The 57,671-nt window shown below is 54.1% G+C and carries 44 protein-coding genes (1 of these 44 running past the window's edge); 35 read left to right on the forward strand and 9 right to left on the reverse strand.

The genetic code is table 11. The annotated features are described in order from the left end of the window. The coding region (locus tag INF77_RS22520) for a hypothetical protein (protein WP_193543108.1) at positions 1–1,931 on the forward strand (1,931 nt) is incomplete at its 5' end. 125 nt (positions 1,932–2,056) lie between these two features. Here INF77_RS22520 and baeR read toward each other — a convergent pair. The 7 genes from baeR to yegD form a co-directional block, all read right to left on the reverse strand. Beyond that, positions 2,057–2,779, reverse strand: coding sequence for a two-component system response regulator BaeR (gene baeR / locus INF77_RS22525; protein ID WP_193532833.1), 723 nt, complete (start codon positions 2,777–2,779; stop codon positions 2,057–2,059). Next, positions 2,776–4,179, reverse strand: coding sequence for a two-component system sensor histidine kinase BaeS (baeS, locus tag INF77_RS22530; protein WP_028013813.1), 1,404 nt, complete (start codon positions 4,177–4,179; stop codon positions 2,776–2,778). Before baeS ends, baeR begins: the two co-directional genes overlap by 4 nt. Continuing rightward, positions 4,176–5,591, reverse strand: a complete 1,416-nt coding sequence (locus tag INF77_RS22535) for an MFS transporter (RefSeq protein ID WP_193532834.1) — start codon at positions 5,589–5,591, stop codon at positions 4,176–4,178. Before INF77_RS22535 ends, baeS begins: the two co-directional genes overlap by 4 nt. Then, on the reverse strand, positions 5,592–8,669 hold the full coding sequence (gene mdtC / locus INF77_RS22540) for a multidrug efflux RND transporter permease subunit MdtC (RefSeq protein ID WP_193532835.1): 3,078 nt from the start codon (positions 8,667–8,669) through the stop codon (positions 5,592–5,594). Further along, on the reverse strand, positions 8,670–11,792 hold the full coding sequence (locus tag INF77_RS22545; RefSeq protein WP_193532836.1) for an MdtB/MuxB family multidrug efflux RND transporter permease subunit: 3,123 nt from the start codon (positions 11,790–11,792) through the stop codon (positions 8,670–8,672). Continuing rightward, positions 11,792–12,994 (reverse strand): MdtA/MuxA family multidrug efflux RND transporter periplasmic adaptor subunit, encoded by a 1,203-nt coding sequence (locus INF77_RS22550; RefSeq protein WP_041909096.1) that lies wholly within the window; start codon positions 12,992–12,994, stop codon positions 11,792–11,794. The genes INF77_RS22545 and INF77_RS22550 overlap by 1 nt, the downstream gene beginning before the upstream one ends. Positions 12,995–13,153: 159 nt before the next feature. After that, on the reverse strand, positions 13,154–14,506 hold the full coding sequence (yegD, locus tag INF77_RS22555) for a molecular chaperone (protein ID WP_193532837.1): 1,353 nt from the start codon (positions 14,504–14,506) through the stop codon (positions 13,154–13,156). Between the two features lie 130 nt (positions 14,507–14,636). On the opposite strand from yegD, the gene alkA reads away from it, so the two are divergent. Continuing rightward, positions 14,637–15,509 carry a DNA-3-methyladenine glycosylase 2 gene (gene alkA, locus INF77_RS22560; RefSeq protein ID WP_193532838.1) on the forward strand — a complete coding sequence of 291 codons (873 nt, stop codon included), beginning with the start codon at positions 14,637–14,639 and terminating at the stop codon, positions 15,507–15,509. Here the strand turns inward: alkA and INF77_RS22565 are convergent. Continuing rightward, positions 15,474–18,803: a diguanylate cyclase gene (locus INF77_RS22565; RefSeq protein ID WP_193532839.1), complete on the reverse strand. Its 3,330-nt coding sequence runs from the start codon at positions 18,801–18,803 to the stop codon at positions 15,474–15,476. The two genes, alkA and INF77_RS22565, sit on opposite strands and share 36 nt — an antisense overlap. Before the next feature lie 343 nt (positions 18,804–19,146). Between INF77_RS22565 and udk the strand changes: the two genes are divergently transcribed. The 3 genes from udk to asmA all read left to right on the forward strand — a co-directional run bounded on the left by udk (position 19,147) and on the right by asmA (position 22,335). Then, on the forward strand, positions 19,147–19,788 hold the full coding sequence (udk, locus tag INF77_RS22570) for a uridine kinase (protein ID WP_008500855.1): 642 nt from the start codon (positions 19,147–19,149) through the stop codon (positions 19,786–19,788). Between the two features lie 91 nt (positions 19,789–19,879). Then, positions 19,880–20,461 carry a dCTP deaminase gene (dcd, locus tag INF77_RS22575; RefSeq protein ID WP_028013805.1) on the forward strand — a complete coding sequence of 194 codons (582 nt, stop codon included), beginning with the start codon at positions 19,880–19,882 and terminating at the stop codon, positions 20,459–20,461. Positions 20,462–20,484: 23 nt separating this feature from the next. Further along, the gene (gene asmA / locus INF77_RS22580) at positions 20,485–22,335 is read left to right on the forward strand and encodes an outer membrane assembly protein AsmA (protein ID WP_192979276.1); all 1,851 of its coding nucleotides are present in this window, start codon (positions 20,485–20,487) and stop codon (positions 22,333–22,335) included. A 92-nt stretch (positions 22,336–22,427) separates the two neighbouring features. On the opposite strand, the gene INF77_RS22585 is transcribed toward asmA, so the two are convergent. Beyond that, positions 22,428–24,011: a TerC family protein gene (locus INF77_RS22585; RefSeq protein ID WP_047363153.1), complete on the reverse strand. Its 1,584-nt coding sequence runs from the start codon at positions 24,009–24,011 to the stop codon at positions 22,428–22,430. A gap of 692 nt (positions 24,012–24,703) precedes the next feature. On the opposite strand from INF77_RS22585, the gene INF77_RS22590 reads away from it, so the two are divergent. The 30 genes from INF77_RS22590 to INF77_RS22735 all read left to right on the forward strand — a co-directional run. Then, a complete protein-coding gene (locus INF77_RS22590; RefSeq protein WP_014170829.1) occupies positions 24,704–25,843 on the forward strand; it encodes a polysaccharide export protein in 1,140 nt (379 codons plus the stop codon). Positions 25,844–25,849: 6 nt separating this feature from the next. Beyond that, positions 25,850–26,293 (forward strand): low molecular weight protein-tyrosine-phosphatase Wzb, encoded by a 444-nt coding sequence (gene wzb / locus INF77_RS22595; protein WP_041909108.1) that lies wholly within the window; start codon positions 25,850–25,852, stop codon positions 26,291–26,293. Between the two features lie 2 nt (positions 26,294–26,295). Further along, positions 26,296–28,458 (forward strand): tyrosine-protein kinase Wzc, encoded by a 2,163-nt coding sequence (wzc, locus tag INF77_RS22600; RefSeq protein ID WP_045260419.1) that lies wholly within the window; start codon positions 26,296–26,298, stop codon positions 28,456–28,458. Positions 28,459–28,574: 116 nt separating this feature from the next. Further along, positions 28,575–29,417 carry a colanic acid biosynthesis glycosyltransferase WcaA gene (gene wcaA, locus INF77_RS22605; protein WP_028013800.1) on the forward strand — a complete coding sequence of 281 codons (843 nt, stop codon included), beginning with the start codon at positions 28,575–28,577 and terminating at the stop codon, positions 29,415–29,417. Further along, positions 29,417–29,908, forward strand: coding sequence for a colanic acid biosynthesis acetyltransferase WcaB (gene wcaB, locus INF77_RS22610; RefSeq protein WP_045260418.1), 492 nt, complete (start codon positions 29,417–29,419; stop codon positions 29,906–29,908). The genes wcaA and wcaB overlap by 1 nt, the downstream gene beginning before the upstream one ends. Further along, on the forward strand, positions 29,905–31,122 hold the full coding sequence (gene wcaC, locus INF77_RS22615) for a colanic acid biosynthesis glycosyltransferase WcaC (protein WP_193532840.1): 1,218 nt from the start codon (positions 29,905–29,907) through the stop codon (positions 31,120–31,122). Before wcaB ends, wcaC begins: the two co-directional genes overlap by 4 nt. Further along, on the forward strand, positions 31,097–32,317 hold the full coding sequence (wcaD, locus tag INF77_RS22620; RefSeq protein ID WP_014884505.1) for a colanic acid polymerase WcaD: 1,221 nt from the start codon (positions 31,097–31,099) through the stop codon (positions 32,315–32,317). Before wcaC ends, wcaD begins: the two co-directional genes overlap by 26 nt. A 16-nt stretch (positions 32,318–32,333) precedes the next feature. Next, the gene (gene wcaE, locus INF77_RS22625) at positions 32,334–33,080 is read left to right on the forward strand and encodes a colanic acid biosynthesis glycosyltransferase WcaE (RefSeq protein ID WP_041909116.1); all 747 of its coding nucleotides are present in this window, start codon (positions 32,334–32,336) and stop codon (positions 33,078–33,080) included. Between the two features lie 15 nt (positions 33,081–33,095). After that, entirely contained in the window at positions 33,096–33,644 is a 549-nt protein-coding gene (gene wcaF / locus INF77_RS22630; protein WP_045260414.1) for a colanic acid biosynthesis acetyltransferase WcaF, read from the forward strand. A gap of 24 nt (positions 33,645–33,668) precedes the next feature. Then, positions 33,669–34,790 carry a GDP-mannose 4,6-dehydratase gene (gene gmd, locus INF77_RS22635; RefSeq protein WP_003863514.1) on the forward strand — a complete coding sequence of 374 codons (1,122 nt, stop codon included), beginning with the start codon at positions 33,669–33,671 and terminating at the stop codon, positions 34,788–34,790. Positions 34,791–34,792: 2 nt separating this feature from the next. Beyond that, positions 34,793–35,758, forward strand: a complete 966-nt coding sequence (locus INF77_RS22640; RefSeq protein WP_024908102.1) for a GDP-L-fucose synthase — start codon at positions 34,793–34,795, stop codon at positions 35,756–35,758. A gap of 2 nt (positions 35,759–35,760) precedes the next feature. Next, positions 35,761–36,240 (forward strand): GDP-mannose mannosyl hydrolase, encoded by a 480-nt coding sequence (locus INF77_RS22645; RefSeq protein ID WP_048999739.1) that lies wholly within the window; start codon positions 35,761–35,763, stop codon positions 36,238–36,240. Beyond that, a complete protein-coding gene (wcaI, locus tag INF77_RS22650) occupies positions 36,237–37,460 on the forward strand; it encodes a colanic acid biosynthesis fucosyltransferase WcaI (RefSeq protein ID WP_193532841.1) in 1,224 nt (407 codons plus the stop codon). The genes INF77_RS22645 and wcaI overlap by 4 nt, the downstream gene beginning before the upstream one ends. A 3-nt stretch (positions 37,461–37,463) precedes the next feature. After that, positions 37,464–38,900 (forward strand): mannose-1-phosphate guanyltransferase, encoded by a 1,437-nt coding sequence (gene cpsB, locus INF77_RS22655; protein WP_028013792.1) that lies wholly within the window; start codon positions 37,464–37,466, stop codon positions 38,898–38,900. A gap of 109 nt (positions 38,901–39,009) precedes the next feature. Further along, positions 39,010–40,380: a colanic acid biosynthesis phosphomannomutase CpsG gene (gene cpsG, locus INF77_RS22660; protein ID WP_041909126.1), complete on the forward strand. Its 1,371-nt coding sequence runs from the start codon at positions 39,010–39,012 to the stop codon at positions 40,378–40,380. Positions 40,381–40,426: 46 nt separating this feature from the next. After that, positions 40,427–41,821, forward strand: a complete 1,395-nt coding sequence (gene wcaJ, locus INF77_RS22665; RefSeq protein ID WP_041909129.1) for an undecaprenyl-phosphate glucose phosphotransferase — start codon at positions 40,427–40,429, stop codon at positions 41,819–41,821. A 1-nt stretch (position 41,822) separates the two neighbouring features. Then, positions 41,823–43,301 carry a colanic acid undecaprenyl disphosphate flippase WzxC gene (gene wzxC / locus INF77_RS22670; RefSeq protein WP_193030512.1) on the forward strand — a complete coding sequence of 493 codons (1,479 nt, stop codon included), beginning with the start codon at positions 41,823–41,825 and terminating at the stop codon, positions 43,299–43,301. 17 nt (positions 43,302–43,318) lie between these two features. Beyond that, complete coding sequence (wcaK, locus tag INF77_RS22675) at positions 43,319–44,599, forward strand: colanic acid biosynthesis pyruvyl transferase WcaK (RefSeq protein WP_150144375.1); 1,281 nt, start codon at positions 43,319–43,321, stop codon at positions 44,597–44,599. Continuing rightward, a complete protein-coding gene (gene wcaL, locus INF77_RS22680; RefSeq protein ID WP_048959499.1) occupies positions 44,596–45,816 on the forward strand; it encodes a colanic acid biosynthesis glycosyltransferase WcaL in 1,221 nt (406 codons plus the stop codon). The genes wcaK and wcaL overlap by 4 nt, the downstream gene beginning before the upstream one ends. Positions 45,817–45,828: 12 nt before the next feature. Beyond that, positions 45,829–47,220, forward strand: coding sequence for a colanic acid biosynthesis protein WcaM (gene wcaM, locus INF77_RS22685; protein ID WP_150144372.1), 1,392 nt, complete (start codon positions 45,829–45,831; stop codon positions 47,218–47,220). A 176-nt stretch (positions 47,221–47,396) separates the two neighbouring features. After that, positions 47,397–48,293 (forward strand): GalU regulator GalF, encoded by an 897-nt coding sequence (gene galF / locus INF77_RS22690; protein WP_048957548.1) that lies wholly within the window; start codon positions 47,397–47,399, stop codon positions 48,291–48,293. 352 nt (positions 48,294–48,645) lie between these two features. Beyond that, positions 48,646–49,728 carry a dTDP-glucose 4,6-dehydratase gene (rfbB, locus tag INF77_RS22695; RefSeq protein ID WP_047367927.1) on the forward strand — a complete coding sequence of 361 codons (1,083 nt, stop codon included), beginning with the start codon at positions 48,646–48,648 and terminating at the stop codon, positions 49,726–49,728. Between the two features lie 51 nt (positions 49,729–49,779). Then, a complete protein-coding gene (locus tag INF77_RS22700; RefSeq protein WP_047367926.1) occupies positions 49,780–50,724 on the forward strand; it encodes an NAD-dependent epimerase/dehydratase family protein in 945 nt (314 codons plus the stop codon). Next, positions 50,724–51,758 carry a glycosyltransferase family 4 protein gene (locus tag INF77_RS22705; RefSeq protein ID WP_193066419.1) on the forward strand — a complete coding sequence of 345 codons (1,035 nt, stop codon included), beginning with the start codon at positions 50,724–50,726 and terminating at the stop codon, positions 51,756–51,758. Before INF77_RS22700 ends, INF77_RS22705 begins: the two co-directional genes overlap by 1 nt. Beyond that, positions 51,759–52,319 (forward strand): sugar O-acyltransferase, encoded by a 561-nt coding sequence (locus INF77_RS22710; RefSeq protein WP_063849690.1) that lies wholly within the window; start codon positions 51,759–51,761, stop codon positions 52,317–52,319. Positions 52,320–52,357: 38 nt separating this feature from the next. Next, positions 52,358–54,244: a nucleoside-diphosphate sugar epimerase/dehydratase gene (locus INF77_RS22715; RefSeq protein ID WP_028013781.1), complete on the forward strand. Its 1,887-nt coding sequence runs from the start codon at positions 52,358–52,360 to the stop codon at positions 54,242–54,244. 81 nt (positions 54,245–54,325) lie between these two features. Beyond that, entirely contained in the window at positions 54,326–54,865 is a 540-nt protein-coding gene (rfbC, locus tag INF77_RS22720) for a dTDP-4-dehydrorhamnose 3,5-epimerase (protein ID WP_028013780.1), read from the forward strand. Continuing rightward, on the forward strand, positions 54,862–55,680 hold the full coding sequence (locus INF77_RS22725) for an NAD(P)-dependent oxidoreductase (protein WP_028013779.1): 819 nt from the start codon (positions 54,862–54,864) through the stop codon (positions 55,678–55,680). The genes rfbC and INF77_RS22725 overlap by 4 nt, the downstream gene beginning before the upstream one ends. Further along, entirely contained in the window at positions 55,673–56,932 is a 1,260-nt protein-coding gene (gene wzx / locus INF77_RS22730) for an O45 family O-antigen flippase (protein ID WP_028013778.1), read from the forward strand. Before INF77_RS22725 ends, wzx begins: the two co-directional genes overlap by 8 nt. Then, positions 56,919–57,671, forward strand: partial view of a glycosyltransferase family 2 protein gene (locus tag INF77_RS22735; RefSeq protein WP_028013777.1) — the 5' portion only. 222 nt of this gene lie beyond the right edge of the window; only the first 753 of its 975 coding nucleotides appear in the window; it begins with the start codon at positions 56,919–56,921; its stop codon lies off the right edge, out of view. The genes wzx and INF77_RS22735 overlap by 14 nt, the downstream gene beginning before the upstream one ends.

The following is a 57,671-nucleotide window of genomic DNA, read 5'->3' on the forward strand; positions in this document are numbered from 1 at the left end:
GAAATGAAGGAGGGTTACATAGCTTTCTTGAGTATCATGTTAAAAATTTTAAAAATTTCCAAATGCATGACTTTGATAAAAGAGAGAAAAGAAATGTTTTTTTAGAATCAATTATTAAAAATTGTAGTAGTCAGGAAATAATAGACTTGACGAAAAAAGTATTAACAACATGTCAAATTTCTGAAAATCTACTTGATGGCATCAAGGATGGATTACATAATTTAGAGATCATGAAAAAATCGGTACGGGAACAATGTTGGTCCGTAATTAGCCATGCTCTGGATGAGGGGTATTTTCTCCAGGATTTGATAGAGAAAAATATACAAAGCTTTGATTTCAAAGAATCAATGCTTACTACAAATGCTCGGAATATTAAAAATGATGAAGGAAAGTCGTTCTCTCCTGATTCAGCATTAGATAAAATAGTGAACTATTTGACTCTTACGTTAAAAATGTTTTCCTATGAGAATAAACTCTGCAAAGGGGACGTAATTGTCTTGCCGGAAAATATTGTAATGGTTGAAGAGGATATAAAAAAAGCAATCCCTGTTTTTTACTATGCTCTCATTTGGAATGAACTTCTCACATGTACAAAAAGCTGTATCTATTTTGATAATCAATTATTAACGATGGAGTCAAAGGATATTCCAGAAGATTACAAGAGAGAGGGGATTGAATCAGTTGTAGTTTTTGATAGAACAATTGATAGTCTTGAGAGGTATGATGTGATCTCCAATGAAAGACTTTCAAGAAAAATTAGCCAGAATTTTTGGGAAGGAGTCGCTAAGTATAATCTTGAGGGAAATTTACTTAAAGATATTACAGAGTGGCCTGGAAAAATTGACCATAGGATGGTAATCCTTGAAGAGTTACCTGCCTTGGTTTCTCTCTTTGATGTAATTTCGAGTAATGATGTTAATACTGTAGTTCTAGGGCTCACCATCCGTGAGTGGGTTAGGGGATATTCTGTTATTACTTATATTTCCAAAAATAAAAAGAAAAAAATGCATTATAGTCACAGTGCTCTTGTAGGCATTCTGCGTCTTGGAGGTTTGTCAGAGAGTAGTGCGAAAACATTTATTGATAAGCTTACATTCAGTATGAAAAGTCGAGATATATATGACTCGCCATTAATTAAAGTTGAGGATAATACATATGTATTATTCACTCCTGCTTATACATCCCCTTTAATTAGTAACATCATACTATCAAAATTCGCCTCTGAAGAAGCAGATCTTACGGCAAAAGGATATGGATTTGAAAAGGATATAATAAGTACGCTTGAAGATCATGGCTTAAATGTTAAAAAATTTAAATTTACTCGAGATAAAGAAGAATATGAATATGACGCTGTATTTTTATTAGATGATAAGTTATTTGTTCTAGAATGCAAGAATACTAATTTATCTTCTGGATCCGTTACTAGAGCCTATCAGAGGAAAAAATTTCTTTTTGAAACCACCTATCAAGTCAAGAGGCTCGTTAAAGGTCTTGAGATATATCCGGAAATATTCGAAGAATACTTTGGTTTTGATCTGCATAATTATGAAATAATCCCTGTTATTATGAATAATCTCCCCCATTCAATTCCAGGGAAAATTAATGGTGTTTATGTGACCGATTCATCTTCATTTAGTCGATTAATAAAGTCAAAGTATATAAATGCAACAATGATTTCACATGAGGAAAGGTTTAAGATGTCGGAGTCGAGAGCAATAATAAATCAATGGGAAGGGGAGGTCTTATCTGCAATGGATATAATTAGATCTTTTGAAGAACCTATACAAGTAAATGATTTCAAAAAACACGAGAAAGTTAATGTATACCCGCTTCAAGTTGACAGGGAAAGAGTATTTATTAATAAAATAATTGAAACTGATTATGATAGTATGGTAACTGAACAAAACACAATTTTGAAGTCATTACGTTAAGTTCAATATGAAAATATTATTTTATTGAATATGTATACCCAAAAAATATTTAAGCAAATTATTGTATTAAGTCTCTAAGAAATGAGTATCGTGTGGATTGTTTTCCACCGATACTCATTGCAAAATCACGCAATCCTGCACGCATCCGCTTCCCAGCGATACCCCACGCCGTACACCGCGCGAATAAATGACTGCTCGGCGTCCAGCGCCTCCAGCTTGCGGCGCAGGTTTTTGATGTGGCTGTCGATGGTGCGATCGGTCACCACGCGGTAATCGTCGTACAGGTGGTTCAACAGCTGTTCGCGGGAGAAGACTTTTCCCGGCTCGTGGGAGAGGGTTTTCAGCAGGCGGAACTCCGCAGGGGTGAGGTCCAGCAGCTTGCTGCGCCAGCTCGCCTGGAAGCGGCTCTCATCCACAATCAGCGGGCTTTCGGCGTCCAGCATCTGAAGCTCGCGCTTCGGCCTGCAGCGGCGCAGAATGGTTTTCACGCGGGCCACCACCTCACGCGGGCTGTAGGGCTTGCAGATGTAGTCGTCCGCGCCGATTTCGAGTCCCAGCAGGCGGTCAATCTCTTCGATTTTAGCGGTGACCATGACAATAGGCACGTCGGAGAAGCGACGAATTTCCCGGCACAGGGTCAGGCCATCAACGCTAGGCAGCATTAAATCCAGCAGGATAAGATCCGGCGGAGTCTGGCGCACGTACGGCAGCACCTGGTCGCCGTGGCTGATCAGTGACGGGGCATAGCTGGCCGCGCGTAAATAGTCGATCAGCAGCTGTCCCAGCTTGGGTTCGTCTTCGACGATCAAAATGCGCGGCGTGTTTTCGTCAATCGGTAACTCGGTCATACTTCTCTCGATAAATCCCGTTCCAGAGGTAACTCTACTGTAATGCTAACCCCGCCAAAAGGCGAATGGGCGGCGCGAATGGTGCCATTATGCGCCTCGACGATGTTAACGCAAATCGCCAGCCCCAGGCCGGAACCGCCGCTGGCGCGGTTGCGGGAGCCTTCGGTGCGGTAAAAGCGCTCGAACAATTTTTCCAGCTGTGCGTCCTGCACGCCGGGGGCGGAATCCGCGAAGGTGAGGGCGAAGCGCCCGTTGTCCTGCCTGCCGGAGATATGCAGCCCGCCACCGCTGTCGGTGTAGCGCAGGCTGTTCTCCAGCAGGTTGTTGAACAGCTGCATCAGCCGGTCTTTGTCGCCAAATACCACCGCGCTGTCCGGCAGGGAGAGGTCGATTTTCAGGTTGCGGCTGGCAAACCGTTCCCGGAAGGCGCCGCTGGCAACTTCGAGCACGTTAATGACATCGACGGGCGCCTTCTGGTAGGCCAGTGCGCCTTCGTCGGACATGGAGAGCTGGTGGAGATCGTCCACCAGCTTGGTGAGCGTGCCCACCTCCGCCTGCAGGGAGGCCACCGATTCGGGCGTAAACTGGCGCACGCCGTCCTGAATGGCTTCCAGCTCGCCGCGCAGCACCGCCAGTGGGGTGCGTAGCTCGTGGGAAATATCGGCCATAAAGTCGCGGCGCATCTGCTGGTTTTTCTCCAGCGTGCTGGCGAGCTGGTTAAAGTCCTGCGCCAGCTTGCCTAGTTCGTCCTGGCTGCGGGTGTCGACGCGGGTGGTGAAATCCCCGGCGGCCAGCTTGTGCGTGCCTTCCACCAGCCGTTTCACCGGCGCGAGCAGACCGCGCGCCAGCGGGAAGGTGGCGAGCGCAGCGAGCAGGGTGGAGAGAGCGACGATCAGCCAGCTGGTCCGGCGCTGCTGGCGGTCAAAGTTGATATCGGTGTTGCGCGTCAGGCGCTCCACCGGTGAGGCGATAACCCAGCCGACGGTCGCGTTATTCACCTTAATCGCCCGGCGGGTGCCGTCCGGCGGTATCGGCGCGCGCGGCCCAACCAGCGTGCGCATATCCTGGTCAATCACCCAGAACTGGGTGCGCCAGCCGTGCGGCGGCATGCCCGGGCCAGGCCGATCGTCGCCGGCATCGTGCTCCAGCGAGCGCAGGATCTGGAAAATAAAGCGGTCGTTATTGCGCAGAAAACGCCAGTTGCCGTGCTGGGCGTACTGTTCACTCAGCGCATCGCTTAAGCCCTGTAAACGCTGTTCATTGCCATGCTTGATGTAATCAATAAAACCGCGCTCAAAGCTGATCCGCACCGCCCAGTGCATGGTGATCAGCAGGACGATACAGGTGGCAAAAATCGCCACAAAAAGCTTGCCGGTAATACCCGGACGCCAGAATTTCATGAGCCACTCCTTTTGCCGCGCCTAATCACGACGTTCTTGCTGGTATCATCCGGCACTCTGGCGAAGATGAAAGCGGGCAGGGCGATAATGACCGCCATGCTGAGATAGGTATATAAAAAGACCTGATGCGCCACCGGCGTGTCGACGCTGAGGTGATGCTGGCCGTACATGCCGAGCAGTAAACCCGCGATGGTCACGCCGACGCTCATGGAGAGCTGCATGATCATCGACAGCAGGCTGTTGCCGCTGCTCGCCAGATCGTCCGGCAGGTCTTTCAGCGTCAGGGTATTCATTGATGAGAAGCGCATGGAGTTGATCATCCCCTGGCAGAACAGCACCAGCGGCAGGACGTAGTACCAGCCCATCAGCGCCACGGTCATAAACAGCAGGCTGACCAGCGACAGCCCCAGCGTGGCGGCCACCAGCACGTGACGGTAGCCAAAGCGGTTCACCACCTGCACCACGATGCGCTTCATCCCCATGCTGCCGAGCACCATCGGGATCATCATCAGGCCCGCGTGAAACGGCGAAAACCCCATGCCAATTTGCAGAAACACGGGCGTCATAAACGGCAGCATGCCGCTGCCGATACGTCCGGCGAAGCTGCCGAACAGGCCAAGGCGGTAGGTGGGATTTTTAAATAAGTTCAGGCTGAACAGCGCCTGGTCATTCCCGCGAGCATGCCACAGATACCACAGAATAGCGGTGATGCCGATAACCACCAGCACCCCGAGCGTCAGGGCGGAGATCCCCAGCCCCTTTTGCCCGTCGAGCGCCAGGGTGAGCGTAGCCATGCCCGCCGCCAGCAGAATAAAGCCGAAGAAATCAAATCGTCGGGTCTGCATTTTGTAGTTCGGCATCAGCGTCAGGGTGGCGATAGCGCCGATGATGCCCACCGGCAGATTGATCAAGAAGATCCAGTGCCAGGAGGCGTACTCCACCAGCATCCCGCCCAGCGCCGGGCCCAGCAGCGGCCCCACCTGGCCGGGCAGCGTGACGAAGGTCATCGCCGCCATGTACTGCTCGCGTGGCACAATCTTCATCACCGTTAACCGCCCGACGGGCACCATCATCGCCCCGCCGACGCCCTGCAGCACGCGCGCCGTCACCAGCTGGTCGAGGGTGTTGGCCTGGGCGCAAAACAGCGAGCCAGCGGTAAACAGCACGATGGCGGTAAAGAAGATATTCCGCACGCCCACTTTGTCCGCCAGCCAGCCGCTGGCAGGCAGCATCACGGCCACCGTCAGCACGTAGGCGACAATTACCATATGCATATGCAGCGGGCTCTCCCCCAGGCTTTTCGCCATGGAGGGGAGGGCGGTGTTGACGATGGTCGTATCCAGCGACTGCATAAAGAAGCCGAAGGCGACTATCCACAATTGCCAGCGAACGTTGCTGGGAAGCTCAGTCATTTACCCGTTTACCGTTTCTCTGTTTTTACGCGAAAAGCGCAGCCGCAGGCGGTCGAAGAACAGATAGACCACCGGCGTGGTGTACAGCGTCAGCAGCTGGCTCATCACCAGGCCGCCGACAATGGTGATCCCCAGCGGCTGGCGCAGCTCTGAGCCGTCGCCGCCCGAGATCACCAGCGGCAGCGCGCCAAACAGCGCCGCCAGGGTGGTCATCATGATCGGACGAAAACGCAGCAGGCAGGCCTGGAAAATGGCCTCTTCCGGCGAGAGGTTGCCGTTGCGCTGGGCGTCCAGCGCAAAGTCCACCATCATGATGGCGTTTTTCTTAACAATGCCGATTAAAAGCATAATCCCGATAAGCGCGATCAGGCTGAACGGCGCGCCAAACAGCTCCAGCGCCAGCAGCGCCCCCACGCCCGCCGACGGCAGCGTCGAGAGGATTGTCAGCGGATGAACGTAGCTCTCATACAGTACGCCCAGCACAATATAGACCGTGGCAATGGCCGCCAGGATCAAAATCACCTGCGAATTCATCGTCTCCTGGAACACCTGCGCGGTCCCGGCAAAGCTGCCGCGCACGGTGGACGGTACGCCGAGCTGCGTCATCGCGCGGTTGATCGCGTCGCTGGCCTCGGAAAGCGACGAACCGGCGGGCAGGTTAAAGGAGATGGTCGACGCCGCCGACAGCCCCTGATGGTTCACCGACAGCGGCGCGTTGGCTGGCCGCCAGCTGGCAAAGTACGAGAGCGGAATCGCCTTGCCGTCGCTGTTAATCAGAAACATTTTATCCAGCGCGCTAATGTCCTGGGTGTAGCGCGGGTCGACCTCCATCACCACCTTATACTGGTTCATCGGCTGATAGATGGTGGAGATCTCCCGCTGGCCGAAGGCGTTGTTCAGCAGGCTGTTGGCGGCTTCAACGTCAATGCCCAGCCGCGACATGGTTTCACGGTCGTAGGTGAGCGCCATCTCCGCGCCGTTGTCCTGCTGATCGGAGTTTACGTCCGCCAGCTCCGGCAGGGCGGCCAGCGCCTTACGGATCTTCGGCTCCCACTCGCGCAGGGCGGCTAAATCATCCGAGAGCAACGTGTACTGGTAGCTGGCGTTCGCCTGCCGCCCGCCGACGCGGATATCCTGAACGGCCATCAAAAACAGGTTTGCGCCCGGCTCTTTGGCGAGCTTCACCCGCAGGCGGTCAATCACCTGCTGCGCCGTTTCGTTGCGCTCGCCGCGCGGCTTAAGGGTAATGAACATCATCCCGCTGTTAACGCGCGAGCCGCCGGTAAAGCCAGTGACGTTGTCTACAGCCGGATCCTCACGAATGATCTTCATAAAGTCCTGCAGCTTGCCGCGCATCGCCTGGAATGAAATGCTCTGGTCCGCCTGAATGCCGCCCATCAGCACGCCGGTGTCCTGCTCCGGGAAGAAGGTTTTCGGGATGGTGATGTACATCCAGACGTTGAGCCCAATGGTGGCGATCAGCACCAGACCGACCAGCCGCGTGTGGTTCAGCACCCACTTCAGCGATTTGCCGTAGCCTTCCTGCATCGCCATCAGAAAACGACCAAAGCCTTTGCGGCGCGGCTGCGAGTGAGGCTTGCTGCGCTTGAGCATCCAGCCGCACATCATCGGCGTCAGCGTCAGGGAAATCACCAGCGAAATCCCGATGGCGACCGAGAGCGTGACGGCAAACTCCCGCAGCAGCCTGCCCGGCAGCCCGCCCATCAGCAGCAGTGGCAGGAATACCGCCACCAGCGACAGGCTCATGGAAAGTACCGTAAAGCCCACCTCGCGCGTGCCCTGCAGCGCGGCCTGCAGCGGTTTCACGCCCGCTTCAAGGTGGCGGGAAATGTTCTCCAGCACCACGATGGCGTCATCCACTACGAAGCCCGTCGCAATCGTCAGGGCCATCAGCGACAGGTTGTTAAGGCTAAAGCCACACAGGTACATTGCGGCAAAGGTCCCAATCAGCGACACCGGCACGGCCACCGCCGGGATCAGCGTCGCGCGGCCGGAGCGCAGGAACAGGAACACCACCAGGATCACCAGCGCGACGGAGATAATCAACGTTTGCTCCACCTCTTCAAGCGAAGCGCGGATGGTCGGGGAGCGATCCTGGGCAATCTGCAGATCGATTGCTGCCGGGATGGTCTCCTGCAGCTCCGGGAGGCGGGCGCGAATGCTGTTCACCGTCTCAATAATGTTCGCCTCCGGCAGCTTGCGGATCATCAGCAGGATGGCCGGTTTAGCGTTGGTCATCCCGGCGTTGCGCACGTCCTGCACCGAGTCGGTGACGCTGGCGACGTCGCTCAGGCGTACCGCCGCGCCGTTGTTGTAGTGAATAATCAGCGGCTGGTATTCCGCGGCGGTTTTTAGCTCGTCGTTGGTCTGTATCTGCCAGCGGTGGCTGCCGTCCTCAATCGCCCCCTGCGGTTTACGCACGTTGGCGCTGCTGATGGCGGAGCGAACGTCGTCCAGCGACACGCCCTGGTTGAACAGCGCCTGCGGGTTCAGGCCCACGCGCACGGCGGGCAGAGAACTGCCGCCAACGCTCACGTCACCCACGCCGTTGATTTGTGAGATCGTCTGCGCCAGCTGGGTCGACGCAAAGTCGTAGAGCTGCCCCTGAGAATAGGTGTCCGAAGTCAGCGTCAGGATCATGATTGGCGCGTCGGACGGATTGGCCTTGCGGTAGGTCGGACGGCTCGGCATCCCGCTCGGCAGAAGGCTTTGCGCGGCGTTGATGGCCGCCTGCACGTCACGGGCGGCACCGTTAATATCCCGGTCGAAGCTGAATTCCAGAATGATGCGTGTGCTGCCCAGCGAGCTGCTGGAGGTCATCTCGTTGACCCCCGCAATCCGCCCAAGAGAACGCTCCAGCGGCGTGGCAACGGACGAGGCCATGGTCTCCGGTGACGCACCTGGCAGCGAGGCGCTGACCATGATCACCGGGAAATCCACCTGCGGCAGGGGGGCTACTGGCAGCAGCCGGAAGCCCAGCACGCCGCACAGTGTAATGGCGACGGAGAGTAAAATCGTCGCCACCGGACGGTAAATGAAGAGGGCGAAAAACTTCACTTACGCCTCCTCTTCACGTTTCGGGAAACGGCTTTTGGTCCACAGCGCCAGGCGGTCAAACAGCAGATAGATCACCGGCGTGGTGAAGAGCGTCAGCACCTGACTCACCAGCAGGCCCCCGACCATACCGATACCCAGCGGGCGGCGCAGCTCCGCGCCGACGCCGGTGCTGAGCATCAGCGGCAGCGCCCCCAACAGGGCGGCCAGCGTGGTCATCAGGATCGGGCGGAAACGCAGCAGGCAGGCCTGGAAGATGGCATCGCGCGGCGACATGCCCTGCTCGCGCTCGGCGGCCAGCGCAAAGTCGATCATCATGATGGCGTTTTTCTTCACGATCCCGATAAGCAGGATGATGCCGATGATGGCAATAACGTCCAGCTCGCTGCCCGCCAGCATCAATGCCAGCAGCGCCCCCACGCCCGCCGTTGGCAGGGTAGAGAGGATGGTGATCGGGTGGATAAAGCTTTCGTACAGCACGCCAAGCACGATGTACATCGCCACGACCGCCGCGACGATCAGCCAGACGGTGTTGCCCAGCGCGGCCTGGAACGCCAGCGTGCTGCCCTGGAACTGGGTCTGAATGTCGGACGGGAAGCTGAGCGCTTTTTCAGCAGCCTGGATGGTTTCCACCGCCTCGCCCAGCGAGTAACCGTCCGGCACGTTGAAGGAAATGGTGGTGGACGGGAACTGATCCAGGTGGTTAATCGACAGCGGGGTATAGCGCTCCTCCACCGTGGCGATGGCGCTCAGCGGCACAATGCCGCCGTCTTTGCTGGTCAGGCGCACCGAGTCCAGCGCGGCCAGGCCGGGGGTGTGCTCGGTGTTGTGCTCCAGCACCACGCGGTACTGGTTCGCCTGGGTGTAGATGGTGGAGATCAGGCGCTGACCGAAGGCGTTATACAGGGCGTTGTCCACGTCCGACATGGTGATGCCCAGACGGCTGGCGGTGTCGCGGTTAACGTTGACGTAGGCCGCCAGCCCCTTGTCCTGCCAGTCGCTGCTGACGTCGGCGAGCTGCGGCAGGGTGTTAAGTTTTTCAACCAGCTGCGGCACCCAGGTGCTGAGGGCGTCAAGCGACGTAGCCTGGAGCGTGAACTGATACTGCGTGCGGCTGACCTGGGTATCAATGGTCAAATCCTGAATCGGCTGCAGGTAAAGCTCAACGCCCGGCACGCGGGCCACGGCGCTTTGCAGGCGCTCGATGACGGCGTTCACGCGGTCGTCGCGCTCATCCAGCGGCTTGAGGTTGATCTGCAGACGCGCGCTGTTGAGCGACGGATTGGTGCCATCCACCCCCACGTAGGACGTCAGGCTCTCCACCGCCGGGTCTTTCATGATGATCTCAGACACCTGCTGCTGGCGCTGCGCCATGTTCGCGAAGGAGACCGACTGCGGAGCCTGAAGCGTGCCCTGAATAATGCCGTTATCCTGGATGGGGAAGAAACCTTTCGGAATAAAAATCCACAGCATTACGCTGAGCGCCAGCGTGCCAAGCGCCACGCCAAGCGTTGCCCACGGATGGTTCAGCACTTTCGCCAGCACGCGACCGTAGGCGGCAATAATTCGCTCGAACATCCGCTCGGAGGCGCGGGAGAAGCGGTTTTGCTTGCGCAGGGACTCGTGGCTTAGCATGCGGGCGCACATCATCGGCGTCAGGGTCAGCGACACCACGGCAGAGATCAAAATGGCGACCGCCAGCGTCACGGCAAACTCGCGGAACAGCCGCCCGACGATGTCGCCCATAAACAGTAGCGGGATCAGCACCGCAATCAGCGAGAAGGTCAGCGAGATAATGGTAAAGCCGATTTCCCCTGCGCCCTTCAGCGCGGCGGCCAGCGGCTTTTCACCTTTCTCGATATAGCGCGAGATGTTCTCGATAACGACGATGGCGTCATCCACCACGAACCCGGTGGCGATGGTCAGCGCCATCAGCGTCAGGTTGTTAATCGAAAAGTCGAGGAACACCATCACCGCAAAGGTCCCGACCAGCGATAGCGGCACAGCGACGGCGGGGATAATGGTTGCCGGAACGTTGCGCAGGAACAGGTAAATGATCATTACCACCAGCGCAATCGCCAGCATCAGCTCGAACTGGGTATCGGTGACCGACGCGCGAATGTTGGTGGTGCGGTCGGAAAGGACTTTTACGCTGACCGATTTCGGCAGGCTTTCAATCAGCTGTGGCAGCATGGTGCGGATGCTGTCGGCGGTTTCGATGATGTTGGCGCCCGGCTGGCGCTGCACGTTCATCACGATCGCCTGCTGCTTGTTCGCCCACGCGCCGAGCCAGCTGTTTTCCGCGCCTTGTTCCACGGTGGCGACGTCGCCCAGGCGGATCGGCGCGCCGTTCTGGTAGGCCACAATCAGCTGACGGTATTCGTCGGCGGACTGCATCTGGTCGTTTGCCGAGAGGGTGACCGCACGGGTCGGGCCGTCCAGCGAGCCTTTCGCCGAGTTGACGTTGGCACTGCTGATGGCGGTGCGGATGGTTTCGCTGGTCAGCCCCAGCGCGGCAATCGCCTGTGCGTTAAGCTTGACGCGCACGGCCGGGCGCTGGCCGCCAGCCAGCGTGACGAGGCCGACGCCGGAGACCTGAGAAATCTTCTGCGCCACGCGGGTTTCGACCATGTCTTCGACCTGGGTCATCGGCATGGCGGAGGAGGTGACGGCCAGCGTCATGATCGGCGGATCCGCCGGGTTCACCTTGCTGTAGACCGGCGGGTTAGGCAGGTCCGACGGCAGCAGGTTGGTGGCGGCGTTGATGGCGGCCTGCACTTCCTGCTCGGCGACGTCCAGCGACAGCGTTAGCTGGAACTGCAGCGTCACGACGGATGCCCCGCCGGAACTCTGGGAGGACATCTGTTTTAACCCGGACATCTGGCCAAACTGGCGCTCCAGCGGGGCGGTAATGGCGGACGTCACCACGTCCGGGCTGGCGCCAGGATAGAGAGTGACAACCTGAATCGTTGGGTAATCCACCTCCGGCAGCGCCGACACGGGCAGAAAGCGGTAGCCAATGATCCCGGCCAGCAGGATCGCCACCATCAACAGCGTGGTGGCGACAGGGCGGAGGATAAACAGGCGTGACGGCCCACCTGTAGAGCTCGGGGGCATAACCTGCATCAGGAGGTCGCTCCCTGTTTCGCAGGTTCAACCACCTCAACTTTCGCGCCTTCGGTGAGACGGTCGATGCCGTCGGTGACCACGCGGTCGCCGGCGGAGAGCCCGGCGCTGATGACCACCGTCTGGCTGTCCTGAATCCCGGTTTTCACCAGATGCTTGCTCACTTTATTGTCGCTGTTCAGCACCCAGACAAAGCTTCCTTCGTTACCCATCTGCAGCGCTGCGGTGGGGATCACTACCGCGTTCTCTTCGGTAGCGACCAGCATTCGCGCGTTGACGAACTGGTTCGGGAAGAGAGCATCGTCCTGGTTGTTAAAGCGCGCCTTCAGCTTGATGGTGCCGGTGGTGGTATCGATCTGGTTGTCCAGACTAAGCAGGGAACCCTCGCTCAGCTTCTGCTTGTTGGTGCGGTCCCAGGCTTCCACCACCAGGCCTTTACCGGCTTTTTGCGCCTGCATGACGGTTGCGATATCGCTTTCCGGCAGGGTAAAGACTAAATCAATCGGGTGGGTCTGGGTGATCACCACGATGCCCGTGGTGTCGCCGCTGGAGATCTGGTTACCGATATCGACCTGCTTCAGGCCCACGCGTCCGTCAATCGGCGCGGTGATGCGGCTCCAGTCCAGCTGCAGCTGCGCGCTGGCGACGGCGGCCTCGTCGGCTTTGATGGTGCCCTGCGTTTCGCTGACCAGCGACTGCTGGGTGTCCAGCTCCTGACGAGAAACAAGGTTGGTTTTCACCAGCTGCTGGTAGCGCGCCAGATCGCGACGGGCGTTGGCGAGGGTGGCTTTGTCTTTCGCGAGCTGCCCCTGCGCCTGAGCAAGGGCGACTTTAAACTGGCTCGGGTCGATTTCCGCCAGCAGATCGCCCGCTTTGACCTGCTGACCTTCCTGGAAGTGGATTGCGATGAGCTGACCGTCAACGCGGCTACGCACCGTGGCGGTGTTGGCGGCGGTAATGGTTCCGAGTCCTGTCAGATAACGCGGAACGGCTTTGCTCACCGCCGTTGCCGCCTGAACCGGTGCCAGCGCGCCGCCGCGCATGCCGTGACGGCCGCCGCCAGCCGGGCGCTGGGCCTGACTGCTGGCGCCAGCGGGAGCGGCGGAGTTTGCAGATTGACTGTGCCAGTACCAGGCGGCGGCAAGGACCACCACAATGATGCCAGCGGCGATTGCCCAGCGGGATTTGTTACTGCCTTTCATCGTTATACGTTCTCATCCTGAATACTTCGGGGAATGATACTAGTTTAGTCAGCTAACACAGCGGAAAAATGGAGGAAATATGGAAGACTGTCAGGAATGGTCTGAGTGTGGCGATCGTTTTAGCCGGGTAAGGCGAAGCCGCCACCCGGCACAACCGCATTAGCTAAACATCACCTGCGCCCAGCGCGCCAGCCCTGCGGTAACGGAGCCAAAGTCATCCCCACCGGCAATCGGAATGCCCGGTAGCTGTTCCGCCAGCGCTTTCTTGATCAGCGGTGAACGGGCGCTACCGCCGGTCAGGTAGATCACATCCGGCTTCTCTTTGCCGTTCTCCAGCGCCAGCTGGACCTGCTCCAGAATGCGCTGCAGCGGCTGAGCAAGCGCCGTTTCCAGCCCCTCCTGTGAAATCGCCGTTGCCAGATCCTCGCTGATAAACGGCAAGGAGACCGCATGTTCAGGACGGTCGGAAAGGGCGATTTTGCACTCCTCCGCAGTTCGCACCACGCGGTAGCTCAGGCGCTGACGCCACACTTTATAGAGCAGGGCGACCTTCTCGGCATCCTGCGCGTCGCGCACCAGATCGTTGAGGAAGCGCCCGTTCGCGGTGCTGTAAAAATCACTCTGCGCCGGAACGTCGTTGATGGCAATCGCGTTCCACCACGGCAGGATCGGCAGGGCGATCCCATTTTCCGTTTGCCCGCCCATGCCCAGCAGCGGCATCAGGCTCTTAAAGGCCAGGGCGATATCCAGATCGTTACCGCCTACGCGGCAGCCGCTGTGCCCGAGCAGGCTGTTTTCGCGGTCACGACGGTGATGCCACTGCGGTCCCATCAGCAGCAGCGAGCAGTCCGTTGTACCGCCCCCGATGTCGACGACCAGCACGCGCTTCTCTTCCGTCAGCGTGGCTTCAAAATCCAGCCCCGCCGCAACCGGCTCGTACTGAAACACCACGTCGCGGAATCCCGCCCGGTGCGCCGCACGCTCAAGTATCCCCTGCGCCTGCTGGTTGGCTTCGTCACCGCCCAGCCCCTGGAAGTTGATCGGGCGGCCAATCACCGCCTGGGTGATAGTATCCGGCACCTGCGACTGCGCCTGATTGCGGATATGCAGCATCATGGCGCACACCAGATCTTCAAACATCGCCACCTGCTGCGGCTTCAGGCCGCTCGCGCCGAGGAAGGACTTTGGCGATTTAACGAAGTAGACCTCTTCCGGGTCTTCAATGTAATGCCCGAGCGAGGAGAGGCCAAACTGCACGCTGGAAGGGGTAACGTCGATGTCTTCCTCGCGGTTAAAGCTGACCGCCCGACGCAGCAGCGCCTGGGTCTCCGCCGCGGTAGCCGGAACCTGATGGTGGCGGAACAGCCACTCGCTCACCGCTTCGCGCGTCGGCGCGCAGAGCATTGACGGCAGCAGCGTGCTCTCTTTTTCCATTTTCAGAAGCTGCGGTTGGCCGTTTTGCATGATCGCAACCGAGCAGTTTGCCGTACCGTAGTCAAATCCAATAAACACGATTAATCCCCATGCCGGTGAGAAGGGGCGAGACTTTAACGAAATGTCTGCATCGCGACAACAGGAATATGAAAGCAAGGCAAAACAAGGTCTTTCCGTTTATGCTGATAAAAATAAAAAAGGAGCAGCGATGTATACCCTGACGTGGCAACCCCCTTACGACTGGCAGTGGATGTTTGGCTTTCTCGGCGCGCGTGCGGTGACGGGCATTGAAACCGTCACGAGCGACTACTACGAGCGCAGCTTTGCCTGCGACGGCCATCAGGGGATATTTCGCGTGACACCGGATATCGCTACCCATACGCTGACCGTGACGCTCAGCCCGGGGTTGGTTCCGGTTGCGCAGACGTGTCTTGAACGCATCGCGCGCCTGTTCGATCTCGCCTGTAACCCGCAGCACATCGCGAATACGCTGGGGGATCTCGGCGCTGCCCGCCCCGGCTTGCGTCTGCCGGGGGCGATGGATGCGTACGAGCAGGGCGTACGGGCCATTCTCGGGCAGTTGGTCAGCGTGGCGATGGCGGCGAAACTGGCTTCCCGCGTTGTCGCCCTGTGCGGTGAGCCGGTGAAGGATGCACCGGGTTATGTCTGCTTTCCCTCCCCGCAAGCGCTGGCCGCTGCCGATCCGCTGGCGCTCAAGGCGCTCGGGATGCCGGTAAAACGCGCGGAGGCGCTGATTCATCTGGCGCAGTCGGTTGTTGACGGGACGTTTCCGTTGACGCCGCCCGAGGACGTTGAGGCGGGCATGAAGGCGCTACAGCAGCGGCCGGGCATCGGGCGCTGGACGGCAAATTACCTGGCCCTGAGAGGCTGGCAGGCGAAAGATGTGTTCCTGCCGGACGATTATCTGATTAAGCAACGCTTCGCCGGGATGACCCCCGCGCAGATCCGTCGTTACGCCGAGCGCTGGCAGCCGTGGCGCTCCTACGCGCTGCTGCACATCTGGTATACCGACGGCTGGACGCCGTCAGTTGATGGCGAAATAACTGGTGTTGAGCAGTAGATCCAGCGGCTGCGGCTCGGCGATGGTGTCGCCATAGATAAAATCAATGCCGATGCCGGAAAGCGTATCCATCATGATGGGCTGGTTGCAGGGGCCCGCGATGGTTTTCATCCCCAGACGCTGGGCGTGGCCCTGAACGATGGTCACCATCATCTCATCCATCAGATTACCATACACGTTGCTCACCACCTCGGCGTCGAGCATCAGATAATCGGCCATGTTCGGGCTCAGGTGGCTGAAGACGTTCATGTCGCGCCCTATCTGGCTGAAGATCACCCGGCAGCCCGCCTGGCGAAGCTTTTGCAGCCCTCGCTGCAGGTTCTCATCCGGATTACACACCACGTCGCTCGCGATAACCAGATGCAGCAGACGGCCCGGCATGGGGCTGTTATCGAGCAGGTCGAGGAGTTCATCGACCAGCGTTACGCTGGCTAAACCGGCGGCAGAAAGCGGCAGTGCTACCCCCATCCCTTTACGGGCGACCTGTGCGGCAGAGGTGCGGAAAAACTCACCAAAGATACGTCTGTCGAGGGCGTGCAGCAGTTCGGGCTCCGCCAGACCAGAACGGAAGGCGTGCTCCTCCTGGACTTCACCCTGGCTGGTCCACAGGCGTAGTGAAATCAGCCAGAAGTTACAGCTTTCCGGTATGCGCGGTGAGGCGACGCTGCGGGCTATCATCATCAGATGATTGTCTTTGATCATATGCCACTGTTCGTCCAGCGACATCATGCTGCGCGCGCTCCGATCCCGCTCCTGCTGCGGTTCGTACACCGTCACGATGCCGCGGCCGCTGTTTTTCGAGGCATAACAGGCAATATCCGCCTGCGACATCACTTCTGACGCCTGGTTATTATGCTCATCAATCAGCGTGATCCCTGCGCTGGCGCCAATCCGGTGCAGGCGACCTTCCCACATAAAGTGATAGTCATTGATGGTATGGATCAAACGACCGGTGATATAGCGCGCGCTCTCAATATTGCAGTCCGGCAGCAGCAGCCCAAACTCGTCGCCGCCCAGGCGCGCCAGCACGTCGCTGGAGCGAAGCATGGTTAACATCATGGAAGAGAGTTCCCGCAGCAGGGCATCTCCCGCCGCATGGCCTGCGCTATCATTGACGGCTTTGAAGCGGTCCAGATCGATAAAGACCAGCGCATGACGCTGACGCGTCTCGCGAACGGTTTGCAGAAGCCGTTTGAGATGGTTTTCGAAGCTGACCCGATTTGCCAGGTGGGTGAGGGCATCGTGCGACGCGCTGTAGCTTAGCTGACGCAGCATTTTGCGCGACTCGGTGACGTCCTGAATAACGATCACCGAGCCAATACTGTGCCCATCAAGGGTACTGAGTGGCGTAATGCTGTAGTGGATATCAAACGATCCGCCGGTGCGGCAGTTCAGCACTACATCCTGGTCGATATCGGAGCGTGACATATCGCCGCTGTGAATATTCTCCATCAGCGGGCCCCGTTCCCCAAAGGTGATGTGTAACACCTTCAGGATCGGCTGGCCGATGGCCTCGGTCTGCAGCCAGCCGCTCATCTTCTCGGCGACCGGGTTCATAAAGGTGACGTTCATGTCGATATCGGTACAGAGCACCGCTTCGCCGATGGAGTCGAGCGTGATGTGCAGACGCTCTTTTTCCTGAAACAGCGCTTCGTTAAGCTCCTTCACTTCGGTCATGTCCATATTGATGCCGAGCAAACGTTCGACTTCACCCTCTTTATTCAGCACCCGGTTTGCCAGGGAGCGTATATGGCGCACGCCTTCCTTCACGCGGATACGGAATTCAAGCTTAAACGGCAGACGAGAAACCAGTGAATCCCGCAGCACCTGCTCCGCATGGGCGCGATCCTCCGGCAATATTCTTTCGTGCCAGAGCTGCCAGGTGGGCTTGATGTGGGGCGGAATTTCATACAGCTCAAACATCCGCTTATCCCAGCTGATGATGTCTGGCTCCAGATCCCACTCCCAGATGCCGATGCCGCCCGCTTCGTTGGCCAGCGTAATGCGCTCCATCAGCCGTTTATTGACCCACTCGGTCTGCTTCAGATCGTTAATGTCTTCAATCTGGGCGATGAAATAGAGCGGCGAGCCATCGGCATGGCGCACGACGGAGACGGCCAGAAGCGCCCAGACGACCTCTCCGTTGCGCGTGTAATAGCGCTTTTCAAGGGTGTAGGTGTTGATCTCGCCGTTGACCAGCTGTTCCAGCTGTTCCAGGTCGGTATGCAAATCTTCCGGCCAGGTGAGCTGCTGGAAGGTGAGCGACTGTAGCTCGGTCTGGCTGTAACCGAGGAAATTGCACAGCGCCTTGTTGGCCTGAAGCCACTGGCCCTCCATGCTGACTAACGCCATACCGATGGCGGAATACTCCATTGCATTACGAAAGCGCTCTTCGCTCTCGGTGATGTGTTTGCGTTCGGCACGGAAGGCATACATCACCATGGTCATCACGTTAGCGGGGAGGAGGAGCATCAGGAACGGCAGCCACGGCGCGTTCATCATCGGCCCGGCATGTTGGGTGGTCAGCGCCGAAGGGTTATGGGCAATCATCAGTGAAACGACCATCACGGTAACCAGAAACACCATGAACGCTTCCATCCGCGGCAAGCGCACAGCGCTCCACATCAGCAGGACAATCACGCAGGTAAAGGGCCACGGCAGCCAGGTGATGGATGCCCAACTGAGGGCCAGCGTTACGGCCATGGTAACCAGGGTTTCCAGCAGCAATCTCGGATCACGGTGGCGGAGCAGGTAATGGGATTTAAACAGCAGCCCCAGCGGCACCAGCGCCAGCGCGCCAATGGATTCAGATAGCACCCAGACGATGAAATTACGCAGCGGCTCAGGGCCGGGGATCAGAAGCGTCATCAGAATACCGCCCACCAGCGGCGGCACCAGCGCGCTGCCTATTGCCAGGCGGATCCAGTCGTTTAAATTTTGCAGCGGGTTGTACCACGGAAGCAGCTTGCGCAGTAACACGGCACCGATGATGGCCTCAATAACGTTTATTGCGGTGTAGGTGGGGTTTATCGACGCCCAGGAGAACACCATCCACGAGGCCAGAATATTGCCAAATGAACAGGCCAGGGCTATCCCGGGCCACATTTTTCCTGCATGGCGGTAAAACGCCACCATCATAATGGCGGTAGGAAACCAGAGTGGCGCCAGCAGGGTACCGAAGCGGGTAAGCTCCAGCGAAAATAAGGTAAAGATAAAGGTGACCAGGCCCAGACAGACAAGTCGTAATAAAGGATGTGGGGTGGTAACCAAAACCCGCTGGTATTGTTTATTCATTACCGCTTTATCCAGAGACGCCATGCCGTCAGGAGAGAAGTGCGCACGAGTGAATTTGATAATTTGGTTTATGCTAGTACAAACAATTTACAATTCATATGGCGACTGCTCATAATTTGACATCATAGACTTATTAAATAGTTACTCGCTAAAAAATTCCTGTTAAACGCTGAAAAAACGGTCATTAAAATTTCTCTCAGGGAGCAATGCGCCACTTTTCAGCCTGTCTCGCAGAACCTGCGCATTCGACTGGTATCACGCCCGCGAAATCCCTATAATTGCCGCGTTTGACGCTCCGGCGTCGTCCTTCCTTAACATCCAGGTTATTCAGGTCGCTAAATTTATGACTGATAAGTCTCATCAGTGCGTCATTATAGGCATCGCCGGCGCATCGGCTTCAGGTAAAAGTCTAATTGCCAGTACGCTTTATCGCGAACTGCGTGAACAGGTAGGTGATGAGCATATCGGCGTCATTCCCGAAGACAGCTACTACAAAGATCAATCCCATCTGTCGATGGAAGAACGTGTAAAAACCAACTACGACCACCCGAATGCGATGGATCACAGTTTACTGTTCCAGCATTTAGAAGCGCTTAAGAGCGGCCAGGCGATCGAACTGCCCGTTTACAGTTACGTAGAACACACCCGTACCCAGGAAACGATCCGCATCGAGCCGAAGAAGGTCATTATCCTTGAAGGCATCCTGCTCCTGACCGATGCTCGCCTGCGTGAATCCATGAACTTCTCCATCTTTGTCGATACCCCGCTGGATATCTGCCTGATGCGCCGCATCAAGCGTGACGTTAACGAGCGCGGCCGTTCGATGGACTCCGTCATGGCGCAATACCAGAAAACGGTCCGTCCGATGTTCCTGCAGTTTATTGAACCATCCAAACAATACGCCGATATCATCGTGCCTCGCGGGGGCAAAAACCGCATTGCTATTGATATCTTAAAAGCGAAAATCAGCCAGTTTTTTGAATAAGCCGCGCGAATTGTGTACCGTTCAGAGATAACCTGGTTTTACCCTGAGCGTTCAACGGCTCAGGGTACGATGCATGAAAGGAGAAAGTACCATGCGTCTTTGCGATCGTGATATTGAAGCCTGGCTGGATGAAGGCCGCTTGTCTATTACCCCACGTCCCCCCGTGGAGCGTATCAATGGGGTGACCGTTGATGTACGGTTGGGGAATAAATTCCGCACCTTTAGCGGCCATACTGCGCCGTTCATCGACCTCAGCGGGCCGAAGGATGAAGTCAGCGCCGCGCTCGATCGCGTCATGAGTGATGAAATCATCATTGACGAAGGTGAAGCTTTTTATCTGCACCCGGGTGAACTGGCGCTGGCGGTGACGTATGAATCCGTGACCCTGCCTGCGGATCTCGTCGGCTGGCTTGATGGCCGTTCTTCTCTGGCCCGCCTGGGGTTGATGGTTCACGTGACCGCGCACCGTATCGACCCAGGCTGGTCCGGCCGTATCGTGCTGGAGTTCTTCAACGCCGGTAAACTGCCGCTGGCGCTGCGCCCCGGAATGATGATCGGTGCGTTAAGCTTTGAACCGCTGACAGGCCCGGCAGACAGGCCTTATAACCGCCGCCAGGACGCAAAATACCGCGACCAGCAGGGTGCGGTTGCCAGCCGTATTGATAAAGACTGATCGTTAAGTCCATTGAGGATGCCATGAGAAGAGTTCTGACAACGCTGATGATTTTGCTGGTAGTGCTGGTTGCTGGCCTTTCGGCGTTGGTTCTGCTGGTTAACCCGAATGATTTCCGCGCTTACATGGTGCGGCAGGTCGAGGCACGCAGTGGTTACCAACTGAAGCTTGACGGGCCGCTGCGCTGGCACGTCTGGCCGCAGCTCAGCATTCTCTCTGGCCGCATGTCGTTAACCGCGCCGGGCGCGGCACAGCCGCTGGTCTCTGCGGACAACATGCGTCTCGATGTGGCGCTGATCCCGCTCCTCTCCCATCAGCTGCAGGTTAATCAGGTGATGCTGAAGGGCGCGGTCATTCAGCTTACCCCGCAGACCGAAGCCGTGCGCGACGCGAATGCGCCGGTTGCGCCGCGCGAGAATACCTTACCGGATGAACCGTCCGATACGGGCTGGTCCTTTGATATAGGCAAACTGAAAGTGGCCGATAGCGTGCTGGTGTTCCAGCATGAGGATCAGGAGCAGGTCACCGTTCGTAACATCAGCCTGCAGATGGAACAGGATGAACACCATCTTGCGTCGCTGGAATTTAGCGGACGGATAAACCGCGACCAGCGCGATCTGTCCCTCTCGTTGAATGCAAACGTGAATGCGTCGGACTACCCGCATCAGCTGACGGCCGACATCCAGCAGCTTAGCTGGCAGCTGACGGGGGCGGATCTCCCGACCCAGGGGATCGCCGGGCAGGGGACGCTGCAGGCAGTATGGCGCGAAGAGCAAAAACAGCTGGCGCTGGATAACCTTAACCTGCAGGCCAACGACAGCAGCCTGAAAGGGCAGGCGAGCGTCACGCTCGACGATAAGCCGAAGTGGGTGCTGAACCTGCAGTTTGACAAGCTCAACCTGGAGAACATCCTGCCACCGGTGCCGGCAAGCGCAACGGACAGCGATGCCGTGCAGACGGGGCAAAGCCAGTCACCGGTGTCGCGTCCGGTTATCTCGTCCAACCTTGAACAGCCTGACTATAACGTGCTGCGCGGCTTCACGGCGGATATTCTGCTGAAAGCCAACAGCGTGCGCTGGCGCGGTATTGATTTTACCGACGTGAGCGGCCAAATGTTCAACCACAACGGGTTGCTGGTAATTTCAGAACTGAGCGGCAAAATGGGGGCGGGTCACCTGTCACTTCCGGGTACGCTGGACGTGCGTAAGGACGTTGCCAGCGCTGAATTCCAGCCGCGTCTCGACAACGTGGAGATTGGCAGCATCCTCAAAGCCTTTAACTATCCGATATCCCTGACGGGTCAGCTGACGCTGGCGGGCGATTTCTCAGGCACCAAAATTGATGCCAACGCCTTCCGCCGTGAGTGGCAGGGCGAGGCGCATGTTGACCTGAAAGATTCGCGAATGGAAGGGCTCAACTTCCAGCAGCTGGTTCAGCAGGCGGTGGAGCGCAGCAGCGATGTTAAAGCCCAGGAAAACTACGACAGCGCAACTCGCCTCGACAGCTTCACCACTGACCTGACGCTGGATAACGGGGTGCTGACGCTGGCCGGGATGCAGGGAACTTCATCTATGCTGTCGTTAACCGGAGAAGGCTCGCTGGATCTGGTCAAAGAGACGGCGGACACGCGCTTTAACGTCCGGGTGCTTTCCGGCTGGCAGGGCGAAAGCAAGCTGATTGACTTCCTCAAAGAGACGCCGGTTCCGCTTAGCGTATACGGCAAATGGCAGGCGCTGAACTACAGCCTTCAGGTAGATCAGATCCTGCGTAAGCATCTGCAGGATGAAGCGAAGCGCCGGCTCAACAGCTGGGCGGATCGTAATAAAGATTCCCAGAACGGCAAGGATGTGAAGAAGCTTCTGGATAAGCTTTGACGGCGGTGCGGCCTGATGCCCTCACCCGGACCCTCTCCCACGGGAGAGGGAGCAAACACTAAAACGGCAACGGGGTTGCCGTTTTGGTTTACCTAGACCTCAAAATCCAGCTCTTCCTCATCCCGCAGTGGAATAAGCTGCACTTTCTGCACGCGATGGTTTTCAATCTGCAGGGTTTTAAGCAGATAGTCGCCCACCTGAACCTCTTCTCCCGGCTGCGGGATGCGCTGCAAATACTCCATCAGCAGACCGGCAATGGTGTGGTATTCCCGTTTTTCATCCAGCGGTAGCGGCACGTACTGCACAAGGTCTTCCAGCGGCATGTGGCCGTTGGCCGTCCACGAGCCGTCAGCGTTTTTCTGAATGTCGTGGCGGGCATCAATCTCATCCACCTCGTTTGGCAGATTACCGGCGATGGTTTCCATTACGTCGCTGAGCGTGACCAGCCCTTCCACCGAACCAAATTCATCCACCACAAACGCGAAGTGGGTGCGCGCGTTGCGGAACTGCTCCAGCGCGGAGAGCAGCGGAAGCGCTTCCGGGAAGACCAGCGGCTGGCGTACCAGCGCGCGCAGGTTGAGCGGCTCGCCGTGCAGCTGCTGCTGGAGCAGGTCAATCACGTGTACCACCCCCAGCAGCTCCTCTTCCTCTTCACCGCCGGTGACCACCACCCGGGTGTGCTGGTTTTTATCCAGCAGGGCGCGGATCTGCTCTTCCGGTGCCGTGAGGTCAATATGCTCAATGTCATGCCGGGAGGTCATGATGCTGCTGACCGTGCGCTGATTCAGGTTGAGCACGCGCTCGATCATCAGCCGCTCCTGCGGGTTAAAGATTTGCCCGTCGCTGTGATCGGCCAGCAGGGCAGAGGATTCGGCGTCCAGCTCGGCATCTTCTTTCCTGCCGCTCAACAGGCGCATCACGGTGTCGGCCGTGCGCTGGCGCAGGGTCTGATTCGCGGAGAGAAACCGGCGGCGGTTAAATATCGCCAGCTGGTTGAGCGCTTCAATCATGACGGAGAAGCCAATGGCGGCGTACAGGTAGCCTTTCGGAATGTGGAAGCCGAAACCGTCGGCGACCAGGCTAAAGCCAATCATCAGCAGGAAGCTGAGGCAGAGGATCACGATTGTCGGGTGGCTGTTCACAAAGCGGGTCAGTGCTTTGCTCGCCATCACCATCAGCGTGATGGCGATAATTACCGCGGCCATCATGACGGCGAGATGGTCCACCATCCCGACGGCGGTAATCACCGAATCCAGGGAGAAGACCGCATCGAGCACCACAATTTGCGCCACCACCGGCCAGAATCTCGCCCCGCGTCGCTGGGTCGGGTTCTCGCTGTCCTTGCCTTCGAGCCGCTCGTTAAGCTCCACCGTGGCTTTGAACAGCAGGAACAGCCCGCCGAAGAGCATGATCAGGTCGCGCGCGCTAAAGCTCAGGCCGCGAACGGAGAACAGAGGCTGAGTGAGCGTGACCATCCAGGAGATAGAGGCCAGCAGCAGTAAACGCATCACCATCGCCAGCAGCAGACCCGTCACGCGCGCGCGGTCGCGCTGGGAAGGAGGCAGTTTTTCAGCGAGGATGGCGATAAACACCAGATTATCAATACCGAGCACTAATTCGATGACGACCAACGTCACCAGCCCGGCCCAGATTGATGGATCGGCAATCCATTCCATAGTAATAGCAATACCTTCTGTTATATGACGAATGTCACACTTCGATCATGGATAAAGCTGGGGGAAAATGCAATGTCGGGCTGAGATTTCTCTTAATACGATGCGTAAAAAAGAGAGCAGTCTCAGGTGAGTGTAAATAAGCAAAATACGTATATTTTATTATTTTGAGTGCTTTTTAGGATATATCGCAGATAATGGTTTTTACTCTCTTTTTGTCAATATAAAGAAAATCCTAAAAGGTCAAAACTTTGCTCTTAATATTAATCTTAAAAACAGATATTAGGACAGTTGTCTCCTTGCCTGCTATTAGGTTAGCTGCAACAATTCTCCCAGCATCAAATGTTAAATCTTGTTGTTGCTATTATTGTTTTGGTCTTCGGAATGGTCATTCATTATCCGTTGTGTATTTCAAGCGGCTGATATATTTCCAGAAGACCTTACTCAAGAGGGTGTCTGTCCATAACACATTGTTTAGTCAGTGGATTGGTAACTGAAAGCCAAGGGCGGTAGCGTGCCTGGAAGCGTGTGAATCAGCCTCGATTATTCTGTCAATAGCCAATGGATGAATAAGCTTTTTTTAGGACTGATGCCAGTTATATTTCTATTTGATTAACTGCATGCTGAAACCCAATACGTCTCAGGCTTATTTAAATTGCACAGGATAATTACTCTGCCAAAGTGATAAATAATCAATGATGAAATCCAAAATGAAATTGATGCCATTATTGGTGTCTGTGACCTTGATGAGTGGTTGCACGGTCTTTCCCGGCAGCAATATGTCAACAATGGGTAAGGATGTGATCAAGCAACAGGATGCCGATTTTGATCTCGACAAAATGGTGAATGTTTATCCACTTACGCCACGTCTGGTCGAACAATTACGTCCACGTCCGAATGTTGCCCAGCCGAATATGTCTCTGGACCAGGAAATTGCCTCCTATCAGTATCGCGTGGGGCCGGGCGACGTGATCAACGTGACCGTCTGGGACCACCCTGAACTGACCACGCCAGCGGGCCAGTACCGTAGCTCAAGCGACACCGGGAACTGGGTACAGTCAGATGGCACCATGTTCTATCCGTACATTGGTAAAGTACATGTCGCCGGAAAAACGCTTGCCGAGATCCGTAGTGATATTACCGGCCGCTTAGCGCAGTACATCGCCGACCCGCAGGTGGACGTTAATATCGCCGCATTCCGCTCGCAAAAAGCCTATATCTCCGGTCAGGTGAACAAATCCGGCCAGCAGGCCATCACCAACGTTCCGCTCACCGTTCTGGACGCCATTAACGCCGCGGGCGGCTTAACCGACGGCGCCGACTGGCGCAACGTGGTGCTGACCCACAACGGCAAAGAGCAGCGCATTTCGCTGCAGGCGCTGATGCAAAACGGCGACCTGACCCAGAACCGCCTGCTCTATCCGGGCGATATTCTCTACGTACCGCGCAACGACGATCTGAAAGTCTTCGTGATGGGTGAAGTGAAGAAACAGAGCACCCTCAAAATGGACTTCAGCGGCATGACCCTGACCGAAGCGCTGGGCAATGCTGAAGGTATCGATCTGACCACCTCTAACGCGACCGGTATCTTCGTCATCCGTCCGCTGAAGGGTGAAGGCAGCGCGAAGGGCAAGATTGCCAACATCTACCAGCTGGATATGTCCGATGCGACGTCTCTGGTGATGGCGACGGAGTTCCGTCTCCAGCCATACGATGTGGTTTACGTCACCACCGCGCCGGTTGCCCGCTGGAACCGTCTGATCAACCAGTTGCTGCCAACCATCAGTGGCGTTCGCTACATGACGGATACGGCGCGCGACATTCATACCTGGTAATCCGCGATGTTTAACAAAATTCTGGTGGTATGCGTGGGGAACATTTGCCGTTCCCCCACGGCTGAACGGCTGTTGAAACAGTACCAGCCCGAGTTAACGGTCGAGTCCGCAGGGCTGGGCGCGCTGGTGGGCAAAGGTGCCGACGAGCGCGCCGCGAGCGTGGCCCGCGATCACAACCTCTCTCTTGACGGGCATATCGCCCGCCAGGTCACCGGCCGCATGTGCCGGGAGTATGACCTGATTCTGGCAATGGAAAAACGCCATATTCATGCGCTGTGCGATATCGCTCCGGAGATGCGCGGCAAGGTGATGCTGTTTGGTCACTGGGACAACGAACGCGAAATCCCCGATCCGTATCGCAAGAGCCATGAAGCCTTCGAGGCGGTTTACACCTTACTTGACCAGTCTGCCCAACAGTGGGCGCAGGCACTGAAAGCTCAGCAGGGATAACAATGACAGAAAAAACAAGACCTTCTGCCGCCCCGACTTCGGGCAGTGATGAAATTGATATTGGTCGCCTGGTCGGCACGGTTATCGAGGCAAAGTGGTGGGTGCTTGGCATTACTGCCGTGTTTGCCGCAGCGGCCGTCGTGTATACGCTGTTCGCCACACCTATCTACAGCGCCGACGCGCTGGTGCAGATCGAGCAGAATACCGGCAACTCGCTGGTGCAGGATATCGGCTCCGCGCTGGCGAACAAACCGCCAGCATCCGACGCTGAAATTCAGCTGATCCAGTCGCGTCTGGTGCTGGGTAAAACGGTTCACGACCTCGGACTCGACATCTCCGTCACCAAAAATACGTTCCCGATCTTCGGTGCCGGCTGGGACCGTCTGATGGGGCGCAGCAATGACACCGTAAAGGTCACTGACTTTGTGCTGCCGAAAGGGGCGGGGGATCAAACCTTTACCCTGACGGTGCTGGGCCCGAAACAGTATCAGCTGACCAGCGATGCGGGCTTTAGCGCACGCGGCGAAGTGGGGCAGATGCTGAACAAAGACGGCGTTAGCATGATGGTTAGCGCGATCCACGCCCAGGAGGGCGGTGAATTCACCGTCACCAAATTCTCCACGCTGGGGATGATCAACAATCTGCAGAACAACCTGACCGTCACCGAAAACGGTAAGGACACCGGCGTGCTGAGCATGACCTTTACCGGTGAAGATAAGGATCAAATTCGCGACATCCTGAACAGCATTACCCGCAACTACCTTGAGCAGAACGTCGAGCGCAAGTCGGCGGAAGCGGCGAAAAGCCTGGCGTTCCTCGCTAAACAGCTCCCGGAAGTGCGTGCCCGTCTGGATGATGCCGAGAACAAGCTGAATGCCTACCGTCAGGATAAAGACTCCGTCGACCTGCCGCTGGAGGCGAAATCGGTTCTCGACTCGATGGTAAATATTGATGCGCAACTCAACGAGCTGACCTTCAAAGAGGCAGAGATTTCCAAGCTATACACCAAACGCCACCCGGCCTACCGCACGCTGCTGGAGAAGCGCCGCACTCTCGAAGAAGAGAAGGCGAAGCTGAACGACCGCGTGACCGCGATGCCGAAAACGCAGCAGGAGATTGTGCGCCTGACCCGCGACGTGGAGTCCGGACAGCAGGTTTACATGCAGCTGCTGAACAAACAGCAGGAGCTGAAAATCACCGAGGCCAGCACCGTGGGCGACGTGCGCATCGTCGACCCGGCCATTACCCAGCCTGGCGTGCTGAAGCCGAAGAAAGCGCTGATTATTCTCGGCAGCATCATTCTTGGCCTGATGCTCTCTATCGTTGGCGTCCTGCTGCGCTCGTTGTTCAACCGCGGTATCGAAAGCCCGCAGGCGCTGGAAGAGAGTGGTATCAACGTCTATGCCAGCATTCCGCTGTCTGAGTGGCAAAAATCCCGTGACAGCGTCAAGACCATCAAGGGCGTTAAGCGTTACAAACAGAGCCAGCTGCTGGCCGTGGGTAACCCAACCGACCTGGCGATTGAAGCGATCCGCAGCCTGCGTACCAGTCTGCACTTCGCCATGATGCAGGCTAAAAACAACGTCCTGATGTTAACCGGCGTCAGCCCGTCAATCGGTAAGACCTTTGTCTGTGCCAACCTGGCGGCCGTGGTGAGCCAGACCAACAAGCGCGTGCTGCTGATCGACTGCGATATGCGTAAGGGTTATACCCACGAACTGCTGGGCACCAACAACGTGAACGGTCTGTCGGAAATCCTGCTGGGTCAGGGAGAGATTAGCCAGAGCGCCAAGCCGACCTCGATTCCGAGATTCGACCTGATCCCGCGTGGTCAGGTGCCGCCGAACCCGTCTGAACTGCTGATGAGCGAACGCTTCACCCAGCTGATTGAGTGGGCAAGCAAAAACTATGACCTGGTGCTGATCGATACGCCGCCAATTCTGGCCGTGACCGATGCCGCCGTGGTTGGCCGTCATGCGGGTACCACGCTGATGGTGGCGCGCTATGCGGTGAACACCCTGAAGGAAGTGGAAACCAGCCTGAGCCGCTTCGAGCAGAACGGCATTGAGGTGAAAGGGGTCATCCTGAACTCCATCTTCCGTCGTGCGACCGGGTACCAGGATTACGGCTATTACGAGTACGAATACAAGTCTGACAGCAAATAACAAAACACCCCCCCTCACCCTAACCCTCTCCCCAGAGGGGAGAGGGAACTGTCCGGTGCCGCCTTTCACCCTCTCCCCTCAGGGGAGAGGGCCGGGGTGAGGGGTAGGAGGAAAAGATGACCACACAACGCCCTTTAGTTTCTATCTATATGCCGACATGGAACCGTCAGCAGCTGGCGATCCGCGCTATTAAGTCGGTCTTACGTCAGGATTACGATAACTGGGAACTGATCATCGTGGATGACTGTTCTTCCTCGTATGAACAGCTGCAAAAATTTGTCACCGAACTCAACGATCCGCGCGTGATGTATACCCATAACCCGATTAACTCCGGGGCGTGCGCGGTGCGTAATCAGGCGATTATGCAGGCCAAAGGGCAGTATCTGACCGGCATCGACGATGACGACGAATGGACGCCGAACCGCCTGTCCGTCTTCCTTTCGCATAAAGAGCAGCTGGTCACGCACGCTTTTCTGTATGCCAACGACTATGTCTGCCAGGGCGAGGTTTACTCGCAGCCCGCGAGCCTGCCGCTGTACCCGAAATCACCGTACTCTCGTCGCCTGTTCTACAAGCGCAACATTATCGGTAATCAGGTCTTTACCTGGGCGTGGCGCTTTAAGGAGTGCCTGTTCGATACCGAACTGAAGGCCGCGCAGGATTACGACATCTTCTTGCGGATGGTGGTGGAGTACGGCGAGCCGTGGAAAGTGGAAGAGGCCACGCAGATCCTGCACATCAACCACGGGGAGATGCAGATCACCTCCTCACCGAAGAAGTTTTCAGGCTACTTCCATTTTTACCGCAAGCACAAGGACAAGTTTGACCGTGCCAGCCGTAAGTATCAGCTCTTTACCCTGTATCAGATCCGCAATAAGCGCATGAACTGGCGCACCCTGCTGACGCTGCTGTCGGTGCGTAACGGCAAGCGTCTGGCTGACGGGCTTCGGGGGAAATAATGTTTCTGGAAGATTGCCGCGCAAACAGCTGGAGCCTGCGCCCGTGCTGCATGGTTCTGGCGTACCGCATCGCGCACTTTTGCTCGGTGTGGCGCAAGAAAAACGTACTGAACAATATCTGGGCGGCACCGATTCTGGTGCTGTACCGCATCATCACCGAATGCTTTTTTGGCTATGAAATCCAGGCCGCTGCCACCATTGGCCGCCGCTTTACCATCCACCACGGCTATGCGGTGGTGATCAACAAGTTTGTGGTTGCGGGCGATGATTTCACCATTCGCCACGGGGTGACGATCGGCAACCGCGGGCCGGACAGCCTGGCCTGCCCGGTGATCGGCAATAACGTCGAGCTGGGGGCGAACGTGGTGATGATTGGTGACATTACGATTGGCAATAACGTGACGATCGGGGCGGGCAGCGTGGTGCTGGACAGCATTCCGGATAACGCGCTGGTGGTGGGAGAAAAAGCCCGCGTGAAGGTGATTAAATGAACATTCTGCAATTTAACGTACGCCTCGCAGAAGGCGGAGCGGCAGGCGTGGCGCTGGATCTGCACCAGCGTGCCCTGCAAAAAGGACTTCAGTCCCGGTTTATTTACGGCTACGGCAAAGGCGGCAAGAAAAGCGTCAGCCATGATAACTTCCCGCAGGTGCACAAGCACACGCCGCGTCTGACCTCTGTTGCCAACATTGCGCTGTTCCGCCTGTTTAACCGCGATCTGTTTGGCAACCTGAACAGTCTTTATCGCACCGTGACCCGCACCAGCGGCCCGGTTGTGCTGCATTTTCACGTGCTGCACAGCTACTGGCTGAATCTGGAAGAGGTGGTGGCGTTTTGTCAGAAGGTGCAGGCCCACAAGCCCGACACCCGCTTCGTCTGGACGCTGCACGATCACTGGAGCGTAACCGGACGCTGCGCGTTTACCGACGGCTGCGAAGGCTGGAAAGATAGCTGCCAGAAATGCCCGACGTTGAGCAACTATCCGCCGGTGAAGGTGGATCGCGCGCATCAGTTGGTAGACGGAAAGCGTCAGTTGTTCCGCGACATGCTTTCGCTCGGCTGCACGTTTATCTCCCCGAGCCAGCACGTGGCCGACGCCTTCAACAGCCTGTATGGGGCAGGGCGCTGTCAGATTATCAACAACGGTATCGACGTGGCGACGGAAGCCATCCTGGCCGAGCTGACGCCGGTGGCGGAAACCGCGGGCAAACCGAAAATTGCCATCGTTGCGCACGATCTGCGCTACGACGGCAAAACCAACCAGCAGCTGGTGCGCGACATGATGGCGCTCGGCGACAAAATTGAACTGCATACCTTTGGTAAATTCTCGCCGTTCGAAGGCGCTAACGTGGTGAATCACGGGTTTGAAACCGACAAGCGCAAGCTGATGAGCGCCCTGAATGGTATGGACGCGCTGGTGTTCAGCTCCCGCGTGGATAATTACCCGCTGATCCTCTGCGAGGCGCTCTCCATCGGCGTGCCGGTGATTGCCACCCACAGCGATGCAGCGAGCGAAGTGCTGGAAAAATCTGGCGGAAAAACCTTCGCCGGGCACGAGGTCCTGCCTCTGGTGCAGCTGCCGAAGGCGCAGATCGCCGAGGCCGTTTTTGGCACTGACCTGGAATCGTTCCGCAACCGCAGCCGCAAGGCCTACAGTGGACAACAGATGCTGGAGGAGTATGTCTCGTTCTATCAGAATCTGTAGTTATCTGCTGCTGCCGCTGATCTACCTGCTGGTCAACGTTAAAATTGCCCAGCTCGGCGAAAGCTTCCCGATAACCATCGTGACTTTTTTGCCCGTTCTGCTTCTGCTGTATGTCGATAAAATCAACCTGAAGAAGCTGATGATTGCCCTGGGACTGGGCACGGGCCTGACGCTGTTTAACTACATCTTTGGCCAGTCGCTGGATGCCAGTAAATACGTCACTTCAACCATGCTGTTTGTTTATATCGTTATTATTATTGGCATGGTCTGGAGTATTCGCTTCAAAACTATTTCACCGCACAATTATCGGAAAATCCTCAGGTTCTTTTATATTGCCGTTGCGTTAATTGTTATGCTTGCCGCACTGGAAATGGCGCAGATTATTTTGACCGGTGGCAGCAGCCTGATGGAGATAATTTCGAAATATCTCATTTACAGTAACAGCTATGTACTGAACTTCATTAAGTTTGGTGGGAAGCGTACAACGGCGCTCTATTTTGAACCGGCGTTTTTCGCTCTGGCGTTAATCTCAATTTGGCTCAGCATCAAACAGTTTGGTATCAAAACGCCTAAGACCGATGCTATGATTCTTGCAGGAATCGTTCTGTCTGGATCGTTCTCAGGGGTAATGACATTTATCCTGTTTTACCTGCTGGAGTGGGCGTTCCAGTACCTGAACAAAGATGCGATTAAGAAAAAACTGCCGCTGGCGATAATCTCTCTGACGGTATTTTTAGTAGGCGTCATATTCGCGTTTCCGTACATTTCAGAACGTCTGGGTGATTTGGGAACGGAAGGGTCATCGTCCTATTATCGCATCATTGGTCCGCTGGTGATGGTGGGTTATTCCTTAACCCATATCGATGGTGTAGTAAGATTCGGCTCACTTTACGAATATGTTGCATCATTCGGAATCTTTAACGGTGCGGATGTCGGTAAAACCATAGACAATGGTCTGTATCTGTTAATTATTTATTTTTCATGGTTCGCCGTACTGTTGACGCTGTGGTATCTGTTTAAAGTTTTCAAAATGATGATCAACGCGTTTGGTGATAACCAGAACTTTCGCGTGCAGCTTTATCTTTTTACGCCGGTGTCGCTGTTTTTTACCGGGTCAATATTTAGCCCGGAATATGCTTTCTTGATTGTCTGTCCGTTTATTTTGCGTAAGGCGCTTAATATTACGAACGTATGACGAAATGAGGTGATTTATGTTTCTTAGCGTCATTACTGTCGCTTTTCGTAATTACGAAGGGGTGGTAAAAACCTGGCGCTCGCTGCGCAACCTGGCGCGCGATCCAAGCCTCACCTTTGAGTGGATCGTGGTCGACGGCGGCTCGAACGATGGCACGGCGGAGTTTCTGGAAAAACTCAACGGTGAGTTCAACTTACGCTACATCAGCGAGAAAGATAAAGGCATCTACGATGCGATGAACAAGGGCATTTCTATGGCCCAGGGCCGTTATGCCATCTTCCTCAACTCCGGCGATATTTTCCACGACGACGTGGCGTTGTTTGCTCGTCAGCTGGCGCGCCAGAAAGAGGATGCCATGTATATTGGCGATGCGCTGCTCGATTTTGGCGACGGGCATAAAGTCTGCCGTAGCGCCAAGCCAGGCTGGTATATCTACCACAGCCTGCCAGCCAGCCATCAGGCCATTTTCTTCCCGGTAAACGGTCTGAAAAAACAGCCTTACGATTTGCAGTACAAGGTGTCATCCGATTATGCGCTGGCCGCCAGCCTGTATAAATCAGGTTACCCGTTCCGTCGAATTAAAGGGCTGGTGTCTGAATTTTCGATGGGCGGCGTGTCAACGTCTAATAATCTGGAATTATGCCAGGATGCAAAAAAGGTGCAGCGTCAAATATTACGCGTGCCGGGATTCTGGGCGGAATTGTCTTATTTATTACGCCTGCGTACGACAGGTAAAACGAAAACCTTATATAACAAAGCCTGAATATAAGGAAACGCAATGCAGGATTTAAAAGGTTTCTCCGTGCCGAAAGGTTTTCGGGGCGGGAACGGTATTAAGGTACAGCTATGGTGGGCGGTTCAGGCAACCTTATTTGCCTGGTCGCCGCAAATACTGTACCGCTGGCGAGCCTTTTTATTGCGCCTGTTTGGCGCAAAAATCGGAAAAAACGTAGTTATTCGACCTTCGGTAAAGATTACCTACCCCTGGAAATTAACCCTCGGGGATTACGCCTGGGTAGGGGATGACGCGGTGTTATATACCCTGGGCGAGATTACGATTGGCGCAAATTCGGTGGTTTCACAGAAGTGTTATTTGTGCACCGGCAGCCACGACTTTATGAGCCCGCATTTTGATATTACCGCTTCGCCTATTGTGATCGGTGAGAAGTGCTGGCTGGCAACGGATGTTTTTGTTGCACCAGGTATTTCTGTTGGCGATGGCACGGTAGTCGGTGCCCGCAGCAGCGTTTTTAAATCGCTACCGGCAAATAAAGTTTGCCGTGGCAACCCCGCAGTGGTGATACGCGAACGCGTTGAAACTGATTAAATTCATAAGTAGAGGAATATAAACATGTCTAAAGTCGCTCTCATCACCGGCGTTACCGGGCAGGATGGTTCTTACCTGGCAGAACTGCTGCTGGAGAAAGGGTATGAAGTGCACGGTATTAAGCGTCGTGCGTCTTCTTTCAACACCGAACGTGTGGATCACATCTATCAGGATCCTCACGCGGCAAACCCGAAATTCCACCTGCACTACGGCGACCTGACCGATACCTCCAACCTGACCCGTATCCTGCAGGAAGTACAGCCGGATGAAGTGTACAACCTGGGGGCGATGAGCCACGTAGCGGTCTCCTTCGAGTCCCCGGAATACACCGCTGACGTTGACGCCATGGGTACCCTGCGTCTGCTGGAGGCGATTCGCTTCCTCGGTCTTGAGAAGAAAACTCGCTTCTACCAGGCATCTACCTCCGAGCTGTACGGCCTGGTGCAGGAAATTCCACAGAAAGAGACCACGCCGTTCTACCCGCGTTCCCCGTACGCTGTGGCGAAACTGTACGCCTACTGGATCACCGTGAACTACCGTGAATCCTACGGTATGTACGCCTGTAACGGCATTCTGTTCAACCACGAATCCCCGCGCCGCGGCGAAACCTTCGTGACCCGTAAAATCACCCGCGCGATCGCCAACATTGCTCAGGGTCTGGAATCTTGCCTGCACCTCGGCAACATGGACTCCCTGCGTGACTGGGGCCATGCCAAAGACTACGTGAAAATGCAGTGGATGATGCTGCAGCAGGAACAGCCAGAAGACTTCGTTATCGCGACCGGCGTGCAGTACTCCGTGCGTCAGTTCGTTGAGATGGCTGCGGCGCAGCTGGGCATCAAACTGCGCTTCGAAGGCACCGGCGTGGAAGAGAAGGGTATCGTTGTGTCCGTGACCGGCCACGACGCGCCGGGCGTGAAGCCAGGCGACGTGATTGTGCAGGTTGACCCGCGTTACTTCCGTCCTGCTGAAGTAGAAACCCTGCTGGGCGACCCAACCAAAGCGCACGAGAAGCTGGGCTGGAAACCAGAAACCACTCTGCAGGAGATGGTTTCCGAGATGGTGGCCAAAGATCTTGAAGCAGCGAAAAAACACTCCCTGCTCAAGTCTCATGGCTACGAGGTTGCCATCGCGCTGGAGTCCTGAAAATGACAAAACAACGTATTTTTGTCGCCGGTCATCGCGGAATGGTGGGTTCCGCGATTGTCCGCCAGCTGGAACAGCGCGGTGACGTAGAGGTGATTGTCCGCACCCGTGACGAGCTGAACCTGCTCGATAGCCGTGCGGTACAGGACTTCTTTGCCAACGAACGCATTGATCAGGTGTATCTGGCGGCGGCGAAGGTGGGCGGCATTGTCGCTAACAACACCTACCCGGCGGATTTCATCTACGAGAACATGATGATCGAGAGCAACATCATTCACGCGGCGCATCTGCACAACGTGAACAAGCTGCTGTTCCTCGGTTCATCCTGTATCTACCCGAAGATGGCGAAGCAGCCTATTGCCGAGAGCGAGCTGCTGCAGGGCACGTTGGAAGCGACTAACGAGCCGTATGCGATTGCCAAAATTGCCGGGATCAAGCTGTGTGAATCCTACAACCGTCAGTATAACCGCGACTATCGCTCGGTGATGCCGACTAACCTGTACGGACCGCACGACAACTTCCACCCGAGCAACTCGCACGTGATCCCGGCGCTGCTGCGCCGCTTCCACGAGGCGACTGCCGAAAACGCCCCGGACGTGGTGGTGTGGGGCAGCGGAACACCAATGCGCGAGTTCCTGCACGTGGACGATATGGCGGCTGCCAGCATTCACGTGATGGAGCTGGATCGCGAGGTGTGGCAGGAAAACACCGAGCCGATGCTGTCGCACATTAACGTGGGTACCGGCGTGGACTGCACCATCCGCGAGCTGGCGCAGACCATCGCGCAGGTGGTGGGCTACAAGGGCCGCGTGGTGTTTGACGCGACCAAACCGGACGGCACGCCGCGCAAGCTGCTGGACGTGACCCGTCTGCATCAGCTGGGCTGGTATCACGAGGTCTCACTGGAGCAGGGGCTGGCCAGCACCTACCAGTGGTTCCTGGAAAACCAGCACCGCTTCCGGGGGTAATGATGTTTTTAAGTCAGGAAGATTTTGCCACGGTAGTGCGTTCCACTCCGCTCATCTCGATTGATTTGATCGTGGAGAACGAACGCGGCGAGTTCTTGCTGGGGAAACGAACCAATCGTCCTGCACAGGGCTTCTGGTTCGTGCCCGGCGGGCGCGTGCAGAAGGATGAGACGCTGGTTGATGCGTTTGAGCGTCTCACTCTGGCGGAGCTGGGCCTGCAGCTGCCGATGGCAGCGGGCCAGTTTTACGGGGTCTGGCAGCACTTCTATGACGATAACTTTTCGGGCACCGGGTTCTCCACGCACTACATCGTGCTGGGGTTCCGCCTGAAGGTGAGTGAGGCAGACCTGCGTCTGCCTGATTCTCAGCATGACGATTACCGCTGGTTAGCGCCAGAGGCGCTGCTGGCAAGCGACAACGTCCATGACAACAGTCGGGCGTACTTCCTCGCGGAACGTCAGGCCGAGGTGCCAGGACTATGAAAATCCTCGTCTACGGAATTAACTACTCGCCGGAATTAACCGGTATCGGGAAATACACCGGCGAGATGGTGGAGTGGATGGCGAGCCAGGGACATGACGTGCGGGTGATTACTGCCCCGCCGTACTACCCGGAGTGGAAGGTAGGCGAACGCTATTCCAGCTGGCGCTATCGCCGTGAAGAGGGGGCCGCGACCGTCTGGCGCTGCCCGCTCTACGTGCCGAAACAGCCCTCGACGCTGAAACGTTTAATTCATCTGGGCAGCTTTGCCCTCAGCAGTTTCTTCCCGCTGATGGCGCAGCGTCGCTGGAAGCCGGATCGCATTATCGGCGTGGTGCCCACACTGTTCTGCACGCCGGGCATGCGCCTGCTGGGAAAACTCTCCGGCGCGCGCACCCTGCTGCACATTCAGGATTATGAAGTGGACGCCATGCTCGGTCTGGGTATGGCCGGGAAAGGCAAGGGCGGCAAGGTGGCGAAGCTCGCCAGCGCCTTTGAGCGCAGTGGCTTACACAACGTGGACTACGTCTCAACGATCTCGCGCTCGATGATGAACAAAGCGCAGGAGAAGGGCGTCCCGGCGGAGAAGGTGATCTTCTTCCCGAACTGGTCCGAAGTGGCGCGTTTTCGCGACGTGACGGAGCAAGAGGCTCAGGCGCTGCGCGCCCAGCTCGGTTTGCCTGATGACCAAAAAATCATTCTTTACTCAGGCAACATCGGCGAAAAGCAGGGGCTGGAGAGCGTGATTGAAGCGGCCCAGCTGCTGATCGAACAGCCGTGGACGTTTGTGATTGTCGGACAGGGCGGGGGAAAAGCGCGGCTGGAGAAGATGGCCAGTGAACGCGGCCTGACCAACGTGAAGTTTTTCCCGCTGCAATCGTACGACGCGCTGCCCGCGCTGCTGAAAATGGCGGATTGCCATCTGGTCGTGCAAAAACGCGGTGCGGCGGATGCGGTGCTGCCGTCCAAGCTGACCAACATTCTGGCAGTGGGCGGTAACGCGGTGATTACGGCGGAAGCCGAAACTGAATTAGGCCAGCTGTGTGGCAGCTATCCGGGGATTGCCGTGTGCGTGGAGCCGGAATCGGTCCCGGCGCTGGTCACCGGCATTGAACAGGCACTCGCCATGCCAAAAGTGAACACGGTGGCACGTGAATATGCCGAACGCACGCTCGAGAAAGAGAACGTGCTGAGCCAATTTATTGCAGATATACGGGGATAAATCATGAGTCAAACCACTTTGTATCCGGTTGTGATGGCTGGTGGCTCTGGTAGCCGGTTGTGGCCGCTGTCCCGCGTGCTCTATCCAAAACAGTTCCTCTGCCTGAAAGGGGATCTCACCATGCTGCAGACGACGGTAAACCGTCTGCACGGCGTGGAGTGTGAAAGCCCGGTGGTGATTTGTAACGAACAGCACCGCTTTATCGTTGCCGAGCAGCTGCGCCAGCTGAACAAGCTCACGGAAAACATCATCCTGGAGCCTGCCGGACGTAATACCGCGCCCGCGATCGCCCTGGCGGCGCTGGCGGCAAAACGCAGCAGCCCTGACTGTGACCCGCTGATGCTGGTCCTGGCGGCAGATCACGTTATCCAGCAGGAAGACGCATTCCGCGACGCGGTGCGTGCCGCGATCCCTTATGCCGAGAGCGGCAAGCTGGTGACCTTCGGCATCGTGCCGGATCTGCCGGAAACCGGCTACGGTTACATCCGTCGCGGCAGCGTAACGCCGGGTGAAGGCGACAGCGTGGCGTTTGACGTGGCGCAGTTTGTCGAAAAACCGAATCTCGAAACCGCGCAGGCCTATGTCGCCAGCGGTGAATATTACTGGAACAGCGGGATGTTCCTGTTCCGCGCAGGACGCTATCTCGAAGAGCTGCGCAAATACCGCCCGGATATTCTGAACGCCTGCGAAAAAGCGATGGCGGTGGTAGACCCGGATCTCGACTTTATCCGCGTGGATGAAGAGGCGTTCCTCGCCTGCCCGGAAGAGTCTATCGACTACGCCGTGATGGAACGCACGGCTGACGCGGTGGTGGTACCGATGGATGCAGGCTGGAGCGACGTTGGCTCCTGGTCCTCCCTGTGGGAGATCAGCGCCCATACCCCGGAGGGTAACGTCCATCACGGCGATGTGATTAGCCACAAAACCGAAAACAGCTACGTTTACGCCGAGTCTGGCCTCGTCACCACCGTCGGGGTGAAGGATCTGGTGGTTGTCCAGACCAAAGACGCGGTGCTGATTGCCGACCGTAACGCCGTGCAGGACGTTAAAAAAGTGGTTGAGAAGATTAAGGCCGATGGCCGTCACGAACACCACATTCACCGTGAAGTGTACCGTCCGTGGGGCAAATATGACTCCATCGACGCGGGCGACCGCTATCAGGTGAAGCGCATCACCGTGAAGCCGGGCGAGGGGCTGTCGGTGCAGATGCACCATCACCGCGCTGAACACTGGGTGGTGGTGGCGGGTACGGCCAAAGTCACCATCGACGGCGAAGTGAAGCTGCTGGGTGAAAACGAGTCCATTTATATTCCGCTGGGCGCCACGCACTGTCTGGAAAACCCGGGAAAAATTCCTCTCGACTTAATTGAGGTGCGCTCCGGCTCGTATCTGGAAGAGGACGATATTGTGCGCTTCCAGGATCGCTACGGCCGCGTGTAGCACGCAGCATCATGCCCGGCGGCGCTGCGCCTGCCGGGCCTACGAATGACAAAAATAAATTTGGCCATTAAGTGGTCAGGGCCAACTGTTGCCTGAAAAAGGGGTCATCATGGAAAAATTAACCTGTTTTAAAGCCTACGATATTCGCGGCAAGCTGGGCGAAGAGCTGAATGAAGACATCGCGTGGCGCATCGGTCGCGCGTACGGCGAATATTTAAAACCTAAGACCATCGTGCTGGGCGGCGACGTGCGTCTGACCAGCGAATCCCTGAAGCTGGCGCTGGCAAAAGGGCTGCAGGACGCGGGCGTGGACGTGCTGGACATCGGCCTGTCCGGTACCGAAGAGATCTATTTTGCCACCTTCCACCTCGGCGTGGACGGCGGTATCGAAGTGACGGCCAGCCACAACCCGATGGACTACAACGGCATGAAGCTGGTGCGCAAGGGCGCGCGCCCGATTAGCGGCGACACCGGTCTGCGCGACGTGCAGCGCCTCGCGGAAGCCAACGACTTCCCGCCGGTGAACGACGCGAAGCGCGGCAGCTACAAGCAGATTAACCTGCAGAAAGAGTACATCGACCACCTGCTGGGCTACATCAACGTGGCGAACCTCAAGCCGCTGAAGCTGGTCATCAACTCCGGTAACGGCGCGGCAGGCCCGGTTGTCGATGCGCTGGAAGCCCGCTTTAAGGCGCTGAACGTGCCGGTGACCTTCGTCAAGGTTCACAACACGCCGGACGGTAACTTCCCGAACGGTATTCCTAACCCGCTGCTGCCGGAGTGCCGCGACGACACCCGTAACGCGGTGATTGAGCACGGTGCCGATATGGGCATCGCCTTCGACGGCGACTTCGACCGCTGCTTCCTGTTCGACGAGAAAGGGCAGTTTATCGAAGGCTACTACATCGTTGGCCTGCTGGCGGAAGCGTTCCTCGAGAAAAACCCGGGCGCGAAGATCATTCACGATCCGCGTCTTTCCTGGAACACCGTCGACGTGGTGAAGGCCGCGGGCGGCGAGCCGGTTATGTCTAAAACCGGCCATGCCTTCATCAAAGAGCGCATGCGCGAAGAAGACGCCATCTACGGCGGCGAGATGAGCGCGCACCACTATTTCCGTGATTTTGCCTACTGCGACAGCGGGATGATCCCGTGGCTGCTGGTGACCGAACTCCTGTGCCTGAAGGGGCAGAGCCTGGGCGAGCTGGTGCGCGACCGCATGGCGGCCTTCCCGGCGAGCGGGGAGATCAACAGCAAGCTGGCGCAGCCGGCCGAGGCGATTGCCCGCGTTGAACAGCACTTTGCCATTCACGCGCTGGAGATTGACCGTACGGACGGCATCAGCATGGCGTTCCCGCAGTGGCGCTTTAACCTGCGTTCGTCCAACACCGAGCCGGTGGTGCGCCTGAACGTGGAATCCCGCGCTGATACGGCGCTGATGGAAGCCCGAACGAAGGACATTCTGGCGCTGTTGAATCAGTAACAATTGCCCCTCCCGGCGGGAGGGGGAACCGAATACAGGAACAACGATGACGAATCTAAAAAAACGCGAACGAGCGAGAACGAATGCATCGTTAATCTCTATGGTGCAGCGTTTTTCTGATATCACCATCATGGTCGGTGGATTGTGGGCGGTGTGTCGGATCAGCGGGCTGCCGTTCTTATATATGCATCTTCTGATGGCCCTGATTGCGCTGGTTGTGTTTCAGATGATCGGCGGAATGACCGATTTCTACCGCTCGTGGCGCGGCGTGAAAATGACCACCGAACTGATGCTGCTGCTGCAGAACTGGACTCTGAGCCTGATCTTCAGCGCCGGTCTGGTGGCGTTCAGCCATGATTTTGACAACCGCTTCGTGACCTATCTCTGCTGGTACCTGCTAACCAGCGTCGGCATGGTCGTGTGCCGTTCCCTGATCCGCTTTGGCGCGGGCTGGCTGCGTAACCGCGGCTATAACCGTCGTTTCGTCGCCGTAGCGGGTGATTTACCGGTCGGGAGAGTGCTGCTCGACAGCTTCCGCAAAGAGCCGTGGTTAGGGTTTGAAGTGGTGGGGATTTACCACGACGCGAAGCCGGGCGGCGTGCCTGCGGACTGGGCGGGCAATTACGCGCAGCTAATTGAAGACGCGAAGGCCGGAAAAATTCATAACGTCTATATCGCCATGCAGATGAAAGACGAAACCCGCATCAAGCAGCTGATGCGCGAGCTGGCGGACACCACCTGTTCGGTGATCCTGATCCCGGACGTGTTTACCTTCAACATTCTGCACTCCCGCATTGAAGAGGTGAACGGCGTGCCGGTGGTACCGCTGTACGACACGCCGCTGTCGGGTATTAACCGCGTGCTCAAGCGCGTGGAAGATATCGTACTCTCTTCCCTGATTTTACTGCTCATTTCCCCGGTGCTGTGCTGCATCGCTCTGGCGGTGAAGCTGAGCTCTCCCGGCCCGGTTATCTTCCGTCAGACCCGCTACGGCATGGACGGTAAGCCAATCATGGTGTGGAAATTCCGCTCCATGAAGGTGATGGAGAACGACAAGGTGGTGACCCAGGCGACGCAGAACGATCCGCGCGTCACCCGCGTGGGGAACTTCCTGCGCCGCACTTCGCTTGACGAGCTGCCGCAGTTCATCAACGTCTTTACCGGCGGCATGTCGATTGTTGGCCCGCGTCCGCACGCGGTGGCGCATAACGAGCAGTACCGTTCGCTGATTGAAGGCTACATGCTGCGCCATAAGGTGAAGCCGGGCATCACCGGCTGGGCGCAGATCAACGGCTGGCGCGGCGAGACCGACACGCTGGAAAAAATGGAAAAACGCATCGAGTTCGATCTGGAGTACATCCGCGAGTGGAGCCTCTGGTTCGATATCAAGATTGTTTTTCTGACCATCTTCAAAGGTTTCGTGAACAAAGCGGCGTACTAAGATGAGCTTACGTGAAAAAACCATCAGCGGCGCCAAGTGGTCAGCGATGGCGACCATCGTCATCATTGGTCTCGGCCTGGTGCAGATGACGGTGCTGGCGCGCATTATCGATAACCACCAGTTCGGCCTGCTGACCGTCTCGCTGGTGATTATCGCGCTGGCCGACACGCTGTCTGACTTTGGTATCGCCAACTCGATTATCCAGCGCAAAGAGATCAGCCATCTCGAGCTGACCACGCTCTACTGGCTGAACGTCGGGCTGGGCATTTTCGTGTTTGTGCTGGTGTTCCTGCTGAGCGACGTGATTGCCAGCGTGCTGCACAACCCGGATCTCGCCCCGCTGATGCGCACGCTGTCGTTTGCCTTTGTGGTGATCCCGCACGGGCAGCAGTTCCGCGCGCTGATGCAGAAAGAGCTGGAGTTCAACAAGATCGGCATGATCGAGACCAGCGCGGTGCTGGCGGGCTTTACCTTTACCGTGGTGAGCGCCCATTTCTGGCCGCTGGCGATGACCGCCATCCTCGGTTACCTGGTTAACTCTGCCGTGCGTACGCTGCTGTTCGGCTACTTTGGCCGCAAGATTTATCGTCCGGGGCTGCATTTCTCTCTCGCGTCCGTCTCGTCCAACCTGCGCTTTGGCGCGTGGCTGACGGCGGACAGCATTATTAACTATGTGAATACCAACCTCTCGACGCTGGTGCTGGCGCGCATCCTGGGCGCGAGCGTGGCGGGGGGCTACAACCTGGCCTATAACGTTGCGGTTGTTCCTCCTATGAAGCTGAACCCCATTATCACTCGCGTGCTGTTCCCAGCGTTCGCCAAGATTCAGGACGACACCGAGAAGCTGCGCGTCAACTTTTACAAGCTGCTTTCCGTGGTGGGGATTATCAACTTCCCGGTGCTGCTGGGGCTGATGGTGGTTTCCAGTAACTTCGTGCCGCTGGTGTTTGGCGAGAAGTGGAACGGCATTATCCCGATCCTGCAGTTGCTGTGCGTGGTGGGGCTGCTGCGCTCCGTGGGCAATCCGATTGGTTCTCTGCTGATGGCGAAGGCGCGCGTGGATATCAGCTTTAAGTTCAACGTGTTCAAAACTTTCCTGTTTATTCCGGCGATTATCGTCGGCGGGCATATGGCGGGCGCCATCGGCGTCACGCTGGGCTTCCTGCTGGTGCAGATCGTCAATACCGTTCTGAGCTACTTCATCATGATCAAACCGGTGCTGGGCTCCAGCTACCGTCAGTACATCCTGAGCCTGTGGCTGCCGTTCTATCTCTCATTGCCGACCCTGGCGGTGAGCTACGGTCTGGGCATTATCCTCAGCGGGCATCTGCCGCTGGCCGCGCTGCTGGCGGTGCAGGTTGCCGCAGGCGCGCTGGCGTTTGGCGTGATGATTGTGCTGTCGCGCAACGCGCTGGTGGTAGAGATGAAGCGCCAGTTTTGCCGTAACGAAAAAATGAAAACGCTGCTTCGCGCAGGCTAGTTCTTTAAGAGGCCATTATGAAATTATTAATTCTTGGCAACCATACCTGCGGCAACCGTGGCGACAGCGCCATCCTGCGCGGTTTACTGGATGCAATTAACACCCTTAAGCCTGAGACTGAAGTGGACGTGATGAGCCGTTATCCGGTCAGCTCATCCTGGTTACTGAACCGCCCGGTGATGGGCGACCCGCTTTACAGCCAGATGAAACAGCACAATAACGCCGCGGGCGTGATGGGGCGCGTGAAGAAAGTGCTGCGCCGTCGCTACCAGCATCAGGTGCTGCTTTCCCGCGTCACCGACACCGGCAGGCTGCGCAACATCGCGATCGCGCAGGGCTTTACCGATTTCGTGCGTCTGCTTTCCGGCTATGACGCCATTATTCAGGTCGGCGGCTCGTTCTTCGTCGATCTCTACGGCGTGCCGCAGTTTGAGCATGCGCTGTGCACGTTCATGGCGAAAAAGCCGCTGTTTATGATCGGCCACAGCGTCGGGCCGTTCCAGGATCCGCAGTTCAACCAGCTCGCAAATTATGTGTTTGGCCACTGCGACGCGCTGATCCTGCGCGAATCGGTCAGCCTCGACATGATGAAGCGTAGCGAAATTGACACCTCTAAAGTAGAACACGGCGTGGATACCGCCTGGCTGGTGGATCACCAGGACGATGACTTCCAGCCGAGTTACGCGGTGCAGCACTGGCTCGACGTGACGGCGAAACAGAAAACCGTTGCGATTACCCTGCGTGAACTCGCCCCGTTCGATAAGCGTCTTGGCACCACCCAGGCAGCCTATGAGAAAGCGTTCGCCGACGTGGTGAACCGCGTGCTGGACAGCGGTTATCAGGTGCTGGCGCTCTCAACCTGTACCGGCATCGACAGCTACAACAAAGATGACCGCATGGTGGCGCTGAACCTGCGCAACCTGGTGAACGACCCGTCCCGCTACCACGTGGTGATGGATGAGCTGAACGACCTGGAGATGGGCAAACTGCTTGCAGCCTGCGACCTGACCGTGGGCACCCGTCTGCACTCGGCAATTATCTCCATGAACTTTGGCACGCCGGCCATCGCCATTAACTATGAGCACAAGTCCGCCGGGATTATGCAGCAGCTTGGTATGCCGGAAATGGCCGTGGATATTCGTCATCTGCTGGACGGATCGCTCGGTGCAATGGTGGGGGACACCCTGGGTCAACTGCCCGCGATCAATGAACGCCTGGCGGTGGCGGTGAAAGCCGAGCGCGAGAAGGGCATAGACATGGTGAAGTCGGTACTTGACCGTGTGCGGGAGGGGAAATGAAGGTTGGTTTCTTCTTACTGAAATTTCCGCTGTCGTCTGAGACCTTTGTACTGAACCAAATTACCGCGTTTATCGATATGGGATATGACGTCGAGATCGTCGCCCTGCAAAAGGGCGACACCAAAAATACCCATGCGGCGTATGCCCAGTATGGGCTGGAGGCCAAGACCCGCTGGCTGCAGGACGAACCGGCCGGGAAGCTGAGCAAGCTGCGCTACCGGGCCAGCCAGACGTTACGCGGGATCCACCGCGCGTCGACGTGGCGCGCGCTGAACGTTTCCCGCTATGGATCGGAATCTCGCAATTTAATTCTGTCGGCCATCTGCGGGCAAACGGCGCAGCCGTATCGTGCCGACGTGTTTATCGCCCACTTTGGCCCGGCGGGGGTCACCGCCGCGAAACTGCGTGAGCTTGGCGTAATTGATGGCAAAATTGCGACTATCTTCCACGGTATCGACATTTCCAGCCGCGAGGTGCTGAACCACTACACGCCGGAGTATCAGGAGCTTTTCCGCCGCGGCGACATGATGCTGCCCATCAGCGACCTGTGGGCCGGACGACTGAAAAGCATGGGCTGTCCGGGGGAGAAAATTGCCGTGTCGCGTATGGGCGTGGATTTAACGCGCTTCACTCGCCGCCCGGTTAAGGTGCCGGGAAAACCGCTGCAGATCATCTCCGTAGCCCGTTTGACCGAGAAGAAAGGTCTGCACGTGGCCATCGAAGCCTGCCGACAGCTGAAGGCGCGCGGGGTGGCGTTCCACTATCGCATTCTCGGCATTGGCCCGTGGGAACGTCGTCTGCGCACGCTTATCGAACAGTATCAGCTGGATGATGTCGTGGAGATGCCGGGCTTCAAGCCGAGCCACGAGGTTAAAGCCATGCTCGATGAGGCGGACGTGTTCCTGCTGCCTTCGGTAACGGGCGCCGATGGCGATATGGAAGGCATTCCGGTTGCGCTGATGGAGGCGATGGCCGTTGGGATCCCGGTGGTATCGACGCTGCACAGCGGGATCCCGGAGCTGATCAAATCTGATCATTCCGGCTGGCTGGTGCCGGAGAATAACGCGATGGCTCTTGCGGATCGATTGGCTGCCTTCAGCGACATCGACCAGCAGGCGCTGGAGCCTGTGCTCCAGAATGCCCGACAAAAAGTTGAAACCGATTTTAACCAGCAGGTAATCAATCGCCAGTTAGCGAGCCTGCTGCAAACGCTGTAACGCCGAGGTTGTATGCTGAAAAAGATTACCCGACGCACCTTTGTCTCTTCTCTGTCCGTTCTGGCGGCCTCGCCGCTGCTGTCGTCCCGCATGGCGAGGGCGGCAAGCGGAAAGACGGTCTCCATTAATCAGTACAATAGCAACGACTGGATCGCCGCTTTTAAGCAGGCGTTTAAGGACGGTGACACCGTCGTTGTCCCGGCCGGACTTACCTGCGAAAACATCAATACGGGCATTTTCATTCCCGACGGTAAAACGCTGCTGATCCGCGGAGCGTTGACCGGCAACGGACGTGGGCGTTTTGTGCTGCAGGAAGGCTGCAAAGTGATCGGTGAAGGCAGCGGGCGCACGGAGAACATCACGCTCGACATTCGCGGCTCGGACTGCGCGATCAAAGGGCTGGCAATGAGCGGATTTGGGCCGGTGACGCAGATTTACATTGGCGGCAAGAAACCGCGCGTGATGCGCAATCTGGTGATTGATAACATCAGCGTGAGCCAGGCCAACTACGCCATCCTGCGCCAGGGCTTTCACAATCAGGTTGATGGCGCCCGGATCACCAACAGCAAATTCAGTCATCTGCAGGGCGATGCGATCGAGTGGAACGTTGCCATCAATGACCGCAATATTCTGATCTCCGATCATGTGATCGATAACATCAACTGCACCAACGGCAAGATCAACTGGGGCATCGGCATCGGCCTCGCCGGCAGCACCTACGATAACGACTACCCGGAAAAGCAAACCGTGAAGAACTTCGTGGTGGCAAATATCACCGGCAGCAACTGTCGCCAGCTGGTGCACGTTGAGAACGGGAAACACTTTGTTATCCGCAATATAAAGGCCAAAAATATTACCCCCGATTTCAGTAAAAAGGCGGGTATAGACAACGCAACGGTCGCCATTTATGGCTGTGATAATTTCATTATTGATAATGTCGACATGGTCAACAGTGCCGGAATGTTAATCGGCTATGGCGTTATTAAAGGCGATTATTTGTCCATCCCGCAGAACTTCAAGCTTAACAATATCCATCTGGATAATCGCCAGCTAGCGTATAAGCTGCGCGGAATTCAAATTTCATCCGGTAATGCGACCTCCTTTGTAGCGATCACCAACGTGGAGATGAAGCGGGCGACGCTTGAGCTGCACAATAAGCCGCAGCATCTTTTCTTACGTAATATCAACGTGATGCAGGAGGCAGCTATTGGCCCCGCGCTGAAGATCAACTTCGACCTGCGTAAAGATGTGCGGGGTAAATTTATGGCCAAAGACGAAACCTTGCTGTCGCTGGCGAACATCAAAGCGGTGAATGAGAAGGGGCAGAGTTCGGTGGATATTGACCGGGTGGATCAGCAGGTAGTGAATGTGGAAAGGCTGAATTTTGCGCTTCCGCACAGATAATCGACAACTTTCTTTTTTGAGACTATTCCTGGCACAGAAGTGTGATCTATTCAGATTACAACTACAGAAATTTGTGGGGCTAAGGCGTAACATTGTCAGAGGATTACGGCAAATCATGCTGGCGAAAACAGGTTTAAGAGCTATAATTCGTCAACCATTTTAAGGTGGAAGAAATAATGATTAATTTGAAAGCAGTCATTCCGGTAGCAGGCCTGGGCATGCATATGCTGCCCGCCACTAAAGCCATTCCTAAAGAGATGCTGCCGATCGTCGACAAACCGATGATTCAATACATCGTCGACGAGATTGTTGCTGCAGGGATCAAAGAAATCGTCCTGGTTACCCATTCGTCCAAGAACGCGGTTGAGAACCATTTCGACACCTCTTACGAACTCGAAGCGCTGCTTGAGCAGCGCGTCAAACGCCAGCTGCTGGCAGAAGTGCAGTCTATCTGTCCGCCAGGCGTAACCATTATGAACGTGCGTCAGGCACAGCCGCTGGGTCTGGGTCACTCGATTTTGTGTGCCCGCCCGGTAGTGGGTGATAACCCATTCATCGTTGTTCTTCCGGACATCATCATCGATACCGCTTCAGCCGATCCGCTGCGTTACAACCTGGCGGCAATGGTGGCGCGTTTCAATGAAACCGGCCGTAGCCAGGTGCTGGCGAAACGCATGAAGGGCGATCTCTCCGAGTACTCCGTTATCCAGACAAAAGAAGCGCTGGAGACGGAAGGGCAGGTGAGCCGCATCGTTGAGTTCATCGAAAAACCCGATCAGCCGCAGACGCTGGATTCGGATCTGATGGCGGTTGGCCGTTATGTCCTGAATGCCGATATCTGGGCGGAGCTGGAAAAAACTGAGCCAGGCGCCTGGGATCGTATCCAGTTGACCGATGCAATTGCAGCACTGGCGAAAAAACAGTCCGTTGACGCGATGCTGATGACAGGTGACAGCTACGACTGCGGTAAGAAGCTGGGATACATGCAGGCGTTTGTGAACTATGGGCTGCGCAACCTGAAGGAAGGGGCGAAGTTCAGAAACCGGATTGAGAAGCTGTTGGCTAACGACTGATATTCCTTCCGCGTCCAGAACAAACGGCAGTTATCATTTTTGGTGTTGAGACATAACCAAAATGATAACTGCCGTTTTTTGTTATTAATTTTAATGATTACATAGGGTTATCTGATTCAAATCTCAGCAGCTTTGTAGCGATTTGTGCTTGTTTCTCTGGTCGTTTAGGACGACAATTAACGCCTGTTTTTGTCTGTAACCAGACAAGCAAAATCATTAATCAAACATCGCTCAGTGCACTGGTAGCTGTTAAGCCAGGGGCGGTAGCGTGCTCAATTTCTGAAACCATTATTAAACACTCAGGTTTCAGAACCCCAGTATCCAGACATATACACTAGACGGAACAGATAACGTGAAAATTCTTGTGACGGGCGGGGCTGGTTTTATCGGCTCAGCGGTTGTGCGACATATTATTAAAAATACACAGGACGATGTCGTCAATGTAGATAAGCTCACCTATGCCGGAAATCTGGAGTCGCTAACAGAAGTTAGTGATAGCAACCGATATGCCTTTGAGCATGCCGATATTTGCGACAAAGACGCCATGGATCGCATCTTTGCAAAGCATAAGCCTGATGCGGTAATGCATCTGGCTGCTGAAAGCCACGTTGACCGTTCTATTACGGGCCCGGCAGCGTTTATCGAAACCAATATCGTCGGCACTTATGTGCTTCTGGAAGCCGCCCGTGCGTACTGGTCCACGCTTGATGAGCAGGCGAAGAAAGCGTTTCGTTTCCATCACATCTCTACCGACGAAGTGTATGGAGATTTGCCGCATCCTGATGAGCATCCTGCATCAACTGAGCTGCCACTCTTTACTGAAACTACCGCGTATGCGCCCAGCAGTCCGTATTCAGCGTCCAAAGCCTCGAGCGATCATCTCGTTCGTGCCTGGATGCGTACCTACGGTTTCCCGACCATCGTCACCAACTGTTCAAATAACTATGGCCCTTACCATTTCCCGGAAAAACTGATTCCGTTGGTTATCCTGAATGCATTGGACGGCAAAGCGCTGCCTATTTACGGCAAGGGCGATCAAATCCGCGACTGGCTCTATGTTGAAGACCATGCGCGTGCACTTTATACCGTGGTCACCCAAGGGAAACCGGGGGAGACGTACAACATTGGTGGACATAACGAAAAGCAAAACCTGGATGTGGTGCATACGATTTGCGATCTGCTGGATGAGATTGTGCCTAAAGAGGGGTCGTATCGCGATCAGATTACCTATGTTGCTGACCGTCCGGGCCATGACCGCCGCTATGCGATTGATGCTGAGAAAATTGGACTTGAGCTTGGCTGGAAGCCTGCGGAAACATTTGAAAGTGGGATTCGTAAAACAGTTGAATGGTATTTGGCAAACACGACATGGGTAGAAAACGTTAAAAGCGGGAATTATAAGACCTGGATTGTACAAAATTATCAAAATCGTTAAGGGCTGTCCGCCTCGATATTTATATGGTTAATTAGCTGATAGGGGACGACAATGAAAATTTTAGTGACTGGGGGAACTGGATTTCTCGGTACTGCTTTAGTCAAAACGTTAAGATCAGCAGGTCACCAGGTAATTTTCACTACGCGTCGAGAAGAAAATATTGAACAGGGAATGTATAATCTTGGCGATATTTCGGCTCAAACGAATTGGACTACGCTTTTACAAGGTTGTGATACTGTCATTCATACCGCAGGAAGAGCTCATATCCTTAAAGATGATGCTGAAGATGCGCTGACAGAATTTCGTCGTGTCAACCATGATGCGACAATGAAATTAGCTAATGACGCTGCAAACTGTGGCGTAAAACATTTCATCTTCGTCAGTTCAATTGGAGTAAATGGTAATTCCACATCGGGAATCCCTTTCAGTGAATCGACACCTGCCAGACCAACGTCAGATTATGCTATTTCCAAGCTGGAAGCCGAGGAAAGCCTTCTCAAGGCATTTTCAGGTAGTAATATGGCAATAACAATCGTTCGTCCGGCTTTAATCTGTGGTCCAAATGCTCCGGGTAATATTCAACGCTTATTAAAGTTAGTGTCTAAAAACCTGCCTCTGCCTTTTAAGTCAGTAAAAAATAAGCGCGCCCTTGTTTCACTGGACAATGTTGTGAGCTTTATAAGCGAATGTACAACAAATGAAAAGTCAAAAAATGAACTTTATCTTTTGGCTGACCAGGAGCATCCTTCAACTGAAGAAATGATTACGGCATTTTCTACCGGGATGGGCATGACAGCGCGGATTGTTTATTTCCCTCGGGCATTACTTAAAATTTTTCTTTCAGCAATGAGGAAAAAAAGTATATATGACCAACTGTATGGCGATCTGGAAGTCGACTCAACGAAATCAAGGGAACAGCTTCAATGGACTCCACCCGTTACGTTGCAGGAAACGATGGTAAAAACAGCGAAGAATTTTATTGAAGGTAAAAAATAATGTTGTATCTGGGGATTGTCGTTTTTGCATTCTTTATCTCATGCGCGATGACCTGGGGTTTAAGGTTGTACGCCATCAAGAATAATGTGATTGATCAGCCAAACCAAAGAAGCTCACATAGTGTGCCGACGCCGCGCGGTGGAGGGGTTGCTATAGTATTAACATTATTAGCTGCATTACTATGGTTGGTACTGACAAAACATATCTCTTATGAGACATTTTTAGGCTTCTTCGTGCCGGGCTTATTGATTGCGGTTATCGGTTTTCTCGATGATCATGGACACATTGCTGCGCGCTGGCGTTTGCTGATGCATTTCTTAGCAGCAGCAATAGGTCTCTATTTCTTAGGAACGTTTCCGGATATTGATATATTTGGCTATGTCGTATCTTTGTCATGGTTTGGAATAATCATAGGAAGCGTCTATCTTGTGTGGATGTTGAATCTATATAACTTTATGGATGGCATTAATGGTCTTGCAAGCTCTCAAGCCATTACTTTTTCTCTGTGCAGTGTCGTTATAATAACGCTTAGCCAAAACCCTGGTTCTCCTGATGCGATGACGATGATTGCACTGGCTCTCGCTGGGGCTGCCGCAGGATTCATTGTGTGGAACTTCCCTGTGGCAAGGATCTTCATGGGGGATGCTGGAAGTGGTTTTTTAGGTATTACTATTGGCCTGATGATTCTTTATTTTGCAAAGCTAGATTCACATGTCTTGTTCGCTGAACTTTGTCTGCTTGGTATTTTTATTGTGGATGCAACTACTACCTTGCTTAGAAGATTACTGGCTGGTAAAAAAGTTTATGAAGCACATGCAAGCCATTGCTATCAAATTCTTGCCCGCAAATATAAGAGCCATGTTCCGGTAACATTGGCGGCGATTGCAATAAATATTGTGTGGTTGTTCCCAATTGCATACTTAATCATTTCTGCAAAAATTGATGGAATTGTTGGCATCATCATCGCGTGGCTACCATTGATATTTATCGCTTTCAAATGTGGGGCTGGAGTCAAAGACAAAGAGAATGCATAAATGAATGATCTGATCATTATAGGAGCTGGAGGGCATGGACGTACGCTGTACGAAACTGCTAGACTTTTGGGATATGAAAATATTGTATTCCTCGATGATAATGAATCGTGCTTAAATACTTCAGAGATTCATGTTATTGGGAAAACATCAGATCTTAATCTCTATGCGGACACTGCCAAACATATTGCTATAGGCATTGGCAATAATAAGCTAAGAGAAGTATTCCACCATCAGCTTCAAAGTTTAAGTATTACTCCTACAACGCTGGTACACCCCTTTGCATTTGTGAGTCCGTCCGCTACCTTGGGGAGCGGGAGCGTAGTTTTAGCTGGTGCAGTTATTGGCGCAAACTCAACCTTAGGAGCAGGTACGATAGTTAATAGTCATTCGACGGTGGATCATGATTCGACTCTTGGTGATTTTGCCCACTTAGGGGTTGGCGTGCATCTTGCCGGTGGTGCGAATATTGGGAGATCGGCTTTTCTGCAAGCGGGAACAGTGGGTGGATATAGTGCAACAGTGGATGAGCATGCCATATGCCCTCCCGGTACTATTTTATAAATTAATAGCAAGCTTTAACGAGGCGACTAGTTTTTAGTATGCTAACTTATTTAATTTCTTTGCCAAGACCAATAAAACGGATTATTACACTCTCCATTGATGTTGTTTTGTTAACGTGTGCATTTTGGTTTGCATTTTGGGTTCGTATTGATTCTATGACACCGTTAACTAGCGTATCCCACTGGTTACTGCTCACATCAATAATAGTAATTACTCTTGCCATCTTTGTAAAACTTGGACTTTATAGAGCTGTAATACGTTACATAACCGCGAAAATACTGCTTGTTGTTTCTCTTGGAATGCTAATTTCGTCGTTACTCCTGATTATTGCCGCTTTTTACACAAACCTCTATCTTCCAAGAACCATCCCCTTTATTTATTTCTCGTTCGGGGTATTGCTTGTGGCGGGCTCGCGCCTTGGAATGAGAATGCTAGTTAATCGTGGCTTAAAATTGGGAACCCGCGTCATCATATATGGGGCCGGAGCTTCAGGACGACAGTTACTTCCCGCGTTGAGTCAGATGGATGAATACTATCCCGTTGCGTTTGTTGACGACAATCGCTCATTACAGGGGCAGGTGATCCATGGTGTAAGTGTGTTTTCGCCAGAAAAATTGGCATGGCTAATCGAGAAGTATGAGGCTAAGAAAATTCTGCTGGCGATGCCAAGTGCCAGCCGTGCGAGAAAAAATGAGGTGATTTCTACCCTCGAAGGACTACCTTGTGAGGTGCTTTCGATTCCGGGAATGGTTGACTTGGTTGAAGGAAAAGCGAGAATCGATGCTTTACGTAAAGTAGTGATTACCGATCTGTTAGGTCGCGACCCTGTTTCACCGATCCCTGAATTAGTCTCAAAGAATATTCTTGATAAAACGGTCATGGTCACTGGCGCAGGAGGGTCTATTGGTTCTGAACTATGCCGACAAATAATCAAAAATAAACCTTCACAACTAATTCTTTTCGAGTTATCAGAATACTCACTTTATTCTATCGATTCTGAGCTAAGAAATTTAATTCTGACACAATCCTTGAATACTAAGATTTACCCAATTTTAGGTAACGTTCAGGATATGGAACATCTTGAAAGGCTAATCAAGGCATTTAACGTTGAGACTATATACCATGCGGCAGCCTATAAGCATGTTCCGCTAGTTGAATTCAATGTTATTGACGGTGTCCGTAACAATATCTTTGGAACTTTGTGCTGCGCTCAAGCTGCCGAAAATTGTGGCGTCGAAAGTTTTGTTCTTATCTCTACAGATAAAGCTGTGCGGCCAACAAACACAATGGGTGCGACAAAGCGTATGGCGGAGCTGATTCTGCAGGCCCTGGCATCAGAATCGAGTAAAACCTGCTTCAGCATGGTCCGGTTCGGGAATGTGTTAGGTTCGTCCGGTTCGGTTGTGCCCCTATTTGAAAAACAAATCGCTGCTGGTGGTCCGGTAACATTAACGCACCCTGATATCACCCGTTATTTCATGACCATTCCTGAAGCAGCGCAGCTTGTGATCCAGGCTGGAGCAATGGGTAGTGGGGGAGATGTTTTTGTGCTGGATATGGGAGACCCGGTTAAAATTATTGATCTCGCCCACCGCATGATTGCCTTGCAGGGACTTTCCGTCCGCGATGATAAAAATCCTTATGGTGATATTGCTATCAAAACGACGGGACTGCGGCCTGGTGAGAAGCTTTATGAAGAGCTGTTAATAGGCGATAACGTCTCTATAACACAGCATCCACGAATTAAAACGGCTAATGAAGTCATGCTTCCGTGGAGTGAAATGAAAAATATTCTTGCAGAATTGGATATCTCATGTCGCAACTTTGATTATGAACGGGTGCGCAAAATATTGCTAAATGCACCTACTGCATTTAATCCTACTGATGACATCTGTGACTTACTCTGGAAAGAAAAAAACAGTTAAGTATCTTAAGTCAGTACCAAAATCTGAAATTAACTCACAAAGTAGATGGGAAAGAGATTCTTTCCCACCGAAGGATTTATAATGAACGTAATTCAAACACCTTTAAAAGATTGTGTGATCATTGAGCCTAAGGTTTTTGGTGATTCTCGCGGTTTTTTTCTTGAAGCCTGGCATAAAGAAAAATATGAAGATGCAGGAATTAAAGGTACTTTTGTACAGGATAATCGCTCACGTTCGAGTCGAAATGTTCTACGTGGACTGCATTTCCAGAAAACGAAGCCTCAGGGTAAATTAGTTAGCGTAATCAGCGGTGAAGTTTATGATGTTGCAGTGGATCTTCGCCAGGATTCTGATACGTTTGGCCAATATGTTGGTGTACTTCTTTCAGGCGAGAAGAATAACCAGTTGTACGTTCCTCCTGGTTTTGCCCATGGATTCTGCGTATTAAGCGATTATGCCGATTTCCACTATAAGTGTACTGATTTTTACGATCCAAAGGATGAAGGTGGGATTATCTGGAATGATCCAGATATTGCCATTGACTGGCCGATAACATCACCACTCCTCTCTGAAAAAGACATCAAATTAATTACACTCGCTGAGTACAAGAAAACGTTATGAAAGCACATTATACAGTGATCGGTGGACGTGGTTTCATTGGTAGTGAAATCGTGGAAAACCTTCTGGCTAAGGGCGAAAAAGTTGAAGTCCCGCCACGCGATGATGAGACTCTTTTTGATAGAGATCTGGGCATTGTCATCTATGCTGCTGGCAATGGTGATTGTGCAAACACACCATTTGATGTATATAAATCAAACACCGAGTTGCTGGCAGCAATTTTGGAACGCGCTGAATTCTCGAAATTAATTTATATTTCATCAACGCGCGTATATATGGAACAAGATAGCGCGTCGGAAAATGATAATCTTACGGTATGCAGTAGCGATAACCGAAGACTTTTTAACCTTACTAAACTGGTAAGTGAAGAGTTATGTCTTAAAAGTGGCCGAGATACGATTATTGTCAGACCTAGTAACGTTTACGGTTTGGCATTAAAAAGTAAGTTATTCCTGCCAAGCATAATTAGAAATGCAATTTCGAATAAACATATTGATATGTATGTTGCGCCTGAATATGCAAAAGATTATGTTTCAGTTACGGATGTTGCAGAAATGATTTACCTCATTAGCCGTAAGAATGAACATCACATCTATAACATTGCTTCTGGTGTAAATACCAAAGCATCTGATATTGCAGATTTAATTGCGAGTAAAACGGGCTGTACGATCAAATGGCATGAAGGTTTCAAAGGAGAGTATTTCCCTCCTACGGATAATACCAGAACTATAAATGAGTTCGGCCATGTCTATAAAAATGTATTGTCTGATATAGAAATAATGATCGATAACTTTAAAAAGAATATGACAGATGTCTAATTTTTTCTTATCAGCCATTAAAAAAATTGTGGCGGATGAAGATAAAAGAAAAGTCTTTGTGAACTTTTTTTATCTCAGCCTCGAGAGAATAACTCAACTCGTTATCATTATTATTATTAACAGATTATTGATAAATCATTATAATTTTGGTGATTTCAGTAGCTGGCAATATTCTCTCGTTATTCTGGCTATATTCATGACAGGCACATGGATCTGTGGGGCTGAGGTGGTTATTCCTAAATTGCTGGATGCACCATCAAAAATAAACTCCACTATGAGCAACGTGATTTTATTGCGTCTAGCGGCAGGAGTTTTCGTTGCATTGTGCATGGTGGCATGGGGAATCTTTGCTGCCAGTGGGCTGTCCAGACAGTTCATTATTGGTTTGGCCATATCTGTTGCATTACGAGAAACTTTTATTGTAGGTTTAACATGGTACCAAAGCCAGGCTCGTCTCAAGTTACCTTGCCTCGTGCTGATGTTCGCTGCAATAATTAAACTCATTGTCATTTATATTGGTGTAAGGAATCAATTACCAATAAATTATCTTTGGGTGGCATGGGTTATTGAATCACTTTTACCTTGTGGCTTTATCTTTTATACTTTCAGAAAAGCTACAGGGTTTAAATTCGTGAAGGTTGATTCTGAGATTTTCTCGTATTTTAAGATTGGTGTCGCCGTATGGTTTTGTTTGATTATGCAGCAGGTCACCATGAAATTTGATCGAGTATATCTCGAAGGGAAAATTTCTGGAGAAACGTATTCGAACTATGCAGCAGCACTTCAGTTAGTAGATAACTGGTATGCAATATGTATTCTGTTTGTTCAGGCAATCGCACCAATTTTTATATTTAAATTTATTGATATCACAACAATAAAAAGAAAATTGCCGTTCTGTATTTTCGCTACGCTTTCAGTAACCTGTGCTGGCGCACTGTTTACAACAGTTCTTGCTGACATGATTATTCACGTCCTTTATGGTGCAAAACTCGTTTACGCATATAGTTATTTAAAAACATTTGTCTGGTTAACACCAATTTTAGCTATAGATCAGTTGCTCAGTATGGTTCTAATTAGAATGAAGCAGTTAAAAAAATTAGCTATTAAGTGGCTGATAGCCTTCTGCCTGGTAGTGGCTATTGTTCCTGCCATTTTCCATTATATGGGGGTGAGTAACATCGTCATCGGTTTAGCAGTAGTCTACGCCTTTAACATAATTTATTCTACGAGGTGCATTAGTGCAGTACAATGATAAGATTTCAATAGTGGTCCCTGCTTACTGTGAACCATCGAAAGTTAAGCGCTTCATGGATGCTATACTGAATATTGATTATCCAAACAACCTTGTCGAATTAATTCTTATTGACGATTGTAGTCCGATTTCACTTGCAGAAATCGCAGGCTCGTATGCGGAAGCGTTTAAAGATAAGATAAATTTTTTATTCCACAGGAACCAAATAAATTCTGGCAGGGCAATTTCCCGTAACGTGGGTATTTCTCTCGCGACAAATTCGTTGATAATGTTTATTGATATCGACAACCTGCTTGAACCTAACGCATTAAAAAAGATCGTTTCTTTTTTCCATGACAAGAGCTATACAGCAGCCAGAATTAACATACGAATCGACCCCGCCAGACTCAACACCAGCAATTACCTCCGCTATTTTGACAGTCGTTATTTGGGGGCGCGTAACATGCCTGAAGGAATTATAAGCACTCGTTTCTTCGCAAGTGACGGCATTATCCTGACGCGAGATATAATTGACACAATTGGCGGTTTTGATGAAACTTTCTATCATTACGGCTGTGAAGATGAGGAACTTGGCATCCGAGTTTCAAAAGCAAAGTATGACTTTTATTTTTTACCCGATGCAAGAGCAGAAGACAGTGATACCCCAACTTTGCGCAGAGCTTCGGAAAGAATGGTTGTATATGCATCAAAATCTTTCCCTGTATTGAAAGAAAAACACCCGGAATGCGTGAAGGACAGT

It is taken from the genome of Enterobacter cloacae complex sp. P1B (assembly GCF_014982345.1).
Classification (GTDB): Bacteria; Pseudomonadota; Gammaproteobacteria; order Enterobacterales; family Enterobacteriaceae; genus Enterobacter; species Enterobacter bugandensis.

Coding starts and splice junctions, on each gene's coding strand:
- baeR (WP_193532833.1), bottom strand. CDS start 2,779: ATGACCGAGTTACCGATTGACGAAAACACGCCGCGCATTTTGATCGTC.
- baeS (WP_028013813.1), bottom strand. CDS start 4,179: ATGAAATTCTGGCGTCCGGGTATTACCGGCAAGCTTTTTGTGGCGATT.
- INF77_RS22535 (WP_193532834.1), bottom strand. CDS start 5,591: ATGACTGAGCTTCCCAGCAACGTTCGCTGGCAATTGTGGATAGTCGCC.
- INF77_RS22545 (WP_193532836.1), bottom strand. CDS start 11,792: ATGCAGGTTATGCCCCCGAGCTCTACAGGTGGGCCGTCACGCCTGTTT.
- INF77_RS22550 (WP_041909096.1), bottom strand. CDS start 12,994: ATGAAAGGCAGTAACAAATCCCGCTGGGCAATCGCCGCTGGCATCATT.
- alkA (WP_193532838.1), top strand. CDS start 14,637: ATGTATACCCTGACGTGGCAACCCCCTTACGACTGGCAGTGGATGTTT.
- INF77_RS22565 (WP_193532839.1), bottom strand. CDS start 18,803: ATGAATAAACAATACCAGCGGGTTTTGGTTACCACCCCACATCCTTTA.
- udk (WP_008500855.1), top strand. CDS start 19,147: ATGACTGATAAGTCTCATCAGTGCGTCATTATAGGCATCGCCGGCGCA.
- dcd (WP_028013805.1), top strand. CDS start 19,880: ATGCGTCTTTGCGATCGTGATATTGAAGCCTGGCTGGATGAAGGCCGC.
- asmA (WP_192979276.1), top strand. CDS start 20,485: ATGAGAAGAGTTCTGACAACGCTGATGATTTTGCTGGTAGTGCTGGTT.
- INF77_RS22585 (WP_047363153.1), bottom strand. CDS start 24,011: ATGGAATGGATTGCCGATCCATCAATCTGGGCCGGGCTGGTGACGTTG.
- INF77_RS22590 (WP_014170829.1), top strand. CDS start 24,704: ATGATGAAATCCAAAATGAAATTGATGCCATTATTGGTGTCTGTGACC.
- wzb (WP_041909108.1), top strand. CDS start 25,850: ATGTTTAACAAAATTCTGGTGGTATGCGTGGGGAACATTTGCCGTTCC.
- wzc (WP_045260419.1), top strand. CDS start 26,296: ATGACAGAAAAAACAAGACCTTCTGCCGCCCCGACTTCGGGCAGTGAT.
- wcaA (WP_028013800.1), top strand. CDS start 28,575: ATGACCACACAACGCCCTTTAGTTTCTATCTATATGCCGACATGGAAC.
- wcaB (WP_045260418.1), top strand. CDS start 29,417: ATGTTTCTGGAAGATTGCCGCGCAAACAGCTGGAGCCTGCGCCCGTGC.
- wcaC (WP_193532840.1), top strand. CDS start 29,905: ATGAACATTCTGCAATTTAACGTACGCCTCGCAGAAGGCGGAGCGGCA.
- wcaD (WP_014884505.1), top strand. CDS start 31,097: ATGTCTCGTTCTATCAGAATCTGTAGTTATCTGCTGCTGCCGCTGATC.
- wcaE (WP_041909116.1), top strand. CDS start 32,334: ATGTTTCTTAGCGTCATTACTGTCGCTTTTCGTAATTACGAAGGGGTG.
- wcaF (WP_045260414.1), top strand. CDS start 33,096: ATGCAGGATTTAAAAGGTTTCTCCGTGCCGAAAGGTTTTCGGGGCGGG.
- gmd (WP_003863514.1), top strand. CDS start 33,669: ATGTCTAAAGTCGCTCTCATCACCGGCGTTACCGGGCAGGATGGTTCT.
- INF77_RS22640 (WP_024908102.1), top strand. CDS start 34,793: ATGACAAAACAACGTATTTTTGTCGCCGGTCATCGCGGAATGGTGGGT.
- INF77_RS22645 (WP_048999739.1), top strand. CDS start 35,761: ATGTTTTTAAGTCAGGAAGATTTTGCCACGGTAGTGCGTTCCACTCCG.
- wcaI (WP_193532841.1), top strand. CDS start 36,237: ATGAAAATCCTCGTCTACGGAATTAACTACTCGCCGGAATTAACCGGT.
- cpsB (WP_028013792.1), top strand. CDS start 37,464: ATGAGTCAAACCACTTTGTATCCGGTTGTGATGGCTGGTGGCTCTGGT.
- cpsG (WP_041909126.1), top strand. CDS start 39,010: ATGGAAAAATTAACCTGTTTTAAAGCCTACGATATTCGCGGCAAGCTG.
- wcaJ (WP_041909129.1), top strand. CDS start 40,427: ATGACGAATCTAAAAAAACGCGAACGAGCGAGAACGAATGCATCGTTA.
- wzxC (WP_193030512.1), top strand. CDS start 41,823: ATGAGCTTACGTGAAAAAACCATCAGCGGCGCCAAGTGGTCAGCGATG.
- wcaK (WP_150144375.1), top strand. CDS start 43,319: ATGAAATTATTAATTCTTGGCAACCATACCTGCGGCAACCGTGGCGAC.
- wcaL (WP_048959499.1), top strand. CDS start 44,596: ATGAAGGTTGGTTTCTTCTTACTGAAATTTCCGCTGTCGTCTGAGACC.
- wcaM (WP_150144372.1), top strand. CDS start 45,829: ATGCTGAAAAAGATTACCCGACGCACCTTTGTCTCTTCTCTGTCCGTT.
- galF (WP_048957548.1), top strand. CDS start 47,397: ATGATTAATTTGAAAGCAGTCATTCCGGTAGCAGGCCTGGGCATGCAT.
- INF77_RS22700 (WP_047367926.1), top strand. CDS start 49,780: ATGAAAATTTTAGTGACTGGGGGAACTGGATTTCTCGGTACTGCTTTA.
- INF77_RS22705 (WP_193066419.1), top strand. CDS start 50,724: ATGTTGTATCTGGGGATTGTCGTTTTTGCATTCTTTATCTCATGCGCG.
- INF77_RS22710 (WP_063849690.1), top strand. CDS start 51,759: ATGAATGATCTGATCATTATAGGAGCTGGAGGGCATGGACGTACGCTG.
- INF77_RS22715 (WP_028013781.1), top strand. CDS start 52,358: ATGCTAACTTATTTAATTTCTTTGCCAAGACCAATAAAACGGATTATT.
- rfbC (WP_028013780.1), top strand. CDS start 54,326: ATGAACGTAATTCAAACACCTTTAAAAGATTGTGTGATCATTGAGCCT.
- INF77_RS22725 (WP_028013779.1), top strand. CDS start 54,862: ATGAAAGCACATTATACAGTGATCGGTGGACGTGGTTTCATTGGTAGT.
- wzx (WP_028013778.1), top strand. CDS start 55,673: ATGTCTAATTTTTTCTTATCAGCCATTAAAAAAATTGTGGCGGATGAA.